The following is a 54,527-nucleotide window of genomic DNA, read 5'->3' as shown; positions in this document are numbered from 1 at the left end:
AAAGCTGTGCTCGAAAAAAAGCGGCGTAATGCCCAAATCTTCGGCGCTAAAGTTTTTGAATATTTCCTGCGCTTCATACGTGCCGTAATAATCGCCTACGCCTGCGTGATCGCGGCCTACGATGAAATGGGTACAGCCATAATTTTTGCGCACCATCGCGTGAAAAATCGCCTCACGTGGGCCTGCATAACGCATAGCTGCGGGAAATACGCCCAAAAATGTGCGCTGCTTCGGATAATAATTGTCGAGCAGTACCAGATAGCTGCGCATGCGGACATCGGCGGAAATGTCATCCGATTTCGTCTCGCCGACCAGCGGGTTCAGGAACAGCCCGTCAACGATCTCCATAGCAATTTTTTGAATGTATTCGTGGGCACGATGAACAGGATTGCGGGTTTGGAAGCCGACTACGGTTTTCCAGCCGTTCTGAACGAACCGTTTGCGCGTTTCCGCCGGATCGAAGTAAAACTCCTGAAATTTGCTCGGCTTCGGACGGTTAAGCAGTTGAATCGGGCCGCCCACATACGTTTTCGGCCTTTCAAACAGCTTTTGTACGCCTGGGTGCTCGATATCGTCGGTCTTGAATACTTTGACCGCTTCTTCCCGCTGATCAACCTGATACACGCTGCGGACGTCCAGCACGCCGTATACAACCTGGTCATCCTCACCTACCAGGGCCACCTTCTCGCCGATCAGCAGACGTTCAGCGAGTGCTTCTTCGACCGGCAAGACGATCGGAATGCTCCACACCGCCCCGTTCGCCAGACGCATACGCTCCAGCACCGACTTATAGTCTTGTTCTTCCATAAAGCCGGTTAGCGGTGAAAAAGCGCCGATCCCGATCAGATCAAGATCCGACACGGTCCAGTTGTTGACCGGAATTTGCTGATAATGGACAGCTTCCTTGAGCAGTCTATCGCGTTCCTCGCCAGACACAACCCGATTAATAAGAGTTCCGCCATGAGGCTTAATCGTTTCGCTCATTTTATGCCTACCCTCCGCTTTCACGTTATTTGTGCAGCCCGCATTCCGTCTTCTCGAAGCCTGACCATCTTCCCGCACGCGGATCTTCACCAGGCAATACTTGGCGCGTACATTTTTCGCAGCCGATACTTGGATAATACTGATCATGGAGCGGATTGTAAATCAAATTATGTTCACGAATGTAATTCCAGACGTCCTCCGAAGTCCAGTCTGCTATCGGATTAAACTTTACAAGACCGAATTTCACGTCGTATTCGATCTTTTTGGCATTGGCCCTTGTAGGAGCCTGATCGCGTCTGATGCCTGTAATCCAGGCCTCGTACTGGCCCAAAATGCTCGTCAGAGGCTCGACTTTCCGAATATCGCAGCATCCCGTCGGGTTCGATTTCCAAAGCTCTTCTCCATGCTGGGCCGCTTGCTCCTCTAGCGTTAATTTCGGGCTGACACGAACGAATTTGAGCCCATAACGCTCCTCCAGACGATCGCGGGTTTCGTACGTTTCTTTGAAATGCAGATCCGTATCCAAATAGAAAATGTCGGTTTTCGGCGATACTTTTTGCAATATATCAACAAGCACGACATCCTCAGCCCCAAAGCTGCAAGCAAACGTAATATTGGGGAATCTCTCGACCGCCCAGCGAATGATGCTTTCCGGGGATTCGGTTTCCAAGTTAATGGCAGCGTCGCGAATCAACGCTTCTTTTTCAAGCAAGTTCATTCGTATGATCCTCCTTGGTATTCGTCTATTTCCGAGTTTGTTTATATGAATTAAGGTATATAATCATTATAAAGTTAATTTATGGTGTGTCAATAGCAACTGTTATGAACAATTCCGGAATGTTGGGCACATCCTTATATTATGGCTATTTTGAACATTGGTGAAAAAGAAAAAGCCTTTTCCGCGAATACGGAAAAGGCTTGTTTCGATAGCTTGAGTTTGATTAACGTTTCGAGAACTGAGGCGCACGGCGAGCAGCTTTCAAGCCGTACTTTTTACGTTCTTTCATCCGCGGGTCGCGCGTTAGGAAGCCAGCGCGCTTCAAGGAGCCACGGAATTCCGGATCGGCTTTGAGCAAAGCGCGGGAAATGCCGTGACGAATCGCACCGGCTTGGCCCGTAGTGCCGCCGCCGTTTGCAATAACGATTACGTCGTATTTACCGACTGTTTCCGTCAAGGCGAGCGGTTGTTTCACGATCAGCTTGAGCGTTTCCAGTCCGAAATATTCGTCCAGCGAACGAGAATTGATTACGATTTGACCTTCGCCCGGTACAAGACGTACGCGTGCTACCGAGTGTTTCCGACGGCCGGTTCCATAGTATTGAACTTGTGCCATGAACAGATCCTCCCTCTAATTATCCGCGAAGTTGCCAAACTTCGGGTTGCTGTGCTTGATGCGGGTGCTCCGAGCCGGCATATACTTTCAATTTGGTTTTGAGTGCGTCGCCCAAACGGTTCTTAGGCAGCATACCGAATACGGCCAGTTCGATCATGCGCTCAGGCTTATTATTCAGCATTTCTTGTGCAGTCGTCGTTTTCAAACCGCCTTGGTATTGCGAGTGGCGGTAGTATTTCTTTTGCAGCAATTTTTTGCCGGTCAGTTCGACCTTATCGGCATTGATGATAATAACGAAATCTCCGGTATCAACGTGCGGCGTGAACTCCGGTTTCGTTTTACCGCGCAAAATCGAAGCCGCTTCGCTAGCCATACGACCGAGCGTTTGGCCGGCAGCGTCGATAATGTACCATTTCTTCTCAACTTGGTTGGCCTTGGCCATATATGTGGTACGCATTCGCATTGTCCTCCTAAATGAATCTCCAGAAGAAAAACGTCTACCCGACGTACTTCAAGGATGAAACACCGCATTCAGCGGCGGTTTAATCTTGTACTTAGCAAAAATCGAGCATTCCGTAAAACCAAAATCATTCGTTTCCACGACGCGGGGCGTGGGATACCCATCGTGAAAGCCAAGTTATATAATACAACATTTCCGGGCGTAGCGCAAGTCGAAAACGAACGCCTGCGAAAATTTCGCCATCAGTACACGACATCCCAAAGCATCAATCCGTGCGACATGGCCGTCGGCCCTGCTTTTGAACGACTTCGGGCGGCGAGTATGCCGCTCATGTCTTCCGCGCTCCGCTTTCCTTCTCCGATTTGCAGCAGCGTTCCCACAATAATGCGAACCATATGCTGCAAAAATCCGTTGCCGGTTACAAAGATATGGATAACGCCCGGGACATGCGGGTCCAACTCCAGCGAAACCTCGTAAATCGTTCGAACATGGGACGGTTTGGTCGACTTTACGGAGCAAAAGGAGGTGAAATCATGTTCGCCAACAAGCGTCTGCAGCGCATGGCGCATCGCTTCCACGTCAAGGGAAGCCGGATGATGAAATTGCATATGTCGCTGGAATACGTCCGGGATTCGATTGTGATTGATCGTATACCGGTACGTCTTTCTCTTGGCCCATCTGCGCGCGTGGAAGTCCGGATCCGCCATACGCGCCTCCAGGATGCGAATATCCGGAGGCAGACGCGAATTAAGCGCGAATGCCCACCGCTCGAGCGGGATGGAGGACGCGGTTTGAAAGTTGATGATTTGGCTTCTGGCATGTACTCCCGCATCAGTTCGTCCCGACGAGGTGAGGATGATGTTCTCTCCCGTGAGCTGCTCGATTGCCGCTTCGATATAGTCTTGAATCGTATTACCGCCCGGTTGGGACTGGAACCCGTAATAGGCGGTTCCATCGTAACATATCGACATGACGATATTTCTCATAAAGGACGATCCACCTTCACCTTGCCAAGACAAAAAAAGGGCTTCAGCAGAATCAACGATTCTGTCCACCCTTTCAGCCGGTCGATTAAGCTCGATCTACCAGTTCCAAGTAAACCATTGGAGCTGCATCGCCTCGACGAGGCCCGAGCTTCAAGATGCGCGTGTAACCGCCCGGACGCTCGGAATAACGAGTTGCCAGTTCAGAAAACAGCTTCTGAATAGCATCGTTCTCCGAACCTTCCAGCTGTTCACGACGTACGAACGCAGCTACTTGACGACGAGCATGAAGATCGCCGCGCTTAGCGAGCGTAATCAGTCTCTCCGCGATGGAGCGAACTTCTTTCGCCTTCGCTTCGGTAGTCTGAATGCGTTCATATAGGAACAGGTCGGTTACCATGTCACGGAACAACGCTTTGCGCGCGCTCGTGTCACGACCCAATTTTTGGTATGCCATGTGTCATTCCCCTCCTTCTGTAGTCCATCAAAGCATTAATCTTCCGCGCGTAATCCGAGCCCCAGCTCTTCCAGCTTCTCTTGAACTTCCTCCAAAGACTTACGACCCAGGTTACGCACCTTCATCATATCTTCTTCGGTTTTCGTGATCAGCTCTTGCACGGTATTAATGCCCGCACGCTTCAAGCAGTTGTAGGAGCGCACCGAAAGATCAAGCTCTTCGATGGTCATCTCCAACACTTTTTCTTTCTTGTCTTCTTCTTTTTCGACCATAATTTCCGCATCTTTCGCTTCATCGGTAAGCCCGACAAACAGCATCAAATGCTCGGTCAAAATTTTAGCGCCAAGACTGACGGCTTCTTCCGGTCGAACGCTTCCATCGGTCCACACTTCGAGGGTAAGTTTGTCGTAGTTCGTGACTTGACCGACACGGGTGTTTTCGACGCTATAGTTGACGCGAGAAATCGGCGTATAGATCGAGTCCACCGGGATTACTCCAATCGGTTGATCCTCTCTCTTGTTCCGATCTGCTGGTACGTAGCCTCTGCCGCGGCCTGCATGAATGCGCATATGCAATCTGGCGTCGGAAGCAAGCGTAGCAATATGCAAATCCGGATTAAGGATTTCCACATCGCTGTCGGCGCGAATATCGCCGGCTACAACGTTGCCTTCGCCTTCGGCGTCGATCTCGAGTACCTTCTCCTCGTCGGAATGTATTTTCAAAGACAATCCCTTCAAGTTCAGGATAATCTCCGTTACATCCTCCATTACGCCCGGTACCGTCGAAAACTCGTGCAGTACCCCGTCGATTTGAACCGAATTGACAGCCGCGCCCGGCAACGAAGAAAGCAGGATGCGGCGCAAGGAGTTGCCAAGCGTTGTGCCGTATCCGCGCTCCAGCGGTTCGATCACGAACTTGCCGTATTTCCCGTCTTCGTCTAGTTCAACGGTTTCGATTTTTGGCTTTTCAATTTCGATCATGAACTTAACCCTCCTTAAAAACGTCGTTTCCCTCTGGATTCCTGCAAACGCAAAAAGTCATAGTATGCCTATCGTCCACAACCATTATTCACATGTTTCGGATATTTATACTATAGGAACCACTACAACTCAGACACGACGACGTTTCGGCGGACGGCAACCGTTATGCGGAACCGGAGTTACGTCTTTGATCAAGTTCACTTCCAGCCCAGCGGCTTGAAGCGAGCGAATAGCGGCTTCGCGGCCTGCGCCAGGACCTTTAACCATAACTTCAACTGCTCTCATTCCATGCTCCATTGCTGCTTTTGCGGCCGATTCGGCAGCCATTTGTGCAGCAAATGGAGTGCTTTTACGCGATCCTTTGAAGCCCAGGTTACCTGCGCTTGCCCAGGAAATCGCATTGCCATGAGGGTCCGTAATCGTTACGATCGTGTTGTTGAACGTCGAACGAATATGAGCCACTCCAGATTCAATATTTTTGCGGTCACGACGTTTCGTCCGGGCCGCTGCTTTTTTTGGTTTAGCCATGAGAGTTATCCCCCCTATTATTTCTTCTTATTCGCTACTGTACGACGAGGACCTTTACGGGTACGAGCGTTTGTTTTGGTGCGTTGACCGCGAACCGGCAAACCGCGACGATGACGAATACCGCGATAGCAGCCGATTTCAACCAGCCTCTTGATGTTCAGGGCGATTTCACGGCGAAGGTCGCCTTCTACTTTTTGTGTCTTGTCGATGTTCTCGCGGATCTTGCTCACTTCATCTTCCGTCAAATCGCGAACGCGAGTGTTCGGGTTAACGCCGGTTTCGGCGATGATTTTTTGGGAAGTCGTTTTACCGATTCCGAAAATGTAGGTGAGCGCGATTTCTACGCGTTTATCACGGGGCAAGTCTACTCCAGCTATACGAGCCATTAGTGATCGTGCACCTCCTTCTTATCCTTGTTTTTGCTTATGCTTCGGATTTTCGCAAATGACCATGACTGCGCCCTTGCGACGAATAACTTTGCATTTTTCGCAGATCGGTTTGACCGACGGTCTTACCTTCATGATTATTACCTCCTGAGAGCTTTCTGTGAGAAAGCTTCTTCGTAAGCGATACTATGGCTCCGGAAAAATCCGGATTTGATCTTTACTTTATTTGAACCGATACGTGATCCGGCCTCTGCTCAAATCGTAGGGCGACAACTCTACTGTAACTTTATCTCCAGGCAAGATACGGATAAAGTGCATCCGGATTTTACCCGAAACGTGGGCCAGTACCTGATGTCCATTTTCGAGCTCCACCTTGAACATCGCGTTCGGAAGAGGTTCGATAACTTTACCTTCTACCTCGATCACATCTTCTTTGGCCACGGTCATTCTCCTTTCTCATGCGCTTCGGATTGCACGCTTAGCTTATACTTGTTCAGTGCGAAACGAAGCTTGCCGTTGGTAACGCGCCCCGTCTCCATAATACTGCCGGCTACCTCGCCGCTCACTTCGGGGAGCAGCTCCAGATGAAGCAGGTTTTTTTTCTTCGATCCGTCAAACTTGCGTTTATGGCCGTCGGCGATACTCACGAACCGCTCATCGATGATCTGGACGATTACAGCGTACTGCTCCTGCTCGCGTCCGCGAAGCACCTTCACGATTCTTCCGATCTCGGGTACAATCGCGGGTTCCGTAACGCTCATCAAGATTCACCCGTTCCTGCGGATTGGGTCAATATTTCGAATCCGTTCGAGGTAATCGCGATCGTATGCTCAAAGTGCGCGCATAACGAGCCGTCGACCGTAACGACCGTCCAATTGTCTTCAAGCGTTCGTACGTAACGTTCACCGGCAGTAACCATCGGTTCAATGGCTAGAACCATGCCCGCCTTGAGAAGCGGACCGTGGCCCGGCATCCCATAATTCGGAATATCCGGCTCTTCATGCAAGTTTTGACCGATTCCGTGCCCGGCATACTCGCGCACAATCGAAAAACCTTCTTCTTCCACGCATGCCTGAATCGCGTGCGAGATAGTATACAGGCGGACATCCTCTTTCGCTTTAGCCAATCCGGCATAAAGCGAACGCTCCGTCACTTCAAGCAGCTTTCGGGCCGTATCGCTTACCGTCCCTACCGGATATGTCCAGGCCGAATCGCCGTGGTATCCTCTGTACTGCGCTCCGATATCGATGCTTACGATGTCGCCTTCCTTCAGCTTTCTGTCACCGGGGAATCCGTGAACCAGCTCATCGTTAACCGAAGCACAGATGCTGGCAGGAAAACCGTTATAGCCTTTAAAAGATGGTATAGCGCCTTGATTACGAATATACGTCTCCGCGATATGATCCAGTTCCCTTGTTGTAATGTCGGGCTGAACCGACTTAAGCATGAGCCGGTGCGTTTCCGCTACAATCCGGCCGGCTTCCCGCATAAGCTCCAGTTCAGCTTCAGACTTACAAATGATCATCAAGCCTTACCTCGCAGCAACGATGAGATGTCAGCCGTTACTTTGTCGATATCCTGCTCGCCATCGACCGAACGAACCAGATCCTTTTGCCCGTAATACTCGAGAAGCGGCGCCGTTTTGGTCGTATACTCGTCCAGGCGTGTGCCTACCTTCTCTTCGGAGTCGTCGGAACGCTGGTACAGCTCGCCCGAGCATTTGTCACAAACGCCCTCAGTCTTCGGAGGGTTGAACAACACATGGTAGGTCGAGCCGCATGATTTGCAGATGCGTCGTCCGGTCAAACGGCCGAGCAGCAAATTGCGATCGACCTTCAAATCAATGACGTGATGGATCCGTTTCCCCATTGCAGCCAGCATTTCGTCGAGAGCTTCCGCCTGCGCGATCGTTCTCGGATATCCGTCGAGCAAAAAGCCGCCCGCGCAATCTGGCTGCTCCAAACGCTCCTTGACAATTCCGTTCGTAATTTCGTCAGTTACGTACAAGCCCTGATCGACATACTTTTTCGCTTCGATGCCCATCGGCGTACCTTCGCGCATGGCGGCACGAAAGACGTCGCCGGTCGAAATGTGCGGAACACGGAATTCGTCAACGATACGTTCGGCTTGCGTTCCTTTACCGGCTCCCGGAGGACCCATGAAAAGAATATTCAACGTTCGCACCCTCTTCTTGGAGTTTCCGCTGGCGAAAACGTCCTACATGCGTTACTTGTTAATAAACCCTTTGTAGTGTCGTTTGATCAATTGGCTCTCGATCTGCTTCATCGTCTCCAGTGCAACCCCGACCACGATCAGGAGCGAAGTGCCGCCGATCGTCACCTGCTGGGGAAGCCCCGCAAGATTCGTAAAGAACACTGGCAAAATCGAGATGAGCGCCAAGAAGATTGCGCCCGACAACGTAATACGGGTCATAACGCGAGTCATGTAAGTCGCGGTCGGCTTACCCGGCCGAATTCCCGGAATATAGCCTCCGTTTTTCTTCATCTGATCAGCCATCTGAACCGGATTGATTTGCACGAACGTGTAGAAGTACGTGAAACCGACAATCAGCAGGACGTACAACACCATACCGAGTGCGGCGGTGTACGACAAGTTGTGAATAATCCAGTCCGCGACGACGTTACCGCGCCAAAACTGAGCGATCGTTGGCGGGAACACGAGCAGCGAAGAAGCGAAGATAACCGGGATAACCCCAGCAGCATTGACCTTAAGCGGAATGTGAGTCGATTGGCCGCCGTACATCTTACGTCCGACGACGCGTTTCGTATATTGCACCGGAATTTTGCGAACCCCTTGCTGAACGAAAATGACGCCGACCACGATCGCGACAATCACGAGCAAAATGATCAAGACTTTCAATATGTTCAGGAACAAGGTGCCCTCTGCCGATTCGGCGAACATGTTCAAGTAGATCATGTTAATGCCGTTCGGAATCGAGGCAATAATACCGGCGAAAATGATGATCGAAATCCCGTTGCCGATGCCATGCTCAGTGATTTGCTCCCCGAGCCACATCAGGAAGGCGGTACCCGCCGTCAGCACGATTGCGATCAGCAGATAAGTCGTAAACCCGGGATCCAAAACGAGCTGCATCCCGTAAAGCCGGTTAAAGCCGAAGGCTACACTGTAAGCTTGAATCAACCCGAGTACGATAGTGCCGTAACGGGTAATCTGCCCCAGCTTCTTTCGGCCGACCTCGCCTTCTTTCGCCCATTGCGCAAAACGGGGAACGACGTCCATCGACAGCAGCTGCACAATAATCGATGAGGTGATGTACGGCATAATCCCGAGTGCGAAAATAGAAAACTGGAACAAGGCGCCGCCGGAGAAAGTGTTCAGCAAGCCGAAGACGCCGCCACTGCTCGATTGATCGATGCTTTTCAGTATATCCGAATCGATGTTCGGCACCGGTATAAAAGCGCCGATTCGGTACACGATCAAGAGGAGAAGAGTAAAGATGATTCTTCTTCTCAGATCTTGTACCTTCATGATGTTGGAAAACGTCTTGAACATCAGATCACCTCGGTTTTACCGCCGGCAGCTTGGATCTTTTCGACGGCAGATTGAGAGAACTTATTCGCTTTAACTGTCAGGCCGACAGTAAGCTCGCCGTTACCCAAAATCTTGATACCGTCTTTCGGGTTTTTAACGATACCCGATTGCAAAAGCAGTTCCGGAGTTACTTCCGTACCTGCCTCAAACTGACTCAAATCTCCGAGGTTAACAATCGCGTATTCCGTGCGGAATGGATTGTTGAAGCCGCGTTTAGGCAAACGACGGTACAGAGGGTTCTGTCCGCCTTCGAAGCCCGGGCGAACGCCGCCGCCGGAGCGTGCGTTTTGACCTTTGTGACCTTTACCTGAAGTTTTGCCGTTTCCGCTTCCGACCCCGCGACCTACACGGTTGCGAGTTTTTTTCGAACCCGGTGCAGGTGAAAGTTCGTGTAACTTCATCAGGTGCACCTCCTCAACAAGTTTGTTAAAACGAACTGGGATGTCCGTATCTTATACTTCTTTAACTTCCACCAAGTGAATCACTTGGTTGATCATGCCGCGAATCGACGGAGCGTCGTTATGAACGACCGTCTGATGAAGCTTACGCAAACCGAGCGTTCTAACGGTTACGCGTTGGCTTTCCGGGCGGCCGATCAAGCTGCGCTTGAGAGTAACTTGCAATTGCTTGGCCACTGGTTTTTACCTCCTTAACCGAGAAGCTCTTCAACCGTTTTGCCGCGAAGCTTAGCTACATCTTCAGCCCGCTTCAAACGTTGCAAACCTTCCAAAGTCGCATTCACCATGTTAATGGAATTGGAAGATCCGAGCGATTTCGTCAAAATGTCGCCGACTCCGGCCAGTTCCAAAACTGCACGAACAGGGCCTCCGGCAATAACTCCCGTACCTTTCGAAGCAGGCTTGAGCAAAACGCGCCCAGCTCCGAAACGGCCGATAACCTGATGCGGGATCGTAGTGCCTACGATCGGTACGTGAATCAGGTTTTTCTTAGCGTCTTCGATGCCTTTGCGAATCGCGTCAGGCACTTCCGCCGCTTTACCGATACCGGCGCCTACCCAACCGTTGCCGTCGCCAACGACGACAAGTGCGCTAAAGCTGAAACGGCGTCCGCCTTTAACAACTTTCGCAACGCGGTTCAGGTTAACCAGCTTTTCTTTCAGGTCCAATGTATTGGGATCTACACGCAAGTCGTTTACCTCCTTTTAAAGATCTCGATTAGAACTCGAGCCCTGCTTCGCGGGCTGCGTCAGCGAGTGCTTGAACGCGTCCGTGGTACAAGTAACCGCCGCGGTCGAATACGACTCCGCTGATTCCTTTTTCTTTTGCGCGCTGAGCTACAAGAGCGCCGACTTTTTGAGCTGCGTCAATGTTGCCGCCGTTCTCGATTTGCTCTTTCAATTCCTTATCTTGCGTCGATGCGGATGCAAGCGTAACTCCATTCACATCGTCGATGAGTTGAGCGTACATATGCTTGGAGGAACGGAAAATGTTCAAGCGAGGACGATCCTGCGTGCCGCTGATTTTCTTGCGCACGCGCAGATGTCTTTTATGGCGGGCTTTGTTCTTGTCGCCTTTGGTAATCATCGTGTGTTCACTCCTTCCTTTCTGCCAAGAAGCCTTAGACTGCGCTTCTTAGTCGTTTAAGCGATCCTTGAAGGACCGTGCAGCCGGAAGCGAAGCTTACTTCTTCTTGCCGGCTTTTCCTTCTTTGCGAAGAATCCGTTCGTTTTCGTACTTGATACCTTTGCCTTTATACGGCTCCGGCTCGCGGACGGAACGCACTTTTGCAGCAGTTGCTCCGACAAGCTCCTTGTCGATCCCCTTCACGATAATTTTCGTGTTGGTCGGAACTTCGAATTCGATACCGTTCTCGGGAACGATTTCGACCGGATGGGAGTAACCCACGTTCAGAACGAGCTTGTTGCCTGTTTTGTTGGCGCGGTAACCGACGCCTACGAGATCAAGCGACTTCGAGTAACCTTCCGTTACGCCGCCCACCATATTGTTGATGACGCTGCGAGTCGTACCGTGAAGGGAACGGTGCAGTTTGTTGTCGGAAGGACGTTCAACATTAATGTTGCCTTCTTCTACAACGACTTTCATATCTTTATGAACTTCACGGCTCAGCGTCCCTTTTGGGCCTTTTACCGTAATAACCGTGTTATCGAGCGAGACATTTACCCCAGCAGGGATTGCTATGGGCTTGCGACCGATACGAGACATAGTCACACCTCCATTCTTACAAGATGTAGATTACCATACGTAGCAAATTACTTCGCCGCCGGCTTTCGAGTGGCGGGCATCCTTGTCGCTCATCAGGCCTTTCGACGTCGACAGGATGGCGATTCCGAGACCGCCGAGAACTTTCGGCACTTCCTGGCTTTTCGCATACACGCGAAGTCCCGGTTTGCTGATGCGTTTCAGGCCGGTGATGACGCGTTCTTGATTCGGGCCGTATTTCAGGAACATACGGATAATCCCTTGTTTGCTGTCTTCGATATATTCAGCGTCGCGGATGAAGCCCTCTTTCTTCAAAATCTCAGCAATTTCTCTTTTGATTTTCGAAGCGGGAACTTCTACCGTTTCATGACGCACGACGTTTGCATTGCGAATGCGCGTAAGCATATCTGCAATCGGATCTGACATAACCATTAGTTGCAAACCTCCTTCCTAAAGACGGGTTGATTACCAGCTTGCTTTTTTCACACCAGGAATTTGACCTTTGTAAGCCAATTCACGGAAACAGATACGGCAAATTTTGAACTTGCGCAGTACAGAGTGCGGACGACCGCAACGCTCGCAGCGCGTATAAGCTTGAACCTTGAACTTCGGTTTGCGTTGTTGCTTAATGATCATCGAAGTTTTTGCCACTGTTACACCTCCGAACTCTACAGATTTCCGATCTTATTTCACGAACGGCATCCCGAGTTGTTCGAGCAGCTCGCGAGATTCTTCGTCCGTTTTGGCAGTGGTGACGATAACGATGTCCATACCGCGAACTTTGTCAACTTTGTCATACTCGATTTCAGGGAAAATGAGTTGTTCCTTGATTCCGAGCGTGTAGTTGCCGCGTCCGTCGAACGCTTTCTTCGATACGCCGTGGAAGTCGCGTACGCGAGGCAAAGCGATGTTGAACAGCTTGTCGAGGAAGTAATACATGCGATCGCCGCGAAGTGTTACTTTAACCCCGATCGGCATGTTCTCACGAACTTTAAAGCCTGCAATCGAATTTTTCGCACGCGTTACAACCGGTTTTTGACCCGCGATAATTTGCATATCGTTAACGGCCGTGTCGATTACTTTCGAGTTGCCTACCGCATCGCCGACACCCATATTGATGACGACTTTCTCGATTTTCGGCACTTGCATGACAGTCGTATAGTTAAACTTCTGCATCAGAGCAGGAGTTACTTCGTTCAGGAAACGATCTTTCATTCTTGTTGCCATTCAGGATGGACCTCCTTTCTAAACGGAATAATTAGTCGATCACTTCGCCCGATTTTTTCGCTACGCGTACTTTAGTACCGTTATCCAGTACTTTGTAGCCGACGCGAGTCGGTTGTCCGCTTTTCGGGTCGAGCAGCATCACGTTGGACACGTGAATCGGAGCTTCCTGCGTCAGGATTCCGCCTTGCGGGTTTTGCTGGTTCGGTTTTTGATGCTTCTTCACCATGTTCACGCCTTCTACAAGAACGCGATTTTCACGGGGATAAGCGGCAATAACGCGACCTTTTTTGCCTTTATCTTTACCGGTAATGACGATTACCGTATCTTCTTTTTTCACATGCAGCTTATTGTTATGCGACTCAAGCTGTTTTTTCGCTTTCGGCATCTTCGTTACACCTCCAATACTTGCCAATTAGCAATCTCGCTGGAGCCGATCAGATAACTTCCGGTGCCAGGGATACGATTTTCATATAATCTTTATCGCGAAGTTCACGGGCGACTGGGCCAAAAATACGGGTTCCGCGCGGGCTTTTGTCGTCCTTCACGATTACAGCGGCATTTTCGTCGAAACGAATGTACGAGCCGTCTTTACGACGAGCAGCGCTTTTCGTACGAACGATAACAGCCTTGACAACGTCGCCTTTCTTGACAACGCCGCCTGGTGTTGCTTCTTTCACGGAGCAAATGATCAGATCGCCAATCGCTCCTACGCGACGGCCGGTACCACCCAGAACGCGGATACACATCAGCTGCTTGGCGCCGGAATTGTCAGCGGAATTCAGTCGTGTAAATGGTTGGATCATCGAAGTGCCCTCCTTTCAAAATATATGCTTCCGTCCGATTTATACAAGGACCGCTTTTTCGACGATTTCCACGAGTCTGAACCGTTTGTCTTTCGACAGCGGACGAGTCTCCATGATTTTAACCGTATCGCCGATTTTCGCTTCGTTGTTTTCGTCGTGAGCCTTGAACTTTTTCGTATACTTGATACGTTTGTGGTACAGGCTGTGCTTCTTGTAAGTCTCTACGGCGACAACGATCGTTTTGTCCATTTTGTCGCTTACGACTTTACCGATCTGCACTTTGCGTTCGTTGCGTTGTTCCATGGATTGCCCTCCTCTCAAATGTGATGACAAATTTCTTTCATGAAATTTGCATCGTGTTAGCTAATCCCGAGTTCTCGTTCACGAATGATCGTCTTCGCGCGGGCAATCTCCTTGCGAAGCTCACGAAGTCGAATCGGATTGTCCAGTTGGCCCGTCGCCAATTGAAAACGGAGGTTGAACAACTCTTCCTTAAATCCGGAAATCTTTTGCTCGATTTCAGCAGTGGTCAGGTTGCGAAATTCACTGGCTTTCATTTGCTTCACCACCCACTTCTTCACGTTTCACAAATTTCGTCTTGATCGGGAGCTTGTGGGAAGCAAGACGCATCGCTTCGCGAGCAATTTCTTCGCTCACCCCAGCCAGTTCGAACAAAATTTTACCTGGCTTTACAACAGCAACCCATTTCTCGACGTTACCTTTACCGCTACCCATCCGAACCTCGAGAGGCTTTTGCGTGATCGGCTTGGAAGGAAAAATTTTAATCCATACTTTACCGCCCCGTTTGATGTAACGGGTCATGGCGATACGGGCTGCCTCGATTTGACGGTTGGTTACCCAAGCCGGCTCAAGAGCCTGCAATCCGTATTCGCCGAACGCGATGTCCGTGCCGCCTTTGGCGCGGCCTTTCATATTACCGCGTTGCTCCTTGCGGTGTTTGACGCGTTTAGGCAACAACATGATTAGTTTCCTCCTTCCTTAGCGTCCTTTTTCTTCGCTGCCGGAAGTACTTCTCCGCGATAGATCCAGACTTTAACGCCGATCCGTCCGTAAGTCGTATGTGCTTCCGCCGTTCCGTAATCAATATCCGCACGAAGCGTGTGAAGAGGAACCGTACCTTCGCTGTAGCCTTCGCTCCGAGCAATTTCCGCGCCGCCCAGACGACCGCTTACGCCAGTCTTGATTCCTTTCGCTCCTGCTCTCATCGTCCGTTGAATCGCTTGTTTCATCGCGCGGCGGAACGAAATGCGGCGTTCCAGCTGTTGAGCGATGCTTTCGGCAACGAGGACTGCGTCGAGCTCCGGATTTTTGATTTCGGCAATGTTAATATGAACTTTTTTGCCGGACATCGAAGCGATAGTATTGCGGATCACTTCGACTTCTGCGCCGCCTTTACCGATTACCATACCAGGCTTGGCCGTATGAATCGTGACGTTGACGCGGTTAGCCGCACGTTCGATATCGATATGAGAAACTGCCGAATCTTTCAGCTTGTTTTTCAAGTACTCGCGAATTTTGACGTCTTCCATCAGGAGCGTGCCGAACTCTTTATCGGCATACCATTTGGATTCCCAATCGCGGATAACACCAATTCTGAGGCCTATTGGGCTTACCTTTTGACCCACACTTTATCCCTCCCTTATTTTTCAGATACCACGAGCGTAATGTGGCTGGTCCGCTTCAAAATCTTGAATGCCCGTCCTTGCGAACGCGGACGAATACGTTTCAATGTAGGACCTTGGTTCACGTATGCTTCAGCAACAACCAGCTTATTAGGGTCAAGCGAGAAGTTGTGCTCGGCATTGGCGATCGCCGAGTTGAGCAGCTTCTCCACTACCGGAGACGCGGAACGCGGCGTATTGCGCAGAATGGCGACGGCATCGCCAACATTCTTGCCTCGAATCAAGTCGATCACGAGTCGCACTTTACGAGGAGCGATGCGAATATGATTCGCATGTGCCTTTGCTTGCATGGAAGTACCTCCTCTCCAAACATCAGGTTATTCTCAATTACCGCTTGCCGGTTTTCTTGTCATCGTCATGCCCTTTATACGTACGCGTCGGCGCGAATTCGCCGAGCTTATGTCCTACCATATCCTCCGTCACATAAACCGGCACGTGCTTTCTGCCGTCGTATACGGCGAACGTATGCCCGATGAATTGCGGGAAAATGGTCGAGCGGCGAGACCAAGTCTTGATGACCATTTTTTTCTGTCCGACGGCCTCTACTTTTTTCAGCAGGTATCCGTCCACGAAAGGTCCTTTTTTCAAACTGCGGCCCATTTACGAAATCCTCCTTTCATCCAATCGAGACGTTCCGTCCTTATTTCGTGCGGCGACGGATAATGTACTTGTTGGACGCTTTTTTCTTCTTGCGCGTTTTGTATCCGAGCGTAGGCTTGCCCCAAGGCGACATAGGCGATTTGCGTCCGATTGGAGCGCGGCCTTCACCACCGCCGTGCGGGTGATCAACTGGGTTCATGACGACACCGCGAACGGTCGGGCGTTTGCCGAGCCAACGGTTGCGTCCTGCTTTACCAACGTTGATAAGCTCATGGTCTTCGTTACCTACGGAACCGATCGTCGCGCGGCATACTTTCAAAATGCGGCGCATTTCACCCGAGGACAAACGAAGCGAAACATACTCGCCTTCTTTACCAAGCAATTGAGCGCTCGTTCCTGCAGCGCGAACCAATTGTCCGCCTTTGCCAGGCCTCAGCTCAATGTTGTGGATAACCGAACCTACCGGAATGTTCTCAAGCGGCAGTGCGTTGCCGATCTTGATGTCCGATTCAGGACCGGAGTAAACCGTATCGCCGACTTTCAACCCTTTAGGCGAAAGAATGTAGCGTTTTTCACCGTCAGCGTAGTTGATCAGCGCAATGTTAGCCGTACGGTTCGGATCATACTCGATTGTAGCAACGCGACCTGGTATTCCATCCTTGTTGCGTTTAAAATCGATAATCCGGTATTTGCGTTTATGTCCGCCGCCTTGATGGCGAACCGTGATTTTACCTTGGTTGTTACGGCCGGCTTTCCCTTTAAGCGGAGCAAGCAAGGACTTCTCCGGCTGGGAGGCCGTAATCTCTTCGAAAGTAGAAACCGTCATTTGCCGTTTGGACGGCGAAGTCGGCTTAAACGATTTGATAGGCACGCTGTTTCCCTCCTTGCTTCATAAAATTAAACCGTCTCAAAAAATTCCAACGGCTTGCTGTCTTTACCCAAAGATACGATCGCTTTTTTCCATTCCGACGTATATCCGTTGTAACGGCCATAACGTTTCGGTTTGGCTGGAACGACCATCGTGTTCACTTTCTCGACTTTCACTTTGAAAATTTCTTGAATCGCCAATTTGATTTCCGTTTTATTCGCACGTTTGTCGACTTCGAACACATAAGTGTTAGCAGCCATCAAATCGCTGGACTTCTCCGAAATAATCGGGCGCTTGATAATATCGCGTGGGTTCTTCATTACGCAAGCACCTCCTCTACTTTCTGAACTGCATCCCTCGTAATGATCAGCTTGTCGTGCGCGAGCACGTCAAGTACGTTAATCCCTTCGGCAGAAACGAATTTCACGCCAGGAATATTACGAGTGGACAGGGCTACATTGTCATCATAGCTGCCGGTAACAACCAAAGCTTTACGCTCGACTTTCAGGTTGTTCAAGATCGCGACAAACTCCTTCGTCTTAGGCGCTGCCAGAGACAGTCCATCGAGAACGATGATTTCGCTGTCGATTACTTTCGACGAAAGCACGGATTTGATCGCAAGACGACGAACTTTCTTAGGCAATTTGAAGCCATAGCTGCGAGGAGTCGGTCCGAATACGACGCCGCCGCCTTTCCATTGCGGAGAGCGGATGCTGCCTTGACGAGCGCGGCCCGTTCCTTTTTGTTTCCAAGGTTTGCGGCCGCCGCCACGAACTTCCGAACGGCCCTTCGTTTTGTGCGTGCCTTGACGCTGGGAAGCTTGCTGCAGTACAACTGCGGAATGAACAACGAACTTATTCGGTTCGATGCCGAATACTGCGTCCGCCAATTCCACTTCGCCCACTTGTGCTCCGCTAACGTTAAACAGTGCTACTTTTGGCATGTTTGTTCCTCCTTTCCTGCTATCTTATTGCTTGATAGTCGACTTCACGCTGACATAGCTGTTTCTAGGTCCCGGAATGGAGCCTTTAACCAGAATGACGTTGCGGTCCGCATCGACTTTCACAACTTGCAGCTTTTGGATCGTAATCGTTTCGTTTCCCATACGACCGGCATTCTTTTTGCCTTTCGGCACTTTGTTACTTGTACGGGCAATAGCTTGAGAGCCTGCGCCGCGATGATATTTCGAGCCGTGAGCCATCGGTCCGCGGGAGAAGCCCCAACGTTTAATTGCACCGGCTGTACCTTTACCTTTGGAAGTTCCCGTCACGTCAACATACTCGCCTTCGGCGAAGAGATCGGCTTTGAGTTCCTGGCCAACTTCATACTCGCTCAGGTTTGCGCCACGAATCTCTTTAATGTAGCGCTTAGGTCCGGTGCCTGCTTTCTTGACATGGCCAAGTGCAGGTTTCGTAGAGTTCTTTTCTTTCGCATCGTCGAAGCCGATTTGGATCGCTTCGTAGCCGTCGTTATCCTGGTCTTTCTTTTGCAGTACGACGCAAGGGCCTACTTGGATAACTGTTACCGGAGTAACCGTACCGTCTGTGGCGAACAACTGAGTCATGCCCAGCTTTTTTCCTAAGATACCTTTCATGTTGACACCTCTTTTCTTCTGCTAATGCATGTTTTTATTACAGCTTGATTTCGATATCTACACCGGATGGCAGATCGAGACGCATCAAAGCATCGACCGTTTGCGGAGTCGGATTCACGATGTCGATCAGACGCTTATGTGTGCGCATTTCGAACTGTTCTCTGGAATCCTTGTACTTGTGTACCGCGCGCAAAATCGTAATGATTTGCTTTTCCGTCGGAAGTGGAATCGGACCGGATACACCTGCACCGGAACGTTTCGCCGTTTCGACGATTTTTTCTGCGGATTGATCGAGCACTCTGTGATCGTAAGCCTTCAAGCGGATACGAATCTTTTGCTTTGCCATACTGTTCCCTCCTTTTATCGCCCAATTTGTATCGGACATACTCCGCGAAAATCCCCTGACATCCCACCATGGCAAAGGGGCCGGGTGTGTCAGCAACCTCTCGCATCATCGCGACGTCACAGACCAACGCTCACTATTATATAAAAAATCGGGATGGAATGCAAGAAATTTTCACGGAAATTTTCAAAAACAGGGATACCGGTCTCTTGACGGTATCCAGCCTGAGAAAAGAAAGCCCCCGGCGTTTCCGCCGAGGACTGTTTCTTCTATTATATAGAAGCTTACTTCACGATTGTAGCAACTGCGCCTGCGCCTACCGTACGGCCGCCTTCGCGAATAGCGAACTTCGTGCCTTGCTCGATAGCGATCGGGGAGATCAGCTCAACCGTAACTTCGATGTTGTCGCCCGGCATAACCATTTCCGTACCTTCCGGCAGGTTGATGATGCCCGTTACGTCAGTTGTCCGGAAGTAGAACTGCGGACGGTAACCTGTGAAGAAAGGCTTATGACGGCCACCTTCTTCTTTGGTCAGAACGTAGATTTGAGCGGTGAAGTTCGTGTGAGGCTTAACCGAACCCGGCTTAGCCAAAACTTGGCCGCGCTCGATGTCTTTACGGTCAACACCACGGAGCAATGCGCCGATGTTGTCGCCCGCTTGAGCGGAGTCGAGCAATTTACGGAACATTTCAACGCCGGTAACAACCGATTTGCGAGTTTCTTCAGCCAGACCGACGATTTCGATTTCTTCGCCGACTTTAACAGTTCCGCGCTCTACGCGACCAGTAGCAACCGTACCACGGCCAGTGATCGTGAACACGTCCTCGACAGGCATCAAGAAAGGCTTGTCAGTTGCGCGCTCAGGAGTTGGGATGTAAGTGTCAACTTGTTCGAAGAGCTCAACGATTTTGTTAGCCCATTCGCCTTCCGGATTTTGCAAAGCTTCGCGAGCAGAACCGCGGATGATCGGCGTGTCGTCACCCGGGAATTCATATTCGCTGAGCAGGTCGCGGATTTCCATTTCAACCAGCTCGAGGAGCTCTTCGTCTTCCACCATGTCGCATTTGTTCATGAATACGACAATGTAAGGAACGCCTACTTGGCGGGAGAGCAGGATGTGCTCGCGAGTTTGCGGCATAGGGCCGTCAGCTGCGGATACAACCAGGATCGCTCCGTCCATTTGAGCAGCACCAGTGATCATGTTTTTAACATAGTCGGCGTGTCCTGGGCAGTCAACGTGTGCGTAGTGACGGTTAGGAGTTTCATATTCAACGTGGGAAGTCGAAATCGTAATACCACGCTCGCGCTCTTCAGGAGCTTTATCGATTTGATCGAATGCGAAAGCCGTACCGCCGTATTTCTTAGCCAGAACCGTAGTGATTGCAGCCGTCAGCGTAGTTTTACCATGGTCAACGTGACCGATCGTACCAATGTTAACGTGCGGCTTATTACGTTCAAATTTAGCTTTTGCCATGACAACAATTCCTCCTTAATATATGAGATATGATTATGCGCCCTTGTTCTTTGCAATAATTTCTTCTGCAATGCTCTTAGGCACTTCTTCATAGTGGGAAATTTCCATCGAATATACGCCGCGTCCTTGCGTACGCGAGCGAAGCGTTGTGGAGTAGCCGAACATTTCGGCGAGCGGTACTTTCGAACGGATTACTTGAGCGCCAGCGCGGGAATCCATACCTTCGATACGGCCGCGGCGGGAGTTCAGGTCGCCCATTACGTCGCCCATGTACTCGTCCGGAACAGTTACTTCCACTTTCATGATAGGCTCAAGAATCGCCGGATTACATTTATCCTTAGCTGCTTTAAGCGCCATCGAACCTGCGATTTTAAACGCCATTTCACTGGAGTCGACATCGTGGTAGGAGCCGTCAACAATACGGGCAAGCAAGTCCACGAGCGGATATCCGGCGAGAACGCCGTTTTTCATCGATTCTTCGATACCGGCTTGAACAGCAGGAACGTACTCTCTTGGTACTACGCCGCCAACGATTTTGTTTTCGAATTTGAAGCCTGTACCCGGTTCAAGCGGCTCGAACTCGATCCATACGTGACCGTATTGACCGCGACCGCCGGACTGACGGACAAACTTTCCTTCGACTTTCGCCGGGGAGCGGAACGTTTCGCGATAAGCAACTTGCGGCTTACCGACGTTCGTTTCGACTTTGAATTCGCGAAGCATACGGTCAACAATGATTTCCAAGTGGAGCTCGCCCATACCTTGGATTATCGTCTGGCCCGTTTCTTCGTCTGTGTAATAACGGAAGGTCGGATCTTCTTCAGCCAGCTTGGAGAGGGCAACGCCCATCTTGTCCTGGTCGGCTTTCGTCTTCGGTTCTACAGCGATGCTGATAACCGGTTCCGGGAAGTTCATCGACTCCAGAATTACAGGGTTCTTCTCGTCGCAAAGCGTGTCGCCCGTAATCGTATCTTTCAGACCAACGGCAGCCGCGATATCACCGGAGTAAACTTCGCTGATTTCTTGACGGCTGTTCGCATGCATCTGAAGAATACGGCCGATCCGTTCGCGCTTGCCCTTCGTTGCATTAAGCACGTAAGAGCCGGAAACGAGAACGCCAGAGTAAACGCGGAAAAACGTGAGCTTACCAACATAAGGGTCTGTCGCGATTTTGAACGCAAGTGCCGAGAACGGCTCTGCGTCGCTCGATTTACGAACGACTTCCGTTCCGTCTTCGAGCGTCCCGCGAATATCCGGTACGTCGATCGGAGCCGGCAAGTAATCAACAACAGCGTCCAGCATAAGCTGAACCCCTTTGTTTTTGTAAGACGAACCGCAAATGACCGGGAAGATTTTCACTTCGCACACGCCTTTGCGCAGAGCCGCTTTGATTTCCGGAATGGAGATTTCTTCTCCCTCCAAATATTTCATCGTCAGCTCTTCGTCAAGCTCGGCGACTTTCTCAACAAGCTCGGTGCGAAGCTCCGCAACCTTGTCCATAAACTCGGCTGGGATTTCTTCTTTTTCGAACTTGCCTTGATCGTCTTTGAAAATGAAAGCGACTTGCTCAACCAGATCGATGATGCCTTTGAAATCGGCCTCGGCTCCGATCGGAAGTTGGATAGCTACCGCATTGGCTTTCAAACGGTCGCGCATTTGGTCAATTACGCCCAAGAAATCGGCGCCGATGATATCCATCTTATTGACATACGCAACACGAGGTACGCCATAACGGTCAGCTTGTCTCCAAACGGTCTCGGATTGTGGCTCAACGCCCTCTTTGGCGCTGAATACCCCAACCGCACCGTCAAGCACGCGCAGGGAACGTTCTACTTCAACCGTGAAGTCTACGTGTCCAGGCGTATCGATAATGTTAACCCGGTGTTCTTTCCACTGGCAAGTCGTAGCGGCGGACGTAATCGTAATTCCGCGCTCTTGTTCTTGCTCCATCCAGTCCATCGTCGCTGCACCTTCATGCACTTCGCCGATTTTGTGGGTACGGCCTGTGAAAAACAGAATCCGTTCGGTGGTAGTCGTTTTGCCGGCATCGATATGCGCCATAATCCCGATGTTGCGTGTCTTTGCTAAGGAGAACTCTCTTGGCATATAACCTTCTCCTTTCTGGATGTTCACTTGGGTTTATGTAGAAAGACTCCCGAAGAAGCCTTTCTAGCAAATTACCAGCGATAATGCGCGAATGCTTTGTTAGCTTCGGCCATTTTGTGCGTGTCTTCCCGTTTCTTCACGGAAGCGCCGGTGTTGTTGCTGGCGTCCATGATCTCGGCAGCCAGACGCTCTTCCATCGTTTTCTCGCCGCGAAGACGCGAGTAGTGCACGAGCCAACGAAGTCCAAGCGCAGTACGGCGCTCCGGCTTAACTTCAACCGGAACTTGGTAGTTCGATCCGCCGACGCGGCGAGCTTTAACTTCGAGTACAGGCATGATGTTCTTGATCGCCTGCTCGAAAACTTCCATAGGCTCTTTGCCGGAACGGTCTTTGATCAGGTTGAACGAATTGTACAAAATCGTTTGCGCAACCCCACGTTTCCCATCGATCATAATACGATTGATGAGTCGGGTAACAAGCTTGCTGCTATAAATCGGATCTGGCAATACGTCTCTTTTTGGTACTGGACCTTTACGAGGCATAGTTATCCCCCTTTCTTGCGAGTTTCATCCATTTTGGCATCCTCTATGAAGCGCGCCCGGCATCGCCCGGCCCGATCAAGTTCTGCTTATTTCTTCACTTTCGGACGTTTCGTTCCGTACTTGGATCGAGCTTGTTTCCGGTTGTTGACGCCGGACGTATCCAGAGCGCCGCGAACGATATGGTAACGTACACCCGGAAGATCCTTAACCCGGCCACCACGGATCAGTACCACGCTGTGCTCTTGCAGGTTGTGTCCGATACCCGGAATGTAAGCCGTAACCTCGACCCGGTTCGTCAAGCGTACCCGAGCATATTTCCGCAGAGCGGAGTTCGGTTTCTTCGGCGTCATCGTACCTACACGAGTGCAAACACCGCGTTTTTGCGGAGCGCTGATGTCGGTTTGCTCGCGCTTCAGAGCGTTAAACCCTCTTTGAAGAGCAGGCGATTTCGATTTCGTGATTTTCGCTTTGCGACCTTTACGTACCAATTGGTTAATAGTTGGCATGTCGCCACCTCCTTCCCCTTGATTAGCCTTCGAACACCGTGCTTTCGATTCAAGCCCACAGATCCAGGTGGTTCACGTTTAGGCAAACGAAATGTTTTTGCCGCCCGCCTTCGCAGGCGACAAAAACGTAGGTAGTAAGTGCGCGTCCTCACGGACCGCAGCTTCTTGTTTATTCGTTTACTATGGCGGCTGTAGCCGCACCCACTTCGATTCCACACGCTTTTCCAAGCTGCTTCATCGACTCGACATATGTCACCTGAACCCCCAACTTCTTGCAAAGGTTCACGATCTTCGCTGTCATTCTCGGATCTGCGTCTTCCGCGACAAATACTTCCGAAGCTTTTCCAAGCTCCACCATCTTTGTCGTCTGCTTCGTGCCTATCGAAATGTTTTCAGCCTGTTTCACTTTATCATAAGACATCTCGCTATCCTCCAAAGTTCAGGAGTGAAAACGGAGCTCTCGGCACATACTTTGATAGTTTAGCATTACGGCCCATTCGATGTCAAGAACGAAAGCTTTACGATTCGACGGCGACTGTTTCCAGCTGATCTTCGGACAGCGGCTCCGTCATATTCGGATCGTTCACCTTGATATTCCGATAGCGGGACATGCCCGTACCGGCCGGGATGAGCTTGCCGATAATGACGTTTTCCTTCAGGCCGAGCAGCTGATCGACTTTTCCTTTGATCGCCGCATCGGTCAGGACGCGGGTCGTTTCCTGGAAGGAAGCGGCCGACAGGAACGAGTCGGTTTCGAGCGACGCTTTCGTAATCCCGAGCAGCACCGGTTTCGCCACTGCTGGCTCTTCGCCAGAGAACAGAACGTTACGGTTCGCCGCTTCGTATTCGTGCATATCGACGAAGGAGCCTGGCAACAGCACCGTGCTTCCGCTGTCGATAATGCGAATTTTGCGCAGCATCTGGCGAATCATGATCTCGATATGCTTGTCGTTGATCTCAACGCCCTGGTTCCGGTAAACGCGCTGTACTTCCTGCAAAATGTAGTTCTGTACGCCGCGGATCCCTTTGATGCGCAGCATCTCTTTCGGGTCGATCGAGCCTTCCGTCAGCTCGTCGCCGGCTTCGATATGCTGGCCGACCGTCGCGCGAATACGCGATCCGTACGTAACCGAATATACTTTCGACTCGGCTTCGCCTTCGATCTCGATTTCGCGGCGGTCTTTCGCTTCGCGAATATCTTTGACCTTGCCGTCGATTTCGGAGATCGTCGCTTGCCCTTTCGGGTTACGCGCTTCGAACAGCTCCTGAATCCGCGGCAAACCTTGCGTAATGTCGTCTCCGGCAACGCCGCCGGTATGGAACGTACGCATCGTCAGTTGGGTACCCGGCTCGCCGATCGACTGAGCGGCGATAATGCCGACAGCTTCACCGATCTCGACATGGGTGCCGGTAGCCAGGTTGCGCCCGTAGCACTTTTTGCACACGCCATGCTGCGTCCGGCAGCTAAGAACGGAACGGATTTGCAGTTTTTCGACGCCGGCGGCGATAATCGCATCCGCCTTCGTAGCTTCGATCAGCTCATTGCGACCGACGATAACTTCACCCGTCTTCGGATGACGCACCGTTTCGAACGAATAGCGGCCTTCGATACGGTCGTACAGATCCTCGATAACTTCTTTACCGTCCTGGATTTTGCTGACGACAAAGCCTTTATCGGTACCGCAATCTTCTTCGCGAACGATAACGTCTTGCGCCACGTCGACGAGACGGCGAGTCAAGTAACCCGAGTCGGCTGTCCGAAGCGCCGTATCCGCCAAACCTTTCCGTGCGCCGTGCGTCGAGATAAAGTACTCGAGAACTGTCAGGCCTTCGCGGAAGTTCGATTTGATCGGAAGCTCGTAGATCCGGCCCGATGGCGTAGCCATGAGTCCGCGCATACCGCCGAGTTGCGTAATCTGCGATTTGTTACCCCGCGCCTTCGATTCCACCATCATCATGATGGAATTGAACTTGTCGAGCGACTTCATGAGAACTTCGGTAATGCGTTCCTTCGTTTCGCCCCAGATCGAGATAACTTTGTCGTAGCGCTCGTCTTCGGTAATGAGACCACGGCGGTATTGCTGCATGACGACTCTGACTCTCTCCTCGGATTCGGCTAGGATAATCTCCTTTTCCTTCGGAACGGTAACGTCAGATACCGCAACCGTAATACCGGCACGAGTCGAGTACGTAAAGCCGTTTTGCTTGATCCGGTCAAGGATGACGGACGTCTTCGTCGTGTGGTATATGCGGAAGCATTCCCCGATAATCGTACCGAGATAATCTTTGCCGACCGCGCCGCGCGACGGAATGTTCATGATGAACTCGCGAACGTCTACCCCTTTTTTGAAGATGAAATACTCGTCGGAAATCCCGCCGAACAAATTCGCTTTGGTCGCTTCATTGATATACGGGAAATCGCTCGGGAATATTTCGTTAAAGATGATTTTGCCAACCGTCGTAACAAGCAGCGCATTTTGCTGCTCAGGCGTAAAGCTGGCTTTATCCAGCACTCTTGCCGGAATGGCCACACGCGCATGGAGCGATGCGGCTCCGCGCTGATAGGCGGATACGGCTTCTGCTACGTCGCGGAAAATCAAACCCGTCCCCGTCGCATTCGGATTGTCCATCGTCAAGTAAAAGCTGCCGAGAACCATGTCCTGCGAAGGCGTAACGACCGGCTTGCCGTCTTTCGGGTTCAAAATATTGCCCGATGCCAACATCAGGATGCGCGCTTCGGCTTGCGCCTCGGCCGAAAGCGGAACGTGAACGGCCATCTGGTCTCCGTCGAAGTCGGCGTTGTAAGCCGTACATACGAGCGGATGCAGCTTAATGGCGCGGCCTTCGACAAGGATCGGCTCAAACGCCTGGATGCCAAGACGGTGAAGCGTAGGCGCACGGTTCAACAGCACCGGGTGCTCCTTGATGACTTCTTCGAGCACGTCCCATACCTCGGGACTGACGCGCTCGACCTTGCGCTTCGCGCTTTTAATATTATGAGCGAGTCCTTTGTTGACAAGCTCCTTCATGACGAACGGTTTGAACAGCTCAAGCGCCATTTCCTTCGGCAGCCCGCACTGATACATTTTAAGGCTCGGTCCTACAACGATAACGGAACGTCCGGAATAGTCAACGCGTTTGCCGAGCAGATTTTGCCGGAAACGGCCTTGCTTCCCTTTCAGCATATGGCTGAGCGATTTCAGCGGACGGTTGCCCGGACCGGTTACCGGACGACCGCGGCGACCATTGTCGATCAGAGCGTCGACAGCTTCCTGGAGCATCCGTTTTTCGTTTTGCACGATAATGTCGGGAGCTCCGAGGTCGAGCAGACGCTTCAGCCGATTGTTCCGGTTGATAACACGGCGGTACAAGTCGTTCAAGTCGGACGTTGCGAAACGTCCCCCGTCCAGCTGAACCATCGGCCGCAGCTCGGGCGGAATGACCGGAAGCACATCGAGCACCATCCATTCCGGCTCGTTGCCGGAGTTGCGGAATGCTTCCATGACTTCAAGACGCTTGATCGCACGGTTGCGGCGCTGGCCTTGGGCCGTGCGCAGCTCTTCCTTCAGCGTGTCGACTTCTTTGTCGATGTCGATGTCCTGAAGAAGCTTCTTCACCGCTTCCGCTCCCATGCTTGCCTGGAACGCATAGCCGTACTTCTCGCGATAGCTGCGGTATTCTTTCTCGGACAACAGCTGTTTTTTCTCCAGAGGCGTATCCCCCGGATCGGTTACAACATATGATGCGAAGTAAATGATCTCTTCCAGCGAACGTGGAGACATGTCGAGAGCCAGACCCATCCGGCTCGGAATGCCTTTGAAGTACCAAATATGCGAGACGGGAGCGGCCAGTTCGATATGGCCCATACGTTCGCGGCGCACTTTGGCGCGCGTTACTTCGACGCCGCAGCGATCACAAACGACGCCTTTGTAACGGACACGCTTGTATTTGCCGCAGTGGCATTCCCAGTCTTTTGTTGGTCCGAATATTTTTTCGCAAAACAGGCCTTCTTTTTCCGGTTTGAGTGTCCGGTAGTTGATCGTTTCCGGTTTTTTGACTTCTCCCCGCGACCAAGAACGGATTTTCTCCGGCGAAGCGAGACCTATTTTCATGTACTCGAAATTGTTTACGTCGAGCATGGAGCAACCCTCCTCCAGTTTGCGCAGCTAAAGGCGATACGCCTAATCATTCGATGCCCGCTTCGGAGCCTTCCAAGTTTAGATTGAGCTTGTCGCCGGAAACGTCGTCTTCGTCGTCCAGTTCCTTCATCTCGATCTCCTCTTCGTTCTCCGACAAAATCTTGACGTCCATGCCTAAGCTTTGCAGCTCTTTGATTAGTACTTTGAACGATTCCGGAACGCCAGGCTCCGGTACGTTCTCGCCCTTGACGATCGACTCGTACGTTTTGACGCGGCCGACGACGTCATCGGACTTAACAGTCAATATTTCTTGCAGCGTATAGGCGGCGCCGTATGCTTCCAGCGCCCACACTTCCATCTCCCCGAAACGCTGTCCGCCGAACTGCGCTTTACCACCGAGCGGCTGCTGCGTAACGAGCGAGTAAGGACCCGTGGAGCGCGCATGGATTTTATCGTCGACCATGTGCGCGAGTTTGATCATATACATGACGCCGACTGTAACTTCCCGCTCGAACGGTTCGCCGGTGCGTCCGTCGTACAATATCGTTTTCCCGTTACGCTGCATGCCCGACTCTTCCATCGTGTCGAACACGTCGTACTCGCGCGCGCCGTCGAATACCGGCGTTGCGGTATGAATGCCGAGACGAAGCGCGGCCATGCCGAGATGCACCTCGAGCACCTGACCGATGTTCATCCGCGACGGAACCCCGAGCGGGTTCAGCACGACCTGAACCGGTGTGCCGTCCGGCAGGAACGGCATATCCTCTTCCGGCAAAATGCGCGCAATTACGCCCTTGTTGCCGTGTCGTCCTGCCATTTTGTCGCCTTCGGATATTTTACGTTTTTGGGCAATATAAACACGAACGAGCTGGTTGACGCCCGGCGGCAATTCGTCGCCGTTCTCGCGCGTAAATACTTTGACATCGACGACAATACCGTCCGTACCGTGAGGCACGCGGAGCGACGTATCGCGAACTTCGCGCGCTTTCTCCCCGAAGATGGCATGCAGCAGGCGTTCTTCGGCCGTCAGCTCGGTTACGCCCTTCGGCGTTACCTTACCTACAAGAATATCGCCGGCGCCGATCTCCGCGCCTACGCGGATAATGCCCCGCTCGTCGAGATTACGCAGCGCGTCTTCGCCAACGTTCGGTATATCGCGTGTGATTTCTTCGGGCCCGAGCTTCGTATCGCGCGCTTCGGACTCGTATTCTTCGATGTGAATCGACGTATAAACGTCTTCCTTGACCAGCTTCTGGCTGAGCAGGATCGCATCCTCGTAGTTGTAGCCTTCCCATGTCATAAAGGCAACGACTACGTTCCGTCCGAGAGCCAGTTCCCCTTGTTCGGTCGACGGGCCGTCAGCCAGAATGTCGCCGACTTTGATAATCTCGCCTTTACGCACGATTGGACGCTGGTTGACGCACGTCCCTTGGTTGGAACGGATGAACTTGTGAAGCTTATGCTTGATCAAATCGCCTTCTACAAGACGACCGTCGACCATTTCGCGGCGGCGTACCCATACCTCGTTCGCGGATACGCGTTCAACGATGCCGTCGTGTTTGCTGACCACGCAAACGCCGGAGTCTTTCGCGCTTTTGTGCTCCATTCCCGTGCCGACGAGCGGCGCCTTCGGAATGAGCAGCGGAACGGCCTGGCGCTGCATGTTCGATCCCATCAGGGCGCGGTTCGAGTCGTCATTTTCAAGAAACGGAATGAGCGCAGTCGCGACTGAAACAACCTGCTTCGGCGATACGTCCATATAGTCAACGCGTTCTTTCGGCAGCGTAAGAATGTCATCCTTGTAACGAACGATAACCGTATCGTTGGCAAACGTGCCTTCTTCCGTAAGTTCGGCGTTCGCCTGGGCGATTACGTAATTATCTTCTTCGTCCGCCGTCAGGTAAGCGATCTGAGTCGTCACTGCACCCGTCTTCGGATCGACCCAACGGTAAGGCGCCTCGATAAAGCCGTAATCGTTAATGCGGGCAAACGTCGAAAGCGAGTTGATGAGACCGATGTTCGGACCTTCAGGCGTTTCGATCGGGCACATCCGGCCGTAGTGGGAATGGTGAACGTCGCGAACTTCCATGCCCGCGCGCTCCCGCGTCAAGCCGCCCGGACCGAGCGCGGACAAACGGCGCTTGTGCGTAAGCTCGGCAAGCGGGTTCGTCTGATCCATAAACTGCGACAGCTGCGAGCTGCCGAAAAACTCTTTAATCGATGCAATAACCGGACGAATGTTAATCAGCGCCTGCGGCGTAATGACGTTGGCATCCTGGATCGACATTCTCTCGCGAACGACGCGCTCCATACGGGACAAGCCGATACGGAACTGGTTCTGCAGAAGTTCCCCTACAGAACGAAGTCTTCTGTTGCCCAAGTGGTCGATATCGTCCGTGCTTCCGATGCCGTGCAGCAGATTCATAAAGTAGTTGATCGAAGCGATGATGTCCGCCGGCGTAATGTTTTTGACTGATTTATCAATAACTCCGTTGGAGATGACCTTGACTACCTTGCCTTCTTCCAAAGGAGAATATACGTTGATCGATTGCAGCGGAACACGGTCCACATCCAGAACGCCGCCGCTTACGCCAAATTCGACGAAGCCGACGTTTTTCTCGAGGTCGGGCAAAATTTGATCGAGCAGACGCCGGTCCAGCACTTGGCCCGCTTCCGCGATAATTTCACCTGTCTCCGGATTGGCCAGCGTTTCCGCAAGCCGCTGATTGAACAAGCGGTTTTTGATATGAAGCTTTTTGTTGATTTTATATCGACCGACATTCGCCAGATCGTAGCGTTTCGGATCGAAGAAACGGGCAATCAGGAGGCTCTTCGCATTGTCGAGCGTAGGAGGCTCGCCCGGACGGAGACGCTCGTAAATTTCGATCAGCGCTTTATCCGTCGTATCGGTGTTGTCCTTGTCGAGCGTATTGCGAATATACTCGCTGTCCCCGAGCAGGTCGATAATTTCCGCATCGGAACCGAAGCCGAGTGCGCGCAGCAGAACGGTTACCGGAATTTTCCGCGTCCGGTCGATCCGCACGTACACAATGTCCTTAGCATCCGTTTCCAGCTCAAGCCAAGCACCCCGGTTCGGAATCACAGTAGCCGTGTAACTTTTCTTGCCGTTTTTGTCGACTTTTGTGCTAAAATAAACACTGGGGGAACGAACGAGCTGACTGACGATGACCCGTTCGGCACCGTTAATAATAAAGGTACCGGTTTCCGTCATGAGCGGGAAATCGCCCATGAACACTTCCTGCTCCTTCACCTCGCCGGTTTCTTTATTGATTAAACGCACCTTGACGCGCAGCGGAGCAGCGTACGTGACATCACGTTCCTTCGAATCATCGACGGTATATTTCGGCTCACCCAAGCTGTAATCGATGAATTCCAGCACCAAATTGCCCGTGAAATCCTGAATCGGCGAAATATCCTGAAACATCTCGCGCAAACCTTCATCCAAAAACCACTGGTACGATTTTTGTTGAATTTCGATCAAGTTCGGGACTTCCAGCACTTCCTCTATCCGTGCGTACGTTCTGCGATTGCGTCGTCCGTATTGAACAGTATGACCCGCCAACTTTCCTTCACCCCTCACATCGACTTGAAAAAACCAGAAAGCAAAAAAGAAGAAAAGCCTCGTCAAAAGCCTTGCGGCATGGCAGAGAGACCTTTTTTCTGCGGCAAACGTGGCAGCTTCCCAATGTTCACATTTAAGTAGATTTTCCTCAAAATGCGAACATTATACTTCATTCGCCAAAATTATTCGTCTTGTTTAAAAAAACCACTTGACATTTTAGCGAAATAAAGACATGGCACCCATCTTAATACTGACATTATATAATATTACCACAATGGATGGCGCGAGTCAAATACAACTTACTCGGGCGTTTCGTCAAAATTTCAGCCAATATCCCGTTTCGGCTATTTCGTTGCGCAGTAGATGCGGTAACCTTTATCCTTATCCGCCTCCCGCACCGTTTCGAACAAGGCCTCCAGCTTCGCAAGCGCCGACGGCGCCCCCTGCTTCTTCTGGATGACAATCCACAATTGTCCCCCTTTCACAAGGTGATGCCAGGCCTGCTCAAAAATTTGATGCACAACCTGCTTCCCAGCCCGGATCGGCGGATTCGTCAAAATTTTCGTAAACGTTCGGTCCCCCAGACGTTCAAACAGATCGCTTTGCATGATCTCTACACCCGTAATCCCGTTCCGTTTCGCATTCTCTCGGGACAGCTCGACGGCTCTTTCATTAATATCAACCATCGTCACTCGGCCCCGGGTCGCAAGCGTAGCCGCAGCCAAACCGATCGGACCGTACCCGCAGCCGACATCGAGCACTTCGTCCGTTTCCGCGATATCCATCGTTTCGATAAGCAGCCGGCTTCCAAAGTCGAGATCCTGCTTGGAAAATACACCGCTGTCTGTAACGAAGCGAAGCGCCGTCCCCCGAAGGTTGACCTGGATCTCTCTACGATCGCTCGCTGTAGACGGCTTCTTCGAATAGTAATGTTCTGTCATGATCAGATGACCTCCTATTCGCTAAAAAAGATCCCCCTTGAAGCGAAAGCTCCAAAGGGGATCTTTGGTTCCAAGCCGAAATTACTTAACGTCTACTTTAGCGCCAGCTTCTTCAAGCTTAGCTTTGATCGCATCGGCGTCAGCTTTGGAAATTTTCTCTTTGATCGGCTTCGGTGCGCCGTCAACGAGGTCTTTCGCTTCTTTCAGGCCGAGACCCGTAATTTCGCGAACGACTTTGATAACGTTGATTTTGGAAGCGCCGGCTTCGAGGAGAATAACGTCGAATTCCGTTTGCTCTTCTACTTCAGCAACTGCGCCGCCAGCTACAACCGCTACCGGTGCAGCAGCCGTTACGCCGAATTCTTCTTCGATTGCTTTAACGAGATCGTTCAGTTCAAGAACGGACATGCCTTTAATGGCTTCCAAGATTTGCTCTTTGCTCATGAGTGTACCCTCCGTTTTTGGTTAGATAGAGTAAGGCTTAAGCTTGCGCTCCGCCCTCTTGTTTTTCCGATACAGCTTTAACTGCAAGCGCGAAGTTGCGGATCGGCGCTTGGAGCACGCTGAGGAGCATGGACAGAAGTCCTTCGCGGGAAGGAAGTTCCGCCAGCGCCTTCACTTGGTCCACGTCAATGACGCGGCCTTCTACTACGCCGCCTTTAACTTTCAGCGCATCGTTCTTCTTGGCGAATTCGTTCAAGATTTTAGCTGCCGCTACAGCGTCCGGGCTGAAAGCCACGGCCGTGGGGCCAGTAAGAACCTCGTTGAGATCCGTCAGTTCCGCTTCAACTGTAGCGCGGCGAACCAAAGTGTTCTTAAGCACTTGGAAATCGACGCCCGCTTCGCGAAGACGTTTGCGGAGCTCCGTTACTTGAGCTACGTTCAGACCGCGATAGTCCGCTACGATCGTGCTCGTGCTTTCACGGAGTTTCGCTGCAACCTCGGAAACGACTTGTTGTTTCTCTTGAAGAATATTAGCGTTTGGCATGTTGATACACCTCCTGTAAACTGGCTTCGCTTGGCTGTTTATGTTTCCGGTCGGTGTCAGACATAAAAATGCCTCCGCCCAGCAATAGACGGAGGCATGACGTTTCCTGCTTATTTCTTCGAAAGCCGAAAAAATAAAACCAGGCTGTATCGTAACACCTCGGTAGGTATGTTTAAGCCTCTCGGCACCTACTGTCTACGGTTAACATATTCGTTTTCATAAACCCTAAACAGATTACCACGTTCGTTTGCAAAATGCAAATGGCAAATGTTTGCCGAGAACGGATTATCTGAATGTTTGCGGGTTAACGCGTACGCTAGGCCCCATCGTCGACGAAACGGCGATGTTGCGCAAGTATACGCCTTTCGCTGCTGCCGGCTTGGCGCGAACAAGAGCTTCCACAAGGGTGCGGAAGTTTTCTTGCAGCTGCTCGGCACCGAACGATACTTTGCCGATTGGCGCGTGAATTTGTCCGGCGCGGTCGAGACGATACTCGATTTTACCTGCCTTGATTTCCTTCACGGCATTCGCCACGTCAAACGTTACCGTACCTGCCTTCGGGTTCGGCATAAGGCCTTTGCCCCCGAGCAGACGACCGAGTTTACCGACTTCGCTCATCATGTCCGGCGTAGCTACGCAGACATCGAAATCGAACCAGCCTTGTTGGATTTTATTGATCAAATCTTGGTCCCCTACGAAATCCGCGCCGGCTGCTTCGGCTTCTTTCGCCTTATCGCCTTTCGCGAACACGAGAACACGCTTCGTTTTGCCTGTACCGTTCGGAAGTACGACTACGCCGCGGACGGCTTGGTCTTGCTTCTTCGGGTCAACCCCGAGACGAACGGCCACTTCGACGGTTTCGTCGAACTTGGCAGCAGCTGCTTTTTTCACGAGGTCGATCGCTTCTGCCGGCTCGTAGCTGGCATCGGAATTGACCAGTTTGACAGCTTCTTGGTATTTCTTACCGCGTTTTGCCATGTCAATTGTCCTCCTTTTGTGGTGTTAGCGGAAAATCCTCCCACATCTGCGGATACAAACCGCAGAAAAGCAAAAAGATTAGTCTTGGATCGTAACGCCCATGCTGCGAGCAGTACCTTCGATCATCCGCATTGCTGCTTCGACGGAAGCTGCGTTGAGGTCTTGCATTTTTTGTTCGGCGATTTGACGAACAACGTCACGCTTCACGGTAGCGACTTTTTTCTTGTTCGGTTCGCCCGATCCTTTTTCGATCTTGGCGGCAACGCGAAGCAAGACAGCAGCCGGAGGAGTTTTCGTTTCGAATGTGAACGAGCGGTCCTCGAATACCGTAATGACAACCGGAATGATCAAGCCTACTTGATCGGCGGTACGAGCATTGAACTCTTTACAGAAAGCCATAATGTTGACCCCTGCTTGACCGAGTGCCGGACCGATAGGCGGCGCCGGATTCGCTTTCCCTGCCGAAACTTGCAGTTTGACCACTTTAATAACCTTTTTAGCCATGGTTTGCACCTCCCTAGCTTGAATGTGGTGCGAGCGGGGCCTTGCGGCACCTCCCACGAGTTAGGCCTACCCTATTCCAGAATAGACCCGGAAACCAATACGATCGTCTGCGATCCGCTTCTACTTTAGAAATCGGACTGTCAGGCATCCGGCATCAACTTCCCGATTTCGCAAGGCTTTTCACCTCTAAAAAGCGGTCCAGCAACCCCGAATTGCTTCGATCAAGAAAGACTTATATTTTTTCCACTTGAGTATATTCCAACTCAAGCGGGGTTTCCCGCCCAAACATGTTGACGTGTACTTTCAGTTTCGACTTGTCGACCAAAATATCTTCAACCGTGCCGACGAAGTTCGCGAATGGACCAACCTTGACCCGAACCGTTTCCTTGAGTTCGAAGTCGATCTTCGGTTTCGGATTCTCGATCCCCATATGCTTCAGGATCGCATCGACTTCTTCCGGCAATAGCGCAGTCGGTTTCGAGCCGGACCCGGTCGAGCCGACAAATCCGGTTACACCCGGCGTATTGCGAACGACATACCAGGAATCGTCCGTCTGAATCATCTCGACGAGAACATAACCGGGATATACTTTCCGCATGACGGTTTTTTTCTTGCCGTCCTTGTTGACGATCTCTTCCTCCATCGGGACGAGAACGCGGAAAATTTTGTCCTGCATGTTCATCGATTCGACGCGTTTTTCCAAGTTCGCTTTTACTTTGTTTTCATACCCAGAATAGGTATGTACGACGTACCATCTTTTTTCCATATCGTCACCCAGCTCCCATCAGTCGAACAGGCGCAGGATTTCGCTCAGCCCGAGGTCGATTACCCAAAAATAGATGGTCATAAACGCACAAGTTACCAGAACTACGAGTGTGTAGCTGATGAGCTCCTTGCGGGTTGGCCATTTGACCTTCTTGAGTTCCGCCCAACTGTCGGAGAAGAAGGAAAACGTCGAGCCGAAGCCTTGCTTCATTCTTTGCAAAAACGCCACGATTACCCCTCCAAACCTGCGGCTAGCCGTATTCGCGACATAACAAAAAAAATCCCGAAAATAGGGCTACCTGAACTAATTTATCATAGACTTCAAGACGTGTCAAGAAAACGCCCTCGTGTGTGCCGCGCCCGGTCGCTCCTACAAGCATTGCCAACGCGCCGCGATTGTAAACACTTGCCGCGAGAGATGAGGTTGCCGCATTTCTCGGAAACTAACATTTGGCAGAGGGCGCTGCGGGATGGCAACAAAAAAAAGACATTCCTCGCTCCTCTAAGGCGGATGAGAGAATGTCTCTTATACGTCGCGTACTTCCAAGTACCTCTCCAGCTTTCGCTTGACCCGTTGCAGGGCATTGTCGATCGATTTCACATGACGGTCCAGATCGACGGCGATTTCTTGATAGGATCGCCCATCCAGATAAAGCATAAGCACCTTGCGCTCAAGATCGCTCAGAATTTCGCCCATTTTGTCTTCAAGCCCGCTGAATTCCTCCTGGTTAATAATAAGCTCCTCCGGGTCGGTAACGCGTGTGCCGCATATGACATCCAGCAGCGTCCGGTCCGAATCTTCATCGTAGATGGGCTTGTCCAGGGAAACATAGGAGTTTAACGGGATATGTTTTTGCCTTGTGGCGGTTTTGATCGCGGTTATAATTTGCCGGGTAATACACAATTCGGCAAAAGCTTTAAACGTGGAGAGCTTGTCCTCGCGAAAATCGCGGATCGACTTGTAGAGACCGATCATGCCTTCCTGAACAATGTCCTCGCGGTCGGCTCCAATCAGAAAGTAGGAACGGGCTTTGGCGCGAACAAAATTTTTATACTTGTTGATCAAGTACTCAAGCGCTTCGCTGTTGCCTATGCGGACCGATTCGACCACTTCTTCGTCGGACATCAGGTCATATTCATGCATTCTCAGTTCTTTGAGGTCGATGCTCACCCGTATCCCTCCGACTGCAAGCTAAAGCTAGCGCTATAGCAACAAAAGATAGGACTAGTATACATTATGTAATCTAACATCGTCAACACGCGTCCTACAAGCCGCGGCGCCACTTTTCGAACTTCTCGCGAAGCTCGTCCGACAGTTTGCTGTCCAGGGAATTTTTGGCCGGAGCGGTCGTCTCCTGAATTTTGACGCGGATTTCTTTGCGGATTTCGTTAATGGAAAACAGCAGTTCCCGCGCAGGCAGCCGGAGCGCCCCTTGGCCGAATGTGACGTGCTGCTCGACGGAGTCGGAGGTGGCGACATGAATCTGCACTCTTCTTCCTCTCAGATCCGCTACCAGTCTCTCGATTCTTTCATCGGCGGTTTCTTTCTCCCGCGTATACAGCACTTCGATTTTGCGCTGCCGGTATTTGCCCCCGAGTCCTGGAACCCGGTATGCGTCAAATACCAAATACACTTTGTTGCCCTTGTAGGCTTGATAATCGGCAAGCATATCGATCAGCCTGTCCCTCGCATCCTCCAGGCTAACATCCTTCAGCTTGTTCAGCTCCGGCCAAGCCCCGATAATATTGTAGCCGTCAACGATGACAACCTGTTTCATCTCGCCTTATCGTTCCGGCGGGTTACGAACGGGCCGCGCCGCGTTGGCGGACGACCTCGTACATGAATACGGAAGCCGCAACCGAAGCATTAAGCGAGTTGATCTGTCCGTGCATCGGCAGCTTGACGAGAAAATCGCATTTGTCCTTGATCAGCCGGCCGATGCCGCGGTTTTCGTTGCCGATTACGATAGCCAGCGGCATTTTAAAATCCGCCTCGTAAACGAGCTGGGTTGCCTCTACGTCTGCACCGGCCACCCAAACGCCCTCTTCTTTGAGCGAATCGATCGTCTGGGCGATATTCGTCACGCGCGCAACCGGCACATATTCGACCGCACCCGCCGATGTTTTCGACACGGTGGCGGTCAGACCGACCGAGCGGCGTTTCGGAATAATAACGCCGTGTGCCCCCGTGCAGTCGGCGCTTCGCAGTATCGAACCGAGGTTGTGCGGGTCTTCGATCTCGTCCAAAATAAGCAGAAACGGCACCTCGTTCCGCGAGCGGGACCGTTCCAGCAAATCGCTTACCTCCACATAGTCATGCGCCGTTACCTGAGCGACAACTCCCTGGTGGGGCACATCGCTGACGAGCTGATCTAGCTTGCGCTTGTCGGCAAACTGGATGACGACGTTTTGCTTTTTCGCCTCCGCCACGATCGGCAATGTATGATGCTTTTGCGCTTGTTCGGCAATCCATATTTTATGAATCGTACGTCCCGACCGGAGCGCCTCCAGCACGGAATGTTTACCGGCAATCCATTCTTCCATTTCGTTATCCCCTCGGCCCTTCCAAGATCAGCGCGAGCAGCTCCCCGAGCCGATCGAACCGTTTCGTATAATACAAATATCCAATCAAGCATTCGAAAGCCGTACTGTGGCGGTAATCGAGCACGTCAGCGTTTTTCGGAATCGATCCCGACTTGGCGTTGCGCCCCCGCTTGACGATATCCGTTTCCTCCGCCGAGAGCAGGGGCATCAGCTTCAGCAGAGCGGCTGCCTGCGCCTTGGCCGACACGAACTTGACCGCCTCGCGATGCAAATGATTCGGCCGATGATTCGGACGCGAGATGACGAACTGCCTGACCGCCATCTCGAATACCGCATCCCCTATATAGGCAAGCACGAGCGGATTAAGCTGCTGCGCATCCTTCGCCGGCTCATATACAAACAGGTTCATATCCATTAGCGGCTCACCGTCATTCGTCATTTCCGGCGCCAGCGCAGTCCTTGGGGGGTATCCTCCAGTTGAATGCCCTGTGCCGTCAACAAATCGCGGATTTCGTCCGCCCGCGCCCAGTTTTTGCTTTTGCGGGCCTCTGTGCGCTCCACGATCAGCTGTTCGACTTCTTCGTCAAGCAGTTGCTCCTCTTCTTCGGCTAGTATGCCCAGAACGCCGTTCCACTCCTGAATTGTCTCCAGCAGCAGTTTCAGCGTAGAAACATTGGCGTCATCCCGTTTCAAGTAAGTGTTACTCTCCGCTATCAGATCGAACACCGCCGTGATCGCATCTGCCGTATTGAAATCGTCGTCCATCTTCTCGCGGAACTCGGTCCGAATCCGCTCTATTGCCGCCGCCACGCTCCCGTCAACTTCGCCATCCTGAGCAATGCTGATCCGGTGGCGCAGATTGGCGACGCCGTTCTCAATCCGCTCGAGGCCGCCTATGGCCTGCTCCAGTCCTTCCTCGCTGAAATTAAGCGGGTTGCGGTAATGGGTCGACAGGAAGAAGAAGCGAATCGACTGCGGCTTCACCTGCTTCACAAGTTGCCTCACGTTAATGCCGTTGCCGAGCGATTTGGACATTTTTTCATTGTTGATATGAATATATCCGTTATGCATCCAATAATTGGCCAGCGGTTTGCCGGTCGAGCACTCCGACTGGGCAATCTCGCACTCGTGGTGCGGAAATTGCAGGTCGTGACCGCCGCCGTGAATATCGAGCGTATCGCCCAAATATTTGCGCGCCATGGCGGAGCATTCGATGTGCCAGCCGGGACGGCCGTCGCCCCACGGGCTGGGCCAGTAAATCTCGCCCGGCTTGGCGCCCTTCCACAGCACGAAGTCCTGCGGGTTTTCTTTGAGCTCACCCACCTCGACGCGAATCCCGAATTGCAGCTCATGCAAATTTTGATGCGACAGCTTGCCGTATTCCGCGAATTTTTCAGTGCGGAAATAAACATCCCCGCCGCTCTCGTAGGCAAAGCCTTTATCGACCAAATCGCCGATAAGCGCCACGATTTCTTCGATATGCTCCGTCACGCGCGGATTGGCAGTCGCCTTGCGTACGCCGAGCGAGTCGATATCCTCGTGATAGGCCGTTATATATTTGTCAGCGATCTCCGGTACGGTTTCTCCGGTTTTCTCAGACTTGTTGATCAGCCTGTCGTCCACATCGGTAAAGTTGACGATATAATTGACTTCGTAGCCGGTCATCTCCAAATATCGTCTGACGACATCGAAGAATATAGCCGGCCTTGCGTTGCCGATATGAATGTAGTCATATACGGTCGGGCCGCATACGTACATGTTTACCTTGCCCGGCTCGATGGATACGAACGTTTCCTTGGCGCGAGTCAGTGTGTTATACACCTTTAGACTCATAAGATCCTATCCCTCCATTAGATCGATGCATCTCCTGCTTGAGCTGATCGACCTCATTCTTTAAATGTTCAATCTGCTTCTCCATATTCCGAAACAGCTCGATCAGCGGGTCCGGCAGCTTGTCGTGATCGAGCTTATTGAGACTGACTCCGTCGCGTTTGACGATGCGGCCCGGGTTGCCGACGACCGTGCTGTTAGGAGGCACCTCCTTCAGTACGACCGCGTTCGCGCCAACCTTCGAATTATCGCCTACCTGGAATGAGCCCATCACCTTGGCGCCCATTCCTACAACGACGTTATTGCCGAGCGTGGGGTGGCGTTTGCCGGTTTCCTTCCCCGTTCCGCCTAACGTCACTCCTTGATACAATACGACGTCGTCGCCGATTTCGCAAGTTTCTCCGATCACAACTCCCATGCCGTGATCGATAAACAGCCTTTTGCCGATGGTGGCGCCCGGGTGAATTTCAATGCCGGTCATGAACCGGCTGAATTGGGAGATCATACGGGCAACTGTGAACCACTTTCTGCGATAAAACCGGTGAGCCACACGGTGGGCCCAGACGGCATGCAGACCGGAGTATGTGAGCAACACCTCGAATGTGCCGCGCGCGGCCGGGTCGTTATCCTTAATGGCCTGAATATCCGATTTCATGCTGCGGAACATGCACTCACCTGCTTTCTTTCGTTAGCCCCGCACAGCGACCGAAAACAACGCCGGAGCTTAATTGGCCAAACTGATGCAACAACAAAAAAACGCCGCTGCAGCACTAGGCTGCAGAGACGTATATACGCGGTTCCACTCTGCTTGGACAGCCGGCAATCGCGGCTATCCCTCTTCGTATCCTTAACGCGGACTCACGGCAGCGCCTACCCTGGCAAGCAGCTCGGCGTTGCAGCTCACGGGCGCATTTCCGTTTCCGCGGGAATGGGCAACTTCCAGCCGGCGCTGATAACGCCGATCGCCCTCTCTGTCAATCCCGACCGTCACGTACTTTCCCGATCGTAGCTTGAAATATAAGGTCAAATCTTAAATTAAACCAAGTATACAATATCGACCCGGGGATGACAACCGCTTTCCGGCTCATTCCCAGGGCAAACCCATTAGAGGATCTTGGAGCGAACGGTACCAATCACGGTGCCGTCTTCAGCAGGCATACGACTGACTGTGCGGCAATCCCTTCCCCGCGTCCGGTAAAACCAAGCTTCTCCGTAGTCGTCGCCTTCACGTTCACCTGGGAAATCTCCTCGGCACCGAGCACACGAGCGATTAACTGCGTCATTTCCGGTATATAAGGAGCCATCTTCGGCTTCTGGGCAATAATCGTCGAATCGATGTTGCCAAGCTTGTAGCCCATCCGCTTCGCCATCGCCCATACGTCCTCCAGCAGCTTGACGCTGTCGGCATCCTTATAAGCTTCGTCCGTATCGGGAAAATGCTTGCCGATATCGCCCTGGCCCAAAGCTCCCAAAATGGCATCCGTAATCGCATGGAGCAGCACATCAGCGTCCGAATGGCCGAGCAGCCCTTTTTCGTAAGGAATAGACACGCCTCCGATGATGCATTTGCGCCCTTCCACCAGCTGATGTACGTCAAAGCCTTGTCCGACTCGTATCATGACGGCTCATCCTCTCCCATTTGTGTTCGTTCCAAAAGGCGCTGCGCCAGCAGCATGTCGTCCGGGGTCGTAATTTTAATGTTCGTATAATCGCCCTCGACGATATAGACGGAATGCCCGGTTCTCTCGACGAGCATGGCATCGTCCGTGCCGATAAACCCGTCGCGCACCGCAAGCTCATGCGCCTGCCGAAGCAGGCCAAGCCGAAAAGCCTGTGGGGTTTGCACCGCCCACAAGCTTTTGCGATCCGGCGTGCTGTCGATTCGCCCGGAGTCGTCCACGACTTTGATCGTATCTTTAACCGGCACCGCAAGCACGGCGCCGCCCGCTTCATGTGCTTTATGTAAGCATTCCGCTATTTTCGCCTCGGTCACGAAAGGCCTTACGCCGTCATGGACCGCGACAACCTCGATCCCTTCCGGCAATCGCTCCAGACCGATCCGGACCGAATGCTGGCGTTCCTCGCCCCCGGAAGCGACGGCTACGACCTTCGTAAGCCCGTACTTCTCGACATACGTGATGCAGCGGCCGATATCTTCGCTCCCCGTTACAAGCACTACCGCCTCGATCTCCGGCGTCCGCTCGAATATCTCAAGCGTATGTACCAGAATCGGCTTGCCCTGAAGCTGCAAGTACTGCTTGCTCTCAGGTGCTCCCATCCGGCTTCCTTTACCCGCCGCCACAACGACGACGCCATTTCTTGACATTGCTTCTTCCCTGCCCCGCCTCATTTACGATTATGGGTAAGCCCATCTTCCTATCATAATCGTTTTACTGCGCTTTTTCCAACAGTTTCGGCTTGGCGAATATCATCCGGCCTGCGGACGTTTGCAATACGCTCGTCACGAGCACCTCGATCGTCGCCCCGATATACTCGCGTCCGCCCTCTACAACGATCATCGTACCGTCATCCAGATAAGCAACGCCCTGACCTTGCTCCTTGCCGTCCTTAATCACCTGAACGAGAATTTCCTCGCCGGGCAGAACAACCGGTTTGACCGCATTGGCCAGATCGTTAATATTGAGCACCGACACGCCTTGCAGCTCGCATACTTTGTTCAGGTTGAAATCGTTCGTAATCACTTTGCCCTGCAGCGCCTTGGCCAGCTTCACCAGCTTGCTGTCCACCTCGGATATTTCCTCGAAGTCGCCCTCGTAGATGAGTACCTTCACGTCAAGCTCCTTCTGGATTTTGTTCAAAATATCGAGTCCGCGGCGGCCGCGATTGCGCTTGAGCAGGTCCGAGGAATCGGCAATATGCTGAAGCTCCTCGAGCACAAACTCCGGGATGACAAGCGTTCCTTCGATAAAACCGGTTTTGCAAATGTCGGCGATCCGGCCGTCTATGATGACGCTAGTATCCAAGATCTTATGCTCGTCCTTTTTTGGCATGCCGCTTTTGCCCCCGCCTGATGTGAACGCGTTCAGCAGGTCTTCCCGCTTCTGGTAGCCGATGCGGAATCCGTAAATGCCGAGCAAGCCAGTCAGCACAAACATGAGCAGCGTACCGAGCCAGCCCGCCTTCGTCAGCATCGGCAGCAGCAGGGCCGATATAATAAGCCCGAGTACAAGTCCCGCGAGCCCCGACAGCAGATCGAGCGTAGGCGTCTTGAGAATCTGATCCTCAAGTGTGCGGATCCGTTCCGCCCCATAACCGAACACCAGCGCCGAAGCGGCATAAAAAAGAACAGCGCCGATACCGGCGGCCCAATAAGCCGGCCCCGCAATATGCTCCACTCCCAATAATGGACCTACAGATTTTAACAAAAATTGCTCGATCGCTCCATTCCATCCGTAACCCAGCAATCCTCCCGCAATAGCGAGAATGAGCTGGAGCTGGCGTTTCGCCATCCCATTCACCTCCATGAACGATAAAAACTGTACTATGTGAATTGCAGCGCTTTGGTGCCCAAGAGGTGTTCACCCGAAGCCGCTTATTACCAATTATGTTCCAATATGTAGGCGGCTAATCCGGACCCGCAAACTTTTTCGCGCAAATTGAACTTTGGGATCGATTCTTTTATAATGTAACGTAGTTAGAATCTGGGAAATTCGGGGTGAATGGAATGAGCGGCTTAACGCTGAAGCAGTTTCAAGAGCAAGTTTCCGATTTGCTACTCCGTCACCGAAGTTTGCTGGACGTCTTGTCCAAATCGCAGCAGGCGAGCGCCTCCGTCAATCGCAGCGTCATCAAGTCGGTTACCGAATGCGGCTGTATCTCGCTACAGGCGAACAAGCAGCCTTATACCGAGGAATTAACGCTGGAGGAAACAAAAGCGATTATCCAGACCCATGTAAACGGCCAATTATGCGAAAACTGTATCGATGCGATTACCGTTCAACTTGGCAAACAACTGTTCTATTTGTCCGCCCTATGCAATCTGCTGGAGCTGGACCTGGACGATACGCTTGCCAAGGAATCGCAAAAATGCTCCACGCTCGGGTTGTTCAACTTATCGTAAATGTAACCTTCGTCCGTTACGAAGAAACAAAAAAAGCATTTATTTTCTGAGACCAGAAAATAAATGCTTTTTATTTTCGTGAATACACCTTCAGTTAGCCGTGCGTTTCCGACTTGGCCGGCTCGTCTAGCTGTTTCGCTCTTTTTCGGCGGCGGAATAGTCTTCTAGCGTTTTTTTTTAGGCCGTTAAGCCCATATAAAGCATAGATCAGCAGCGGAATGAAAATCAGCTTGGAAAGCAGCCCCGGATAAATAACGGCCAGCGTCACCGCTCCGGCTACAATAATCGGAGTGAGCCAAATCGCCGTTTTCGGGATGCCCACTTTTTTGAAATTTGGATATTTAACGGTGCTAACCATCAGCAGCGACAGTACAACCGTGCTCGCCAGCAAGATCGCGGAAGGGATCTCGTTATGGAATAGCGCGAGCGTACTAAGCACGCTGCCGGCTGCCGGAATCGGCAAGCCGATGAAATAGCCGGGCGTACCGGAAATAACATTGAAGCGAGCGAGCCGCAAGGCGCCGCAGATCGGGAAAATCGCGGTAACGATCCATGCGAGCGCGGAAGCCTCCATATTTTGAAAAGCGACAACGTACATTATAAAAGCCGGCGCAACGCCAAACGAGATGACGTCGGATAACGAATCCAGCTCCTTGCCGAATTCGCTTTGCGCATTCAGCGCCCGGGCCACGCGGCCGTCAAGTCCGTCCAGCAGCATCGCCACAATGACGAAGATGGCGGCGAGCTCGGCATTGCTGTTGTCCGCGCCGGAATTAAACGCCAAAATAATAGCAATAATCCCCAGAAACAAGTTACCTACCGTAAACATGCTGGGAATCGAATTTCTTATCATGAAAGGCTCCACCTCTACCCTTTACTATGCCCCAAAGCTACGCGAATCAACCCTCGCGCTCCGGGTAACGCGAACCTATCTTCTGATTGTAGGGCAACTTATATATGTCTGTCAATGAACAATTGCTCTTGGATGCGCTTCAGCCCCTCCTTGATCGCACGTGCGCGAACTTCGCCGATCCCGTCCACTTCGTCCAGCTCTTCAATCGTCGCCATGACGATATGCGGCAGCTTCTCGAAGCGGTCGACCAGGTTCTGGATAATGACGGCCGGCAGACGAGCCAGCTTGTTCAGCATCCGGTATCCCCGGGGAGCAACCGTTTCTTCCAGCATCGAGCTTGTGTGGGGATAACCGAGCAGCCGAACGATATGCTGATGATCGAGCAGTTCCTCGGCGTTCAGCTTTTTGAGTCCGGCGGCTATTTCCTTCGTCTTCTCGTCGCTGCATTCACGGCAATAATCTTTGATGACGAGAACCGCTTCATAATCGATGTTGCCCACAAGCTCCTCGAGCTGCATACTGATCAGACGGCCCTCCGTGCCGAGCTCGTTAATGTAACGTTTGATTTCGGCTTTGACGCGAAGCACCATCTCAAACCGCTGAATGACACTCGCCACTTCGTACAACGTAACGAGCTCCTCGAATTCGGTGGCACCAAGATTGGTAAGCGCCTGATCGAGCACCGAGCGATATTTCTCCAGCGTCTGAATCGCCTGGTTCGCTTTCGTCAGAATAACGCCGATATCCTTGAGCGAATAGCGCAAATTACCCTGATACACCGTAATGATGTTACGCCTTTGCGAAATCGACACGACCAGTTTGCCCGTTTGCTTGGCCACCCGTTCGGCCGTCCGGTGACGGATGCCCGTTTCTATGGAAGGAATCGTCGAGTTCGGAATGAGCTGCGTATTCGCATACAAAATCCGTTTAATGTCCTCGCTTAATATAATAGCCCCGTCCATCTTGGCCAATTCGTACAAATAGTTGGGGGAAAAGTCGCAATTGATGGAAAAGCCCCCATCCACAATTTCCATTACGCCGGGACTGTAGCCCACTACGATGAGTGCGCCGGTTTTGGCTCGGAGCACGTTTTCGAGCCCTTCGCGGAACGGCGTACCCGGAGCCACCAGCTGCAAAATCTGCGTCATGACGTCCCGCTTCGTATCGTCCTTCACTTCATAGCCTCCTTATGGGACCGCATGTGCTTCCTTGTTCCGTGAAATAGCGACTCCTTACTTCCTTATTCCAAAGCGGCAGCCAGCGCTTCCGCGACGGTTTCCACTCCGATAATGTCAATCCCTTGCGGAGGCGTCCACCCCTTCAAGCTTTTACGCGGCATAATGACCCGCTTGAAGCCTAGCTTCTGCGCTTCCTTCACGCGCTGATCAATGCGCGATACGCCCCGCACCTCGCCCGTCAGTCCGATCTCGCCGAATACGACATCAAACGGCTGCGTCGGCCGGTCCTTGAAGCTCGAGGCGATAGCGACCGCAGCCGCCAGATCGACGGCCGGTTCGTCCAGCTTGACGCCTCCGGCTACATTTAAGTAGGCGTCCTGATTTTGCAAAAACATCCCGACCCTTTTCTCCAGTACAGCTATAATAAGCGACAGCCGATTATGGTCGATCCCTGCGGACATTCGCCGAGGGCTTGGGAAGTTCGTACTCGAAACGAGCGCTTGCAGCTCTACGAGCACGGGCCGCGTCCCTTCCATACTGGCCACTACGGTAGAGCCGGATACGCCCAGCGGCCGCTCGGACAAGAACAGTTCCGACGGATTCGTCACCTCGCGCAAGCCATTTTCGATCATTTCGAAAATGCCCATTTCGTTCGTGGAGCCGAACCGGTTCTTCACCGCACGCAGCAGCCGGTACGAATGATGACGCTCCCCTTCGAAATACAGCACGCAGTCGACCATATGCTCGAGCAGGCGAGGACCGGCGATCGCCCCTTCCTTCGTCACATGACCGACGAGCACGGTAGCGATTCCTTTGATTTTAGCTATTCGCATAAAATGCCCCGTACATTCGCGAACTTGCGCAACACTTCCCGGGGCCGACGTTACCGCCGGATGAAACACCGTTTGAATCGAGTCCACGACCATAAAGTCCGGCTTCTCGTTCTCGATCGCTTCTTCGATCATTTCGACATTCGTTTCACATAAAACGAACAAACGTTCGGATAAAGCATCCAGCCGATCCGCTCTCATCTTGAGCTGGCGAATCGATTCCTCCCCCGATATGTACAGCACCTTCAGGCCGACGGACGTCATCTGATGCGACAGCTGGAGCAGCAGCGTCGACTTGCCTATGCCCGGGTCTCCTCCAACGAGTATTAACGAACCCGGCACGACTCCTCCGCCGAGCACCCGGTTGAGCTCGCCCATGCGGGACAAAATGCGTTTCTCGCTGCTGCTTTCTATATGTATGATCGAAGTTGCTTTTTCTTTCGTCTGGGTCAGAGAGGACTGGAATCCCTTCGACTTCCCGGTCATCTCCACTTCTTCCACCATGCTGTTCCAGGCGCCGCAACCGGGGCATTTGCCGAGCCACTTAGGCGATTCTGCCCCACATTCTTGACAGCAAAATTTTGTTTTCAGCTTCGACATGTACATTCCTCTGCTTCTATATGGTACCCAAAGTGTACCATTTCGCGAATACAATGAAAACCCCGCCAACATAGTGCCGGTCTGCCGCTCCTTCAAACGCAAAAAAAGCATTCCGGCTACCCGAATCGGATAACCGAAATGCTTGTAGGTCACCATCTTTACATCAAGCTCATTGCTTCATTACGACAAGTTCGCCATCGACTTCGTCGATCGTGAGCGAATCGCCCTTGGCGATATTGCCCCTAAGCAGTTCCTCGGACAAACGGTCCTCGATATGCTTCTGGATCGCCCTGCGCAGCGGCCTTGCCCCGTAAGTCGGATCGAAGCCTTCCTTCGCCAGAAACGCCTTTCCCTTGTCGGTAAGCGTAAACTCAACATCCTGTTCGCGCAGACGCTTGCTAAGCTCGTCGGACATCAGGCTGACGATCCGGGCGATATGCTCCTGCTCAAGCGAATGGAACACGATAATTTCGTCGATCCGGTTCAAAAATTCCGGACGGAAGCTTTTCTTAAGCTCGCCCATCACTTTGTCTTTCATGATCGAGTAATCGCGGCCGGCATCGGCTGCTGCCGTGAAGCCGAGCGTGGAGTTTTTCTTGATCATTTCGGCGCCGACGTTCGACGTCATAATGATGAGCGTATTGCGGAAGTCGACGGTGCGGCCCTTGGAGTCGGTCAAACGCCCGTCCTCGAGCACTTGCAGCAGCACGTTAAACACTTCCGGATGCGCCTTCTCGATTTCATCGAGCAGCACGACCGAGTACGGTTTACGGCGTACTTTCTCGGTCAGCTGACCGCCTTCTTCGTAACCGACATATCCCGGAGGCGCCCCGACGAGCCTCGAAGTCGAATGCTTCTCCATATATTCCGACATGTCGATGCGAATGACCGCATTCTCATCGCCAAACAGCGACTCTGCCAGCGCTCTCGCCAGCTCGGTTTTCCCGACCCCGGTCGGACCGAGGAAAATAAACGAGCCCATCGGACGTTTCGGATCTTTCAGTCCCGCTCTTGCCCGACGAATCGCCCGGCTGACGGCTTTGACCGCTTCTTCCTGGCCGATGACGCGTTCGTGCAAAATATCTTCCATCTTCAGTAGACGCTGGCTCTCTTCCTCAGCCATCTTCACAACAGGAATGCCGGTCCAGCTTGCAACTACTTGAGCGATATCGTCAGGCGTTACCTCGGAATCGGTGCGGCCTTGTTTTTCTTTCCACTCGTTTTTCGTCGCTTCCAGTTCGTCGCGCATTTTTTGTTCGGTATCGCGAAGCGAAGCGGCTTTTTCGAACTCCTGGCTTTGTACCGCAGCATCCTTCTCCTTGCGGATATTGTCAAGCTGCGTTTCGAGCTGCTTCAGGTTAGGCGGAATTGTGTACGAACGGAGTCTTACCCGCGAGCTTGCTTCGTCGATCAAATCGACCGCTTTATCGGGCAGGAACCGGTCGGAAATATACCGATCCGACAGCTTCACCGCTTGCTCGATCGCTTCGTCCGTTATTTTGACACGATGATGCGCCTCGTACCGGTCGCGGAGTCCGCGCAAGATGAGAATCGCTTCTTCCGGCGTCGGCTGATCGACCGTGATTGGTTGGAATCTGCGCTCGAGCGCGGCGTCTTTCTCAATATACTTGCGGTATTCGTCCAGCGTCGTCGCCCCGATGCACTGCAGCTCCCCACGGGCCAGAGCCGGTTTCAAAATGTTGGAGGCGTCGATCGCACCTTCCGCACCGCCAGCCCCGATCAGCGTATGCAGCTCATCGATGAACAAAATGATGTTTCCAGCTGCGCGAATTTCATCCATAATCTTCTTCAGGCGATCTTCGAATTCGCCGCGGTATTTCGTACCCGCCACGACCGAGCCCATATCGAGCGTCATGACGCGTTTATCGCGCAGCGTTTCCGGAATTTCGTTGTTGACGATTTTTTGCGCTAGCCCTTCGGCGATCGCCGTTTTCCCGACGCCCGGCTCCCCGATGAGCACCGGATTGTTTTTCGTCCGGCGGCTGAGCACTTGAATGACGCGTTCGATTTCTTTGGCGCGGCCGATGACCGGGTCTAGATTGCCTTCCTTCGCCGAAGCAGTCAAGTCGCGGGCCAAGCCGTCCAAAGTCGGCGTATTCACGTTCGCCGGCGTCGAATGACTCGAAGATACCGCTTCGCTGCTGCCAAGCAATTGAAGCACTTGCTGGCGGGCTTTGTTCAGGCTGACACCCAAATTGTTGAGCACGCGGGCAGCTACGCCTTCTCCTTCGCGAATCAGACCGAGCAGTATATGCTCTGTGCCGACATACGTATGTCCCAGCTTGCGCGCTTCGTCCATCGACAGCTCGATTACTTTTTTCGCTCTTGGCGTATAGGCGATATTGCTCGGCTGTTCTTGACCTCTGCCGATAAGCGATTCCACTTCGTCCTGAATTTTCTCGAGGCTAAGACCGAGTGCGATCAGCGCTTTAGCGGCGATGCTTTCGCCTTCGCGAATTAACCCGAGCAAAATATGTTCCGTGCCAATGTTATTGTGGCCAAGCCGAACCGCCTCTTCTTGAGCCAAAGCGAGCACCTTTTGCGCACGTTCCGTGAATCTCCCGAACATCATGTAAAGCACCTCCACCATTTATATCAAGATTTGCTTGCCATTTTATGACGAATCAATTCTGCACGGCGTACGTCGCGATCGTCGGCCGACAACTTGTTACCGGCATATTGTTGTAAAAACCCGGGCTGAGTCATCACATTCAGCTCATTGAGAACATGCGGCGAGACGACATCGAGCAATCCCAGATCGACTCCAAGCCGAACGTCCGATAAACGCTGGGCCGCTTCCTTCGAATCCATGATGACTGCATTCGACAGGATGCCGTAGGAGCGCTGAACCCGGTCGGCTACGCGCATTTTCGATTCCTCCAGCAGCTTATGCCGGGCTGCCCGTTCGTGCTCGATGATTTGTTTCGCAACGCTGTGCAGGTTGTCGATGATTTCTTCTTCCGATTGGCCCAGCGTAATTTGATTCGATACTTGAAAAATGTTGCCGAGCGCCTCGCTGCCTTCTCCGTAAATGCCGCGAACCGCCAAGCCCACCTGATTGATCGCCTGTAAAATGCGGTTCATCTGCTGGGTTAGCACGAGGGCGGGCAAATGCATCATAACCGAAGCGCGGATTCCGGTTCCTACGTTCGTCGGGCAGCTTGTCAGGAAACCGCGGCGTTCGTCAAACGCAAAATCGAGCTGCGATTCGAAAACATCGTCGATCCGATCGGCCAGTTCCCACGATTCGCGAATTTGGAATCCCGGGCTCAGACATTGGATGCGAAGATGGTCCTCTTCGTTTACCATAATGCTGACCGCTTCGTTTTGGCTAATCAGAACCGCACCGTTACGCGATTCGTTGGCCAGATTCGGGCTAATCAGATGCTTTTCGACCAGGACGCGCTTTTGCAGCTCGTCAAGCTGATCGAGCGCGAACAGATCGAATCCGCTAATCTGAAGCAGCTCATCGCTTTGCATCACCTTCACGATCCGGTCCATCACTTCTTTGGACTGGGTGTTTGTCGACAGCATCGGGAAGGGGTGGCTTCGCAAATTGCGGGCGAGCCGAATCCGCGTACTAATGACAACGTCCGATTCAGGGCTGTTCCCCTTCATCCAATCGCTGAGCGCTTGCACGAAAATTGCAGACCGTTCCAACTTCTCCCGCCTCCCTTCCGTTATGAGTTCGATGAGTTCAGCTTCGATTCCAGTTCACGAATCTGGTCCCGAATATGTGCCGCCTGCTCAAATTCCTCGCGTGTGATGTGCTGCTGCATATCGTTTTTGAGTTTGTCGATTTCCCGTTTATATTGGATGAGGCCGCCTGAACGCTTCGGCACTTTGCCGACGTGGACGTTATTGCCATGCACCCGTTTGAAGAGCGGATCCAGCTTCTCCGAAAAATGCTCGTAGCAGGAGCTGCAGCCGAATCGCCCGATTTTGCTGAACTGACTGTAAGTGAGGCCGCAACTGTCGCAGCGGAGCGTCTGCGGCTTCGTTCCGATTGAGGTTTGAGTGGGATCGAACAACAGTCCCGACAGCAGGTTATGGATCGAAAAGCCGTTCGACGTTCCCGGAATCAGCTCCCCTTTCTCCCGAGCGCAAGATTCGCAAATATGATATTCCGTCTTTTCCCCTTTGACGATTTTTGTAAAATACAGCGTCGCCGGTTTTTTATTGCATTCCTGGCAGAGCACGGGTTACGTCCCCTCCTTTGGATCAATCATCTATGGTCATATTTCGCAAAAGCGAAATCGGCCTTCATGGTTCGGTTGTGTGACTTTGAGCTACTTGCTAAGCAATGCAATCAGCATAGCTCTGAGCAAGCTTGCCCGAACTTCATCCCGTTGCGGAAGCTTCAGTTTCAATACGTCTCTGGACATGGCGGCCTTCAACAAGTTCGCTTCTCGAGTTGAAATGAAACAGCCCTCGGCCAGCTGGTATATAATGCCTTCTGCGGTAGCCTGATCGATCTGTTCACCTACCGTGCTGAATATGTGCACGTGGATTGCTTCCTTGGAAGGCAGCTCCACCTGCTGGATGCGGATATATCCCCCGCCGCCTCGCTTGCTCTCGACCAGATACCCTTTCTCCAGCGTAAATCTTGTGCTTATTACATAATTAATCTGTGAAGGCACGCATTGAAACCGGTCAGCGAGCTCGCTTCGCTGCAAATCGACGACTCCATTCGGGCTTTGCTGCAAAATGTTCTTCAGATATTGTTCGATGATATCGGAGACATTACGCATCAATATACCCTCCATAAAGTGTGGTAAGCCGTTCAACTTGCCTGAGTTGTTCATTAAAAACTAAAAAGTCGGAAAGTTCAAACTCTGACTTTGACTTTCTTTGACTTTAGACTTATTATACCCTGTTTTTCCCGATTTGCCAAGTTATCCGTGAAATTTTTTTCAGAAAACCTCTCTGTATAAGACAGTATGCACATCTTGCTTCCGGTTAAGCGGACTTGGAACAACCAATTGCTGTTTTTTCTGTGGTCTTCACATTATTTTAACTTGAAACCGTATTCGGCTTTGGATAAATTGGTTAAAATTGAATAGGAACAGAAAGGATTGAAAGCATTTGATTAAAGGGCTATCTAGAACAACGATCATGTCCCTAATCGGGCTTGTTCTCATCAGCAGAATCATCCTGTTTTTTACCGGATACGTCGGAACCAATCTATTTGCAGCTTATACCGAGCCGCCGGTTTACGAACAGCAGTCTCCCGGAGTTGTGCCGAAAACGGCAATGAAGCTGCCCGTTCGCCTTGAAGATATGCGTACGCCCAATTTGAAAGATTTCGTGAAGTTCGACAGCTTCGCCTATTTGAATATTGCTGCAAACGGCTACGACCGCTATCGGATCGATGATCCGCATCCGCCTGCCAACTGGGTGTTTTTTCCCCTGTATCCTATGCTTCTATCTGCGGCCGACCATGTGGTCTCCTGGTTCGGCTCGATCGATCTGGCTATTTTGGGCGGCATCCTATCGAATTTGTTTTTTCTGCTCGCGCTTTTTTACGTGTACGGCATCTGCAAACAGCAGCAATTGGACGAGCGCCAATCCAGAACCGTCATCTTGCTCATGCTGCTTTTTCCGACCTCTTTGTTCTACTCGCTTCCTTATACGGAAAGCTTGTTTTTGCTGCTATCGGCGGCTTCGCTATATTACGCGGCGGACAGGCGGTACGCGCTTGCCTTTATTGCCGCTGGGTTATCGACCGTAACCCGGGTACCCGGCTTCGTCAATTTATTTTTCGTTGTTGGCACCGTCCTCTTTACCGAAGGCATTCCGATCACCAGACATCACGTGCGTTGGGTGCTTTACTCGCTGCTCGCTTTGGTACCGATGGGAGCCTATCTGTTCTATATGAAATGGCAGACCGGCGATTGGCTCGCGCCCTTTCATGAGCAAAGCCAGTGGTACCGGGCCACCTCTTTGCCGTTTACGTCCTATATCCATTACTTCAAGAAGCCGTACTTCATGGCTCCGGGCGGGTGGGACAATGGTTTTCTCGCTTTCGTGATGTCTACTGCCGTGTTTCTTGTGTATTTGATCTACTTGATTTTTCAAGCCAACCGGCTGTTTCGGCAACCGAAACAGTTGCTGTTCTGGGTGTATGGGGCTTTGTTGATCGTTATTCCCTTTTCCAGCCAGCCGTGGTACTTGGCCAGCGTAGTCCGGTATATGATGGTCGTCATTCCGTTCTATATTTACCTCGTTCAGTTGACGGAGAAGCGAGAAAACATTCGGTTTGCGTACCAGCTTTTATTTGCCGCAATTCTTATTATTACGACGATTGGTTTCTTCAATGATTACTACTTCATGGCTTAATACTTTAGAGGGCGTTATAGTATCTGGAGAGTATTCGGAAAGGAGGGGAGAAGGAACATGGATGTTGAGCGTTTGCGTTATCCGATCGGCCTATTCGAACCGGTAACGAATCCGACATTTGCACAGCGGGGCGAATGGATTCGGGATATTGAGGCAATTCCGGAACAGGTGAGACTCACCGTGCAAAGCTTGACGCCAGAGCAGCTAACGACGCCCTATCGGCCCGGAGGCTGGACCGTACAACAAGTCGTGCATCATATGGCCGATAACGACATGAACGCCTTTATCCGGTTCAAACGGGCCCTTACGGAGGAATGTCCGCTAGCTGGCTCGTACCGGGAAGATTTGTGGGCCCAACTAGACGATTACAATGTGCCTGTAGAGATTTCCTTAGTGTTAATGAAAGCCGTTCATGATCGTTTTGCCGCCTTGCTCCGCAGCATGCGCGAAAACGAATTCGAGCGAAGCTTTATAAGCCAGACTCACGGGTCGATGAGCCTTAACGAAGCCGTGCAACGGTACGTGTGGCATGGCCGACATCATCTTGCGCAGCTGCTTTCGCTCCGGGAGCGGATGGGATGGAATAATTAAAAATAAAAACAAAAAAGCCACATGGATTCATCGTCCATGTGGCTTTGTGTCGCTTGGCAACGTCCTACTCTCCCAGGACCCTGCGGTCCAAGTACCATCGGCGCTGGAGGGCTTAACGGTCGTGTTCGGG

At 52.0% G+C, this 54,527-nt stretch carries 70 protein-coding genes, 1 rRNA gene and 1 other annotated feature (1 of these 72 running past the window's edge); of the genes, 4 read left to right on the top strand and 67 right to left on the bottom strand.

What is annotated here, in order from left to right; translation table 11 throughout:
- The 56 genes from sat to epsC all read right to left on the bottom strand — a co-directional run.
- Nucleotides 1-984: the 5' portion of a sulfate adenylyltransferase gene (sat, locus tag D7M11_RS33000; protein WP_120751533.1), read on the bottom strand. Its footprint begins 201 nt before the window's first position; only the first 984 of its 1,185 coding nucleotides appear in the window; it begins with the start codon at nucleotides 982-984; the stop codon falls past the left edge of the window.
- Between the two features lie 25 nt (nucleotides 985-1,009).
- Nucleotides 1,010-1,702, bottom strand: coding sequence for a phosphoadenylyl-sulfate reductase (locus D7M11_RS32995; RefSeq protein WP_120751532.1), 693 nt, complete (start codon nucleotides 1,700-1,702; stop codon nucleotides 1,010-1,012).
- 223 nt (nucleotides 1,703-1,925) lie between these two features.
- Nucleotides 1,926-2,318 (bottom strand): 30S ribosomal protein S9, encoded by a 393-nt coding sequence (rpsI, locus tag D7M11_RS32990; protein WP_120751531.1) that lies wholly within the window; start codon nucleotides 2,316-2,318, stop codon nucleotides 1,926-1,928.
- Between the two features lie 19 nt (nucleotides 2,319-2,337).
- The gene (gene rplM / locus D7M11_RS32985) at nucleotides 2,338-2,775 is read right to left on the bottom strand and encodes a 50S ribosomal protein L13 (protein ID WP_120751530.1); all 438 of its coding nucleotides are present in this window, start codon (nucleotides 2,773-2,775) and stop codon (nucleotides 2,338-2,340) included.
- A 245-nt stretch (nucleotides 2,776-3,020) separates the two neighbouring features.
- A complete protein-coding gene (gene truA / locus D7M11_RS32980; RefSeq protein ID WP_120751529.1) occupies nucleotides 3,021-3,764 on the bottom strand; it encodes a tRNA pseudouridine(38-40) synthase TruA in 744 nt (247 codons plus the stop codon).
- Between the two features lie 85 nt (nucleotides 3,765-3,849).
- Nucleotides 3,850-4,218 carry a 50S ribosomal protein L17 gene (rplQ, locus tag D7M11_RS32975; protein WP_120751528.1) on the bottom strand — a complete coding sequence of 123 codons (369 nt, stop codon included), beginning with the start codon at nucleotides 4,216-4,218 and terminating at the stop codon, nucleotides 3,850-3,852.
- A 35-nt stretch (nucleotides 4,219-4,253) separates the two neighbouring features.
- The gene (locus D7M11_RS32970) at nucleotides 4,254-5,198 is read right to left on the bottom strand and encodes a DNA-directed RNA polymerase subunit alpha (protein ID WP_120751527.1); all 945 of its coding nucleotides are present in this window, start codon (nucleotides 5,196-5,198) and stop codon (nucleotides 4,254-4,256) included.
- Nucleotides 5,199-5,327: 129 nt separating this feature from the next.
- Nucleotides 5,328-5,726 (bottom strand): 30S ribosomal protein S11, encoded by a 399-nt coding sequence (gene rpsK / locus D7M11_RS32965; protein ID WP_120751526.1) that lies wholly within the window; start codon nucleotides 5,724-5,726, stop codon nucleotides 5,328-5,330.
- 17 nt (nucleotides 5,727-5,743) lie between these two features.
- On the bottom strand, nucleotides 5,744-6,112 hold the full coding sequence (rpsM, locus tag D7M11_RS32960; protein ID WP_120751525.1) for a 30S ribosomal protein S13: 369 nt from the start codon (nucleotides 6,110-6,112) through the stop codon (nucleotides 5,744-5,746).
- Nucleotides 6,113-6,133: 21 nt separating this feature from the next.
- Complete coding sequence (gene rpmJ, locus D7M11_RS32955) at nucleotides 6,134-6,247, bottom strand: 50S ribosomal protein L36 (protein ID WP_022738894.1); 114 nt, start codon at nucleotides 6,245-6,247, stop codon at nucleotides 6,134-6,136.
- 87 nt (nucleotides 6,248-6,334) lie between these two features.
- Nucleotides 6,335-6,553 (bottom strand): translation initiation factor IF-1, encoded by a 219-nt coding sequence (gene infA / locus D7M11_RS32950; protein WP_110843848.1) that lies wholly within the window; start codon nucleotides 6,551-6,553, stop codon nucleotides 6,335-6,337.
- Between the two features lie 2 nt (nucleotides 6,554-6,555).
- Nucleotides 6,556-6,873 carry a KOW domain-containing RNA-binding protein gene (locus D7M11_RS32945; protein ID WP_120751524.1) on the bottom strand — a complete coding sequence of 106 codons (318 nt, stop codon included), beginning with the start codon at nucleotides 6,871-6,873 and terminating at the stop codon, nucleotides 6,556-6,558.
- Complete coding sequence (gene map, locus D7M11_RS32940) at nucleotides 6,873-7,637, bottom strand: type I methionyl aminopeptidase (protein WP_120751523.1); 765 nt, start codon at nucleotides 7,635-7,637, stop codon at nucleotides 6,873-6,875. Before map ends, D7M11_RS32945 begins: the two co-directional genes overlap by 1 nt.
- A complete protein-coding gene (locus tag D7M11_RS32935) occupies nucleotides 7,637-8,287 on the bottom strand; it encodes an adenylate kinase (protein ID WP_120751522.1) in 651 nt (216 codons plus the stop codon). Before D7M11_RS32935 ends, map begins: the two co-directional genes overlap by 1 nt.
- 51 nt (nucleotides 8,288-8,338) lie before the next feature.
- Nucleotides 8,339-9,646: a preprotein translocase subunit SecY gene (gene secY / locus D7M11_RS32930; protein WP_120751521.1), complete on the bottom strand. Its 1,308-nt coding sequence runs from the start codon at nucleotides 9,644-9,646 to the stop codon at nucleotides 8,339-8,341.
- On the bottom strand, nucleotides 9,646-10,086 hold the full coding sequence (gene rplO / locus D7M11_RS32925) for a 50S ribosomal protein L15 (RefSeq protein WP_120751520.1): 441 nt from the start codon (nucleotides 10,084-10,086) through the stop codon (nucleotides 9,646-9,648). Before rplO ends, secY begins: the two co-directional genes overlap by 1 nt.
- Nucleotides 10,087-10,137: 51 nt before the next feature.
- On the bottom strand, nucleotides 10,138-10,320 hold the full coding sequence (gene rpmD, locus D7M11_RS32920; protein WP_120751519.1) for a 50S ribosomal protein L30: 183 nt from the start codon (nucleotides 10,318-10,320) through the stop codon (nucleotides 10,138-10,140).
- Nucleotides 10,321-10,334: 14 nt separating this feature from the next.
- Nucleotides 10,335-10,832: a 30S ribosomal protein S5 gene (rpsE, locus tag D7M11_RS32915; protein WP_120751518.1), complete on the bottom strand. Its 498-nt coding sequence runs from the start codon at nucleotides 10,830-10,832 to the stop codon at nucleotides 10,335-10,337.
- A 28-nt stretch (nucleotides 10,833-10,860) separates the two neighbouring features.
- Entirely contained in the window at nucleotides 10,861-11,229 is a 369-nt protein-coding gene (rplR, locus tag D7M11_RS32910) for a 50S ribosomal protein L18 (protein ID WP_120751517.1), read from the bottom strand.
- A gap of 96 nt (nucleotides 11,230-11,325) precedes the next feature.
- On the bottom strand, nucleotides 11,326-11,868 hold the full coding sequence (gene rplF / locus D7M11_RS32905; RefSeq protein ID WP_120751516.1) for a 50S ribosomal protein L6: 543 nt from the start codon (nucleotides 11,866-11,868) through the stop codon (nucleotides 11,326-11,328).
- A gap of 30 nt (nucleotides 11,869-11,898) precedes the next feature.
- Nucleotides 11,899-12,297 (bottom strand): 30S ribosomal protein S8, encoded by a 399-nt coding sequence (gene rpsH, locus D7M11_RS32900; protein WP_120751515.1) that lies wholly within the window; start codon nucleotides 12,295-12,297, stop codon nucleotides 11,899-11,901.
- A gap of 33 nt (nucleotides 12,298-12,330) precedes the next feature.
- Nucleotides 12,331-12,516: a type Z 30S ribosomal protein S14 gene (locus D7M11_RS32895; RefSeq protein ID WP_120751514.1), complete on the bottom strand. Its 186-nt coding sequence runs from the start codon at nucleotides 12,514-12,516 to the stop codon at nucleotides 12,331-12,333.
- 33 nt (nucleotides 12,517-12,549) lie between these two features.
- Complete coding sequence (rplE, locus tag D7M11_RS32890) at nucleotides 12,550-13,092, bottom strand: 50S ribosomal protein L5 (protein WP_120751513.1); 543 nt, start codon at nucleotides 13,090-13,092, stop codon at nucleotides 12,550-12,552.
- Between the two features lie 31 nt (nucleotides 13,093-13,123).
- Complete coding sequence (rplX, locus tag D7M11_RS32885; protein WP_120751512.1) at nucleotides 13,124-13,477, bottom strand: 50S ribosomal protein L24; 354 nt, start codon at nucleotides 13,475-13,477, stop codon at nucleotides 13,124-13,126.
- A gap of 49 nt (nucleotides 13,478-13,526) precedes the next feature.
- Nucleotides 13,527-13,895, bottom strand: a complete 369-nt coding sequence (rplN, locus tag D7M11_RS32880; protein WP_120751511.1) for a 50S ribosomal protein L14 — start codon at nucleotides 13,893-13,895, stop codon at nucleotides 13,527-13,529.
- A gap of 39 nt (nucleotides 13,896-13,934) precedes the next feature.
- Nucleotides 13,935-14,198 carry a 30S ribosomal protein S17 gene (gene rpsQ, locus D7M11_RS32875; RefSeq protein ID WP_120751510.1) on the bottom strand — a complete coding sequence of 88 codons (264 nt, stop codon included), beginning with the start codon at nucleotides 14,196-14,198 and terminating at the stop codon, nucleotides 13,935-13,937.
- Between the two features lie 56 nt (nucleotides 14,199-14,254).
- Nucleotides 14,255-14,452, bottom strand: coding sequence for a 50S ribosomal protein L29 (gene rpmC / locus D7M11_RS32870; RefSeq protein ID WP_120751509.1), 198 nt, complete (start codon nucleotides 14,450-14,452; stop codon nucleotides 14,255-14,257).
- The gene (gene rplP, locus D7M11_RS32865) at nucleotides 14,439-14,876 is read right to left on the bottom strand and encodes a 50S ribosomal protein L16 (protein ID WP_120751508.1); all 438 of its coding nucleotides are present in this window, start codon (nucleotides 14,874-14,876) and stop codon (nucleotides 14,439-14,441) included. Before rplP ends, rpmC begins: the two co-directional genes overlap by 14 nt.
- 2 nt (nucleotides 14,877-14,878) lie before the next feature.
- Nucleotides 14,879-15,541: a 30S ribosomal protein S3 gene (gene rpsC, locus D7M11_RS32860; RefSeq protein WP_120751507.1), complete on the bottom strand. Its 663-nt coding sequence runs from the start codon at nucleotides 15,539-15,541 to the stop codon at nucleotides 14,879-14,881.
- A 14-nt stretch (nucleotides 15,542-15,555) separates the two neighbouring features.
- Nucleotides 15,556-15,888 carry a 50S ribosomal protein L22 gene (rplV, locus tag D7M11_RS32855; protein WP_120751506.1) on the bottom strand — a complete coding sequence of 111 codons (333 nt, stop codon included), beginning with the start codon at nucleotides 15,886-15,888 and terminating at the stop codon, nucleotides 15,556-15,558.
- Between the two features lie 37 nt (nucleotides 15,889-15,925).
- On the bottom strand, nucleotides 15,926-16,198 hold the full coding sequence (rpsS, locus tag D7M11_RS32850) for a 30S ribosomal protein S19 (RefSeq protein ID WP_120751505.1): 273 nt from the start codon (nucleotides 16,196-16,198) through the stop codon (nucleotides 15,926-15,928).
- Nucleotides 16,199-16,238: 40 nt separating this feature from the next.
- On the bottom strand, nucleotides 16,239-17,069 hold the full coding sequence (rplB, locus tag D7M11_RS32845) for a 50S ribosomal protein L2 (RefSeq protein ID WP_120751504.1): 831 nt from the start codon (nucleotides 17,067-17,069) through the stop codon (nucleotides 16,239-16,241).
- 26 nt (nucleotides 17,070-17,095) lie between these two features.
- Nucleotides 17,096-17,386 carry a 50S ribosomal protein L23 gene (gene rplW, locus D7M11_RS32840; RefSeq protein WP_120751503.1) on the bottom strand — a complete coding sequence of 97 codons (291 nt, stop codon included), beginning with the start codon at nucleotides 17,384-17,386 and terminating at the stop codon, nucleotides 17,096-17,098.
- On the bottom strand, nucleotides 17,386-18,009 hold the full coding sequence (rplD, locus tag D7M11_RS32835; protein ID WP_120751502.1) for a 50S ribosomal protein L4: 624 nt from the start codon (nucleotides 18,007-18,009) through the stop codon (nucleotides 17,386-17,388). The genes rplW and rplD overlap by 1 nt, the downstream gene beginning before the upstream one ends.
- Before the next feature lie 24 nt (nucleotides 18,010-18,033).
- The gene (gene rplC / locus D7M11_RS32830; RefSeq protein ID WP_120751501.1) at nucleotides 18,034-18,660 is read right to left on the bottom strand and encodes a 50S ribosomal protein L3; all 627 of its coding nucleotides are present in this window, start codon (nucleotides 18,658-18,660) and stop codon (nucleotides 18,034-18,036) included.
- A 37-nt stretch (nucleotides 18,661-18,697) separates the two neighbouring features.
- Nucleotides 18,698-19,006, bottom strand: a complete 309-nt coding sequence (rpsJ, locus tag D7M11_RS32825; RefSeq protein WP_006212922.1) for a 30S ribosomal protein S10 — start codon at nucleotides 19,004-19,006, stop codon at nucleotides 18,698-18,700.
- Between the two features lie 281 nt (nucleotides 19,007-19,287).
- Nucleotides 19,288-20,478 carry an elongation factor Tu gene (gene tuf, locus D7M11_RS32820; protein ID WP_120751500.1) on the bottom strand — a complete coding sequence of 397 codons (1,191 nt, stop codon included), beginning with the start codon at nucleotides 20,476-20,478 and terminating at the stop codon, nucleotides 19,288-19,290.
- Between the two features lie 33 nt (nucleotides 20,479-20,511).
- Nucleotides 20,512-22,584 (bottom strand): elongation factor G, encoded by a 2,073-nt coding sequence (fusA, locus tag D7M11_RS32815; protein ID WP_120751499.1) that lies wholly within the window; start codon nucleotides 22,582-22,584, stop codon nucleotides 20,512-20,514.
- 71 nt (nucleotides 22,585-22,655) lie between these two features.
- Nucleotides 22,656-23,126, bottom strand: a complete 471-nt coding sequence (gene rpsG, locus D7M11_RS32810; protein ID WP_120751498.1) for a 30S ribosomal protein S7 — start codon at nucleotides 23,124-23,126, stop codon at nucleotides 22,656-22,658.
- A gap of 86 nt (nucleotides 23,127-23,212) precedes the next feature.
- The gene (rpsL, locus tag D7M11_RS32805; protein WP_120751497.1) at nucleotides 23,213-23,632 is read right to left on the bottom strand and encodes a 30S ribosomal protein S12; all 420 of its coding nucleotides are present in this window, start codon (nucleotides 23,630-23,632) and stop codon (nucleotides 23,213-23,215) included.
- A 169-nt stretch (nucleotides 23,633-23,801) separates the two neighbouring features.
- Nucleotides 23,802-24,053 carry a 50S ribosomal protein L7ae-like protein gene (locus D7M11_RS32800; protein WP_120751496.1) on the bottom strand — a complete coding sequence of 84 codons (252 nt, stop codon included), beginning with the start codon at nucleotides 24,051-24,053 and terminating at the stop codon, nucleotides 23,802-23,804.
- A gap of 97 nt (nucleotides 24,054-24,150) precedes the next feature.
- Entirely contained in the window at nucleotides 24,151-27,744 is a 3,594-nt protein-coding gene (rpoC, locus tag D7M11_RS32795; RefSeq protein WP_420818457.1) for a DNA-directed RNA polymerase subunit beta', read from the bottom strand.
- A 73-nt stretch (nucleotides 27,745-27,817) separates the two neighbouring features.
- Entirely contained in the window at nucleotides 27,818-31,372 is a 3,555-nt protein-coding gene (gene rpoB, locus D7M11_RS32790; RefSeq protein WP_193556337.1) for a DNA-directed RNA polymerase subunit beta, read from the bottom strand.
- Nucleotides 31,373-31,698: 326 nt separating this feature from the next.
- On the bottom strand, nucleotides 31,699-32,295 hold the full coding sequence (locus D7M11_RS32785) for a class I SAM-dependent methyltransferase (RefSeq protein WP_120751493.1): 597 nt from the start codon (nucleotides 32,293-32,295) through the stop codon (nucleotides 31,699-31,701).
- An 81-nt stretch (nucleotides 32,296-32,376) separates the two neighbouring features.
- On the bottom strand, nucleotides 32,377-32,739 hold the full coding sequence (rplL, locus tag D7M11_RS32780; RefSeq protein ID WP_120751492.1) for a 50S ribosomal protein L7/L12: 363 nt from the start codon (nucleotides 32,737-32,739) through the stop codon (nucleotides 32,377-32,379).
- A gap of 37 nt (nucleotides 32,740-32,776) precedes the next feature.
- The gene (rplJ, locus tag D7M11_RS32775) at nucleotides 32,777-33,283 is read right to left on the bottom strand and encodes a 50S ribosomal protein L10 (protein WP_120751491.1); all 507 of its coding nucleotides are present in this window, start codon (nucleotides 33,281-33,283) and stop codon (nucleotides 32,777-32,779) included.
- A 54-nt stretch (nucleotides 33,284-33,337) separates the two neighbouring features.
- Nucleotides 33,338-33,502, bottom strand: a sequence feature (ribosomal protein L10 leader region).
- Nucleotides 33,503-33,568: 66 nt separating this feature from the next.
- A complete protein-coding gene (rplA, locus tag D7M11_RS32770) occupies nucleotides 33,569-34,261 on the bottom strand; it encodes a 50S ribosomal protein L1 (protein ID WP_120751490.1) in 693 nt (230 codons plus the stop codon).
- 78 nt (nucleotides 34,262-34,339) lie between these two features.
- Nucleotides 34,340-34,765 (bottom strand): 50S ribosomal protein L11, encoded by a 426-nt coding sequence (gene rplK, locus D7M11_RS32765; RefSeq protein WP_120751489.1) that lies wholly within the window; start codon nucleotides 34,763-34,765, stop codon nucleotides 34,340-34,342.
- Between the two features lie 232 nt (nucleotides 34,766-34,997).
- Complete coding sequence (gene nusG / locus D7M11_RS32760) at nucleotides 34,998-35,531, bottom strand: transcription termination/antitermination protein NusG (protein WP_120751488.1); 534 nt, start codon at nucleotides 35,529-35,531, stop codon at nucleotides 34,998-35,000.
- 18 nt (nucleotides 35,532-35,549) lie between these two features.
- Entirely contained in the window at nucleotides 35,550-35,759 is a 210-nt protein-coding gene (gene secE / locus D7M11_RS32755) for a preprotein translocase subunit SecE (protein ID WP_120751487.1), read from the bottom strand.
- A gap of 297 nt (nucleotides 35,760-36,056) precedes the next feature.
- Nucleotides 36,057-36,701 carry an RNA polymerase sporulation sigma factor SigH gene (gene sigH, locus D7M11_RS32750; protein ID WP_120751486.1) on the bottom strand — a complete coding sequence of 215 codons (645 nt, stop codon included), beginning with the start codon at nucleotides 36,699-36,701 and terminating at the stop codon, nucleotides 36,057-36,059.
- A gap of 94 nt (nucleotides 36,702-36,795) precedes the next feature.
- Entirely contained in the window at nucleotides 36,796-37,308 is a 513-nt protein-coding gene (locus D7M11_RS32745) for an NYN domain-containing protein (RefSeq protein ID WP_120751485.1), read from the bottom strand.
- A gap of 22 nt (nucleotides 37,309-37,330) precedes the next feature.
- Nucleotides 37,331-38,074, bottom strand: a complete 744-nt coding sequence (gene rlmB, locus D7M11_RS32740; RefSeq protein WP_120751484.1) for a 23S rRNA (guanosine(2251)-2'-O)-methyltransferase RlmB — start codon at nucleotides 38,072-38,074, stop codon at nucleotides 37,331-37,333.
- A 4-nt stretch (nucleotides 38,075-38,078) separates the two neighbouring features.
- Entirely contained in the window at nucleotides 38,079-38,513 is a 435-nt protein-coding gene (locus D7M11_RS32735; protein WP_240041414.1) for a Mini-ribonuclease 3, read from the bottom strand.
- Nucleotides 38,510-39,907: a cysteine--tRNA ligase gene (gene cysS, locus D7M11_RS32730; RefSeq protein ID WP_120751483.1), complete on the bottom strand. Its 1,398-nt coding sequence runs from the start codon at nucleotides 39,905-39,907 to the stop codon at nucleotides 38,510-38,512. The genes D7M11_RS32735 and cysS overlap by 4 nt, the downstream gene beginning before the upstream one ends.
- Entirely contained in the window at nucleotides 39,888-40,571 is a 684-nt protein-coding gene (epsC, locus tag D7M11_RS32725; RefSeq protein WP_120751482.1) for a serine O-acetyltransferase EpsC, read from the bottom strand. The genes cysS and epsC overlap by 20 nt, the downstream gene beginning before the upstream one ends.
- A 141-nt stretch (nucleotides 40,572-40,712) precedes the next feature.
- Between epsC and D7M11_RS37190 the strand changes: the two genes are divergently transcribed.
- Nucleotides 40,713-40,913, top strand: a complete 201-nt coding sequence (locus D7M11_RS37190) for a hypothetical protein (RefSeq protein ID WP_205127144.1) — start codon at nucleotides 40,713-40,715, stop codon at nucleotides 40,911-40,913.
- 124 nt (nucleotides 40,914-41,037) lie between these two features.
- Here the strand turns inward: D7M11_RS37190 and ispF are convergent, their stop codons facing one another.
- The 3 genes from ispF to D7M11_RS32710 form a co-directional block, all read right to left on the bottom strand.
- Complete coding sequence (gene ispF / locus D7M11_RS32720; RefSeq protein ID WP_120751481.1) at nucleotides 41,038-41,523, bottom strand: 2-C-methyl-D-erythritol 2,4-cyclodiphosphate synthase; 486 nt, start codon at nucleotides 41,521-41,523, stop codon at nucleotides 41,038-41,040.
- Entirely contained in the window at nucleotides 41,520-42,230 is a 711-nt protein-coding gene (gene ispD / locus D7M11_RS32715; protein WP_120751480.1) for a 2-C-methyl-D-erythritol 4-phosphate cytidylyltransferase, read from the bottom strand. Before ispD ends, ispF begins: the two co-directional genes overlap by 4 nt.
- Before the next feature lie 64 nt (nucleotides 42,231-42,294).
- On the bottom strand, nucleotides 42,295-43,374 hold the full coding sequence (locus tag D7M11_RS32710) for a PIN/TRAM domain-containing protein (RefSeq protein ID WP_120751479.1): 1,080 nt from the start codon (nucleotides 43,372-43,374) through the stop codon (nucleotides 42,295-42,297).
- A gap of 215 nt (nucleotides 43,375-43,589) precedes the next feature.
- Here D7M11_RS32710 and D7M11_RS32705 point away from each other — a divergent pair, with 215 nt between their 5' ends.
- Nucleotides 43,590-43,985 carry a DUF1573 domain-containing protein gene (locus D7M11_RS32705; RefSeq protein WP_120751478.1) on the top strand — a complete coding sequence of 132 codons (396 nt, stop codon included), beginning with the start codon at nucleotides 43,590-43,592 and terminating at the stop codon, nucleotides 43,983-43,985.
- 94 nt (nucleotides 43,986-44,079) lie between these two features.
- Here D7M11_RS32705 and pssA read toward each other — a convergent pair whose 3' ends face one another.
- The 7 genes from pssA to D7M11_RS32670 form a co-directional block, all read right to left on the bottom strand.
- Complete coding sequence (gene pssA / locus D7M11_RS32700) at nucleotides 44,080-44,838, bottom strand: CDP-diacylglycerol--serine O-phosphatidyltransferase (protein WP_120751477.1); 759 nt, start codon at nucleotides 44,836-44,838, stop codon at nucleotides 44,080-44,082.
- Nucleotides 44,839-44,936: 98 nt separating this feature from the next.
- Nucleotides 44,937-46,013 carry a DNA integrity scanning diadenylate cyclase DisA gene (gene disA, locus D7M11_RS32695; protein WP_275671753.1) on the bottom strand — a complete coding sequence of 359 codons (1,077 nt, stop codon included), beginning with the start codon at nucleotides 46,011-46,013 and terminating at the stop codon, nucleotides 44,937-44,939.
- Nucleotides 46,014-46,078: 65 nt separating this feature from the next.
- On the bottom strand, nucleotides 46,079-47,446 hold the full coding sequence (gene radA / locus D7M11_RS32690; protein WP_120751476.1) for a DNA repair protein RadA: 1,368 nt from the start codon (nucleotides 47,444-47,446) through the stop codon (nucleotides 46,079-46,081).
- A 169-nt stretch (nucleotides 47,447-47,615) separates the two neighbouring features.
- Nucleotides 47,616-50,039, bottom strand: coding sequence for an ATP-dependent protease ATP-binding subunit ClpC (gene clpC, locus D7M11_RS32685; protein WP_120751475.1), 2,424 nt, complete (start codon nucleotides 50,037-50,039; stop codon nucleotides 47,616-47,618).
- 23 nt (nucleotides 50,040-50,062) lie between these two features.
- Nucleotides 50,063-51,085, bottom strand: coding sequence for a protein-arginine kinase McsB (locus D7M11_RS32680; RefSeq protein WP_120751540.1), 1,023 nt, complete (start codon nucleotides 51,083-51,085; stop codon nucleotides 50,063-50,065).
- A gap of 62 nt (nucleotides 51,086-51,147) precedes the next feature.
- Nucleotides 51,148-51,666 (bottom strand): protein-arginine kinase activator protein McsA, encoded by a 519-nt coding sequence (locus D7M11_RS32675; RefSeq protein ID WP_120751474.1) that lies wholly within the window; start codon nucleotides 51,664-51,666, stop codon nucleotides 51,148-51,150.
- Between the two features lie 90 nt (nucleotides 51,667-51,756).
- Nucleotides 51,757-52,218 carry a CtsR family transcriptional regulator gene (locus D7M11_RS32670; RefSeq protein ID WP_120751473.1) on the bottom strand — a complete coding sequence of 154 codons (462 nt, stop codon included), beginning with the start codon at nucleotides 52,216-52,218 and terminating at the stop codon, nucleotides 51,757-51,759.
- A 364-nt stretch (nucleotides 52,219-52,582) separates the two neighbouring features.
- Between D7M11_RS32670 and D7M11_RS32665 the strand changes: the two genes are divergently transcribed.
- Nucleotides 52,583-53,806 carry a mannosyltransferase family protein gene (locus tag D7M11_RS32665; RefSeq protein ID WP_193556336.1) on the top strand — a complete coding sequence of 408 codons (1,224 nt, stop codon included), beginning with the start codon at nucleotides 52,583-52,585 and terminating at the stop codon, nucleotides 53,804-53,806.
- Nucleotides 53,807-53,863: 57 nt separating this feature from the next.
- On the top strand, nucleotides 53,864-54,397 hold the full coding sequence (locus tag D7M11_RS32660) for a YfiT family bacillithiol transferase (RefSeq protein WP_120751471.1): 534 nt from the start codon (nucleotides 53,864-53,866) through the stop codon (nucleotides 54,395-54,397).
- Nucleotides 54,398-54,448: 51 nt separating this feature from the next.
- Here D7M11_RS32660 and rrf read toward each other — a convergent pair.
- A 5S ribosomal RNA gene (gene rrf, locus D7M11_RS38280) occupies nucleotides 54,449-54,527 on the bottom strand; the annotation flags it as partial.

The sequence above is a fragment of the Paenibacillus ginsengarvi genome, from assembly GCF_003626695.1.
Lineage (GTDB): Bacteria > Bacillota > Bacilli > Paenibacillales > NBRC-103111 > Paenibacillus_AB > Paenibacillus_AB ginsengarvi.
The sequence above is the reverse complement of the archived record's forward strand: the minus strand, read 5'-3'. Positions and strand labels throughout refer to the sequence as shown.

Coding starts and splice junctions, on each gene's coding strand:
- rplD (WP_120751502.1), bottom strand. CDS start 18,009: ATGCCAAAAGTAGCACTGTTTAACGTTAGCGGAGCACAAGTGGGCGAA.
- rplL (WP_120751492.1), bottom strand. CDS start 32,739: ATGAGCAAAGAGCAAATCTTGGAAGCCATTAAAGGCATGTCCGTTCTT.
- D7M11_RS32710 (WP_120751479.1), bottom strand. CDS start 43,374: ATGGCGAAACGCCAGCTCCAGCTCATTCTCGCTATTGCGGGAGGATTG.
- rplV (WP_120751506.1), bottom strand. CDS start 15,888: ATGCAAGCAAAGGCACATGCGAATCATATTCGCATCGCTCCTCGTAAA.
- rplJ (WP_120751491.1), bottom strand. CDS start 33,283: ATGCCAAACGCTAATATTCTTCAAGAGAAACAACAAGTCGTTTCCGAG.
- rpsM (WP_120751525.1), bottom strand. CDS start 6,112: ATGGCTCGTATAGCTGGAGTAGACTTGCCCCGTGATAAACGCGTAGAA.
- D7M11_RS32670 (WP_120751473.1), bottom strand. CDS start 52,218: ATGCGTAATGTCTCCGATATCATCGAACAATATCTGAAGAACATTTTG.
- D7M11_RS32970 (WP_120751527.1), bottom strand. CDS start 5,198: ATGATCGAAATTGAAAAGCCAAAAATCGAAACCGTTGAACTAGACGAA.
- D7M11_RS32945 (WP_120751524.1), bottom strand. CDS start 6,873: ATGAGCGTTACGGAACCCGCGATTGTACCCGAGATCGGAAGAATCGTG.
- rpmJ (WP_022738894.1), bottom strand. CDS start 6,247: ATGAAGGTAAGACCGTCGGTCAAACCGATCTGCGAAAAATGCAAAGTT.
- D7M11_RS32680 (WP_120751540.1), bottom strand. CDS start 51,085: ATGAAGGGGAACAGCCCTGAATCGGACGTTGTCATTAGTACGCGGATT.
- rpsH (WP_120751515.1), bottom strand. CDS start 12,297: ATGGTTATGTCAGATCCGATTGCAGATATGCTTACGCGCATTCGCAAT.
- truA (WP_120751529.1), bottom strand. CDS start 3,764: ATGAGAAATATCGTCATGTCGATATGTTACGATGGAACCGCCTATTAC.
- rpsI (WP_120751531.1), bottom strand. CDS start 2,318: ATGGCACAAGTTCAATACTATGGAACCGGCCGTCGGAAACACTCGGTA.
- D7M11_RS32745 (WP_120751485.1), bottom strand. CDS start 37,308: ATGAAACAGGTTGTCATCGTTGACGGCTACAATATTATCGGGGCTTGG.
- rpsS (WP_120751505.1), bottom strand. CDS start 16,198: ATGGGCCGCAGTTTGAAAAAAGGACCTTTCGTGGACGGATACCTGCTG.
- D7M11_RS32660 (WP_120751471.1), top strand. CDS start 53,864: ATGGATGTTGAGCGTTTGCGTTATCCGATCGGCCTATTCGAACCGGTA.
- rplQ (WP_120751528.1), bottom strand. CDS start 4,218: ATGGCATACCAAAAATTGGGTCGTGACACGAGCGCGCGCAAAGCGTTG.
- D7M11_RS32665 (WP_193556336.1), top strand. CDS start 52,583: ATGTCCCTAATCGGGCTTGTTCTCATCAGCAGAATCATCCTGTTTTTT.
- rplO (WP_120751520.1), bottom strand. CDS start 10,086: ATGAAGTTACACGAACTTTCACCTGCACCGGGTTCGAAAAAAACTCGC.
- rpsJ (WP_006212922.1), bottom strand. CDS start 19,006: ATGGCAAAGCAAAAGATTCGTATCCGCTTGAAGGCTTACGATCACAGA.
- rpsK (WP_120751526.1), bottom strand. CDS start 5,726: ATGGCTAAACCAAAAAAAGCAGCGGCCCGGACGAAACGTCGTGACCGC.
- nusG (WP_120751488.1), bottom strand. CDS start 35,531: ATGGAAAAAAGATGGTACGTCGTACATACCTATTCTGGGTATGAAAAC.
- rplN (WP_120751511.1), bottom strand. CDS start 13,895: ATGATCCAACCATTTACACGACTGAATTCCGCTGACAATTCCGGCGCC.
- D7M11_RS32705 (WP_120751478.1), top strand. CDS start 43,590: ATGAGCGGCTTAACGCTGAAGCAGTTTCAAGAGCAAGTTTCCGATTTG.
- rpoC (WP_420818457.1), bottom strand. CDS start 27,744: ATGAAAATAGGTCTCGCTTCGCCGGAGAAAATCCGTTCTTGGTCGCGG.
- rplF (WP_120751516.1), bottom strand. CDS start 11,868: ATGTCTCGTATCGGTCGCAAGCCCATAGCAATCCCTGCTGGGGTAAAT.
- secY (WP_120751521.1), bottom strand. CDS start 9,646: ATGTTCAAGACGTTTTCCAACATCATGAAGGTACAAGATCTGAGAAGA.
- rlmB (WP_120751484.1), bottom strand. CDS start 38,074: ATGGAAGAATGGATTGCCGGTAAACATTCCGTGCTGGAGGCGCTCCGG.
- rplA (WP_120751490.1), bottom strand. CDS start 34,261: ATGGCAAAACGCGGTAAGAAATACCAAGAAGCTGTCAAACTGGTCAAT.
- pssA (WP_120751477.1), bottom strand. CDS start 44,838: ATGATAAGAAATTCGATTCCCAGCATGTTTACGGTAGGTAACTTGTTT.
- fusA (WP_120751499.1), bottom strand. CDS start 22,584: ATGCCAAGAGAGTTCTCCTTAGCAAAGACACGCAACATCGGGATTATG.
- rplC (WP_120751501.1), bottom strand. CDS start 18,660: ATGAAAGGTATCTTAGGAAAAAAGCTGGGCATGACTCAGTTGTTCGCC.
- map (WP_120751523.1), bottom strand. CDS start 7,637: ATGATCATTTGTAAGTCTGAAGCTGAACTGGAGCTTATGCGGGAAGCC.
- D7M11_RS32995 (WP_120751532.1), bottom strand. CDS start 1,702: ATGAACTTGCTTGAAAAAGAAGCGTTGATTCGCGACGCTGCCATTAAC.
- rplE (WP_120751513.1), bottom strand. CDS start 13,092: ATGGCAACAAGAATGAAAGATCGTTTCCTGAACGAAGTAACTCCTGCT.
- tuf (WP_120751500.1), bottom strand. CDS start 20,478: ATGGCAAAAGCTAAATTTGAACGTAATAAGCCGCACGTTAACATTGGT.
- rplM (WP_120751530.1), bottom strand. CDS start 2,775: ATGCGTACCACATATATGGCCAAGGCCAACCAAGTTGAGAAGAAATGG.
- cysS (WP_120751483.1), bottom strand. CDS start 39,907: ATGAGTCTAAAGGTGTATAACACACTGACTCGCGCCAAGGAAACGTTC.
- ispF (WP_120751481.1), bottom strand. CDS start 41,523: ATGATACGAGTCGGACAAGGCTTTGACGTACATCAGCTGGTGGAAGGG.
- rpmC (WP_120751509.1), bottom strand. CDS start 14,452: ATGAAAGCCAGTGAATTTCGCAACCTGACCACTGCTGAAATCGAGCAA.
- rpsQ (WP_120751510.1), bottom strand. CDS start 14,198: ATGGAACAACGCAACGAACGCAAAGTGCAGATCGGTAAAGTCGTAAGC.
- rpsL (WP_120751497.1), bottom strand. CDS start 23,632: ATGCCAACTATTAACCAATTGGTACGTAAAGGTCGCAAAGCGAAAATC.
- rplP (WP_120751508.1), bottom strand. CDS start 14,876: ATGTTGTTGCCTAAACGCGTCAAACACCGCAAGGAGCAACGCGGTAAT.
- rplX (WP_120751512.1), bottom strand. CDS start 13,477: ATGCCGAAAGCGAAAAAACAGCTTGAGTCGCATAACAATAAGCTGCAT.
- rplW (WP_120751503.1), bottom strand. CDS start 17,386: ATGAAGAACCCACGCGATATTATCAAGCGCCCGATTATTTCGGAGAAG.
- epsC (WP_120751482.1), bottom strand. CDS start 40,571: ATGTTCCGCAGCATGAAATCGGATATTCAGGCCATTAAGGATAACGAC.
- clpC (WP_120751475.1), bottom strand. CDS start 50,039: ATGATGTTCGGGAGATTCACGGAACGTGCGCAAAAGGTGCTCGCTTTG.
- rpsG (WP_120751498.1), bottom strand. CDS start 23,126: ATGCCTCGTAAAGGTCCAGTACCAAAAAGAGACGTATTGCCAGATCCG.
- ispD (WP_120751480.1), bottom strand. CDS start 42,230: ATGTCAAGAAATGGCGTCGTCGTTGTGGCGGCGGGTAAAGGAAGCCGG.
- rplK (WP_120751489.1), bottom strand. CDS start 34,765: ATGGCTAAAAAGGTTATTAAAGTGGTCAAACTGCAAGTTTCGGCAGGG.
- D7M11_RS32800 (WP_120751496.1), bottom strand. CDS start 24,053: ATGTCTTATGATAAAGTGAAACAGGCTGAAAACATTTCGATAGGCACG.
- D7M11_RS32735 (WP_240041414.1), bottom strand. CDS start 38,513: ATGACGAATGACGGTGAGCCGCTAATGGATATGAACCTGTTTGTATAT.
- D7M11_RS32785 (WP_120751493.1), bottom strand. CDS start 32,295: ATGACAGAACATTACTATTCGAAGAAGCCGTCTACAGCGAGCGATCGT.
- rplR (WP_120751517.1), bottom strand. CDS start 11,229: ATGATTACCAAAGGCGACAAGAACAAAGCCCGCCATAAAAGACATCTG.
- radA (WP_120751476.1), bottom strand. CDS start 47,446: ATGTCGAAGCTGAAAACAAAATTTTGCTGTCAAGAATGTGGGGCAGAA.